Origin of the sequence: Streptomyces sp. XH2 (assembly GCF_049725035.1) — a bacterium.
In the GTDB taxonomy this organism is placed as follows: Bacteria; Actinomycetota; Actinomycetes; order Streptomycetales; family Streptomycetaceae; genus Streptomyces; species Streptomyces roseoverticillatus.
In genome coordinates this window covers 1-57671 of sequence record NZ_JBMMMZ010000011.1, presented here as the reverse complement: position 1 = coordinate 57671, position 57671 = coordinate 1, and the positions used below count along the sequence as shown (strand labels likewise).

Sequence of the window (57671 nt, the reverse complement as noted above, 5' to 3'; positions counted from 1 at the left end):
GAACCCGAGGTGTACTGCAGGAGGGCCGGGTCGGAAACGGCGTCGGGTATCGCCCGGCCGGGGGCGGGTGCGAGGAAGCCGAGGAAGTACTGGTCGTCGACGAACAGCCATTCCGGTGCCCGTACCGTGCCGGGGAGTTCCGCCTCGAATTGTGCGACGCGGCTCTCCAGCCGCCGGTCGGCAATGATCACGTCCGGTGCGCTGTCCACGACGATGGAGGCGAAGCGGGCCACGGCGCGTTTCCCGGTGGGCGGGAAGGACGGCACGGCGGTGGCGCCGGCGCGGAATATCCCGAACAGGGCGGCGATGTAGTGCAGCCCGGGGTCCAGGGCCAGCACGACGCGGCGTCCGGTGAGTTCGCGGTCCAGCAGGTCCGCGGCAATGCGGCCGGCGTGTTCGTACACGTCGTGGTAGGTCCAGTCGACGGCCTCGTCGCTGGTACCGTCGGCAAGAAAGCGGAATGCCAGGCGCCGGGGTCCGGCCGCCCGTTCCTGGAGAATGCCCGGCAACCCTGGCAATGCGGGATGGGCCCGCCCCGCTATGTGGTCCACAACGCCCCCGTGAGTTCAGTTCTGGGCGCGGGCCGCCGGCACACCGGTGTCTTCACCGGTGCGCGGCCCGCGTCATGGTGTGCTCCGTACCTGCGGCTGTCGCCCTTGTCAGCCGGTACGGACGATGCGGAGCTGCTGTGCGGAGCCCAGGTGGGCGCCGTCCCTGCCCCAGGCGTCGATCTCCTCGTCGACCCAGCCCTCGGCGGTGGCCGAGCGGGTCCGTGCGCGCAGCAGGATCCACGGCGAGGACGCCTGCGCGAGGTTGCTGCTGGTACGCACCGTGAGTTCCACGGTGGGCACCAACGCTAGCGTCGACAGTACCGCCGCGTAGGACGGTGCGAGTGAATCCATCAGGAACACGAATCGCAGCGCGTCCGGAGGCCGTTCGTCCTCCGTGATCCTGATCCACGCGATCAGTTCGGGCTCGGCGCCGCCCGCGTACGGCCGGTTGGGACCGACCGGGCGGATCTCCAGGTAGGTGGAGATGGCGACGAACTCGGGCGGAATGACGAAGACCTCGCACTCCTCCGGGGCCGGGGCCTTCGGAGCAGCCGGGGCGAACGTCTGCCATTCGGCCGGCTGCGGATTTCCGAAGACGGCCGATCCTGCTACGTGAATACCCTTCTCGGTGACCGCGTCGGCACCGAGCGTAGTGAGCGTGCGCCCGGCGCGGATCAGCGAGGTCTCCAGGCGGAAATCATCGCCGATCGGCCGCAGAAAACGCGCCGTTGCGCTCTGCAGCCGGAGGCCGGGTGAGATCTTCTGTGCGGCGTCCTGCATGGCGGAAGCCATGAGCGCGAGCGTCAGGCCGCCGTGAAAGCCGCCGAAGCCGTGCAGATGACTTCCGGCGGCGATCCCGGTGCCGGTCGGCCCGTCCAGGAGCGCCACCGGGGAAAGCGGTGAAGCAGTGCTGGTCATACCCCCTCCGACCCGATGGCCGGCAGGGCGGCATCGTCGCGGATGAGGTGCGGATTAGTGTGGTGGTGCTCGGTTCCTGGCAACACGCCATTCAATGTTCCGAGTTGGATCACATGGGTGACCGTAGAAGGGCCGTGCGTCACCAAGCAAGCGAAAAATTTTGTGACCCGCATCACCATGGATTTGAATCATGGGCCCGGCGTGACGTTCAACACTGACACTCTGCGCCGCAGTGGGTTGCGTCGTCCAACCCACCCGGAGATAGTCTCGCCGCCGACACGTTCAGAAGTGGCTTGGGGGGGCCTGTATGCGCGGATTGACGCTGCGAACCGCCGTGGACGGCACGGGAATTCTGGGGATCGGCGCGTACCGCCCGCACCGCGTGGTGGGCAATGCGGAAGTCGCGGCCCGCACCGGCCGCACCGCCGAGTGGATTGAACGCCGGACGGGCATCGTCGAGCGCCGATATGCGGCCGCGGGCGAATCGGTGATCGATATGGCGGTGGAGGCCGCGCGGAAGGCCGCGGCCGACGCGGGCATCGCCCCCGGAAGGATCGGTGCGGTCGTCCTGGCCTCCATGTCCCACCTGCAGCAGAGCCCGGGCGGTGCCGCGGAGATCGCCGGCCGGCTCGGAATCCGCGCCGCCGCTTTTGATCTCAACGCCGCCTGCGCGGGATTCTGTTACGGCCTGGCCGTCGCCTCGGCCATGGTGCGCGACGGCTCGGCGCGCTACGTCCTGGTGGTCGGCTCCGACAAGATGACGGACATCGTCGCGCCGGACGACCCGGCGGCGGCGATCCTCTTCGCGGACGGGGCGGGCGCCGTGATCGTCGGCCCGCGGGACGACGAGGGGATCGGCCCCGTCGTCTGGGGCTCCGACGGCAGCCGCGCCGGGCTCATCGCGCACGACGCCTCGTGGGACGCGTTCCGGGACGACCCGGACCGGGCGTGGCCGGTCATGCGGATGGCCGGGCCCGAGGTGTTCCGCTGGGCCATCGAGGAGATGCCGGCGGTCGCCCGCGAGGCGCTGGACGCCGCCGGGGTCACGGCCGGCGACCTCGACGCCTTCGTCCCGCACCAGGCGAACCTGCGCATGATCGAGACCGTCACCCAGCGGCTCGGCCTGCCCGATCACGTGACGGTGGCCCGCGACGTGGTGCACAGCGGCAACACCTCCGCCGCCTCGGTGCCGCTCGCCGTGGCCCGCCTCAAGGAGCTGGGCGTCGGCAGCGGCGGGCTCGCCCTCCTCCTCGGCTTCGGCGCGGGGCTCACCTGGGGCGCCCAGGTCGTCCGGCTGCCCTGAGCGACCGCACGGCCGGCCTCCGCCGCCTGGACGGCGACCGTCGCGCCGCCCACGGGAACGCCCTGCCTCCTTACCGCGCCCCGCCCCTCCCTACGGGAACACGCTTGCGGATGCCCGGCCGAACGATGCATTCCGGCCAGCTGAACCGGTAATCGGCCTAGTGTCGAGAGCAGGCTCATCCCCGTACGAAGGCAGGAACCACCATGAACCCCAGCCCGCCGTTCGCGCACTTCGGCCCCGAAGTGCTGCAGACCGCCCTGGGCGCGCTCCCGGCGCGCGCCGTCGAGGAGTTCACGGGTTCGTGGGACGACCTGCCGGCGGATGCCCACCTCGGCACCGACACGCCGTACCGCTTCCGCCGCTACGGCCGCTTCCGGATCCACGCGGACCGGCTGGAGCGGCTGCCGCACACCGCCTTCTTCCAGGACAAGTCCGTCAACAAGGTGCACGGTGGCGTGGAGCGGCTGTTCGCACCGCTCGCCGGTGCGGTCGCCGGCGGCGCGGTGCTGCGGACCCTCGTGCACACCCTCCGCCGCCATCTCCCCGGGCCGCGGGCCGGCATGGACACCTGTGGCGTGCACCAGATACGCGTCACGGCCACGCCCCGCACCGAGGGCCACCCTGCGCCCGAGGGCATCCACCGGGACGGGCACTGCTACGTGGCCCAGGTGCTGATCCGGCGCGAGGACGTCCGGGGCGCGGAGTCCTGTCTGTACGACCTGCGCCGCCGACCGGTGCACCGGGCCCTGCTCACGGCGCCGCTGGAGACGATCGTCCTCGACGACCGCCGCCTGCTGCACGGCGTCTCGCCGGTCCGGCCGGCGCCGGGGGCCGCGTCGGGCGTACGGGACATGATGCTGGTCGACTTCTTCAGCGCCGCTCCCCCCACGTGATCTTCCCTTGCCATTTCTTTTCGTTCCATTGCGGGAACGCGAACTCTCCTTCACATTCCAGAAATTCCACGGATTCGCTCTTACGATCACCGGAAAGTCCTGCCGTCCGCAGTGACAGTCCTTCGCTTTCTCCTGGAACGAGCCTTTCCGATGAACACCTTCGTGTCCCGCCGCCGCGCCGCGGCGGCCGCCCTGGCCGCCGCCCTTTCCCTCGCCCTCTCCGCCTGCGGCCTGTCCGGCGCGGCCGGGGGCGACCAGGTGCGGATCGGGGTCAGCGGAGCCGACCCGGAGTGGGACGTGCTCGCCGCGGAGGCGAAGAAGGAGGGCATCGACGTCAAGATCGTCCCCTTCGACGACTACCAGCTGCCCAACAAGGCGCTCGCCGACGGCGACATCGAGCTCAACGCCTTCCAGCACCTGGCGTTCCTCAGTCAGTTCAACGCGCAGAACCGCACGGACATCGTGCCGGTCACCTCCACCTCCGTCGCCCCCATGGGCCTCTACTCCCTCAAGCACAAGAAGGCGGACGAGCTCCCCGACGGCGCCCGCGTCGCCATCCCCAACGACCCCTCCAACCAGGGCCGCGCCCTGCTGCTCCTGGAGCGGGCGAAGCTGATCGAGGTCAGGGACGAGGCGGGCATCTACGGCACGCCCGAGGACATCACCGCCAACCCCCGCCACCTGAAGATCACCCCGGTCGACGCCCAGCAGACCCCGCGCAGCCTCCAGGACACCGCCGCCTCCGTCATCAACGCCGGCGTCGCCGAGCAGGCCGGGTACAAGGTCAGTCAGGCGATCTACCACGACGACCCCGAAGGCGCGGCGGCCCGCCCGTACGTCAACGTCATCGCGGCGCGCGCGAAGGACAAGGACGACGAGAAGCTGCGCGAGGTCGTCAGGATCTACCGGTCCCCCAAGGTCCAGGAGGCGGTGAAGAAGTCGGCGAACGGCGCCCGCTACACCCTGGACATCCCGGAGGCCGAGCTGACGGAGGAGCTCGGCCGGCTCACCGCGCAGGGACGGGGCTGATCACGGTGATCGAGCTGCACGACGTCACCAAGACGTTCCCGCAGGGCAAGGGCGGGGAGTTCCGCGCCGTGGACGCCGTGACCCTGCACGTCCCGCGCGGCAGCGTGTACGGCATCGTCGGGCACAGCGGTGCGGGCAAGAGCACCCTGCTCCGGCTGATCAACCACCTGGAGGCGCCCACCTCCGGCCGGGTCCTGGTCGACGGGCAGGACCTGGGCGCCCTCGGCGAGCGCGGGCGGCGGGCCGTACGGCAGTCCATCGGCATGGTCTTCCAGCAGTTCAACCTCTTCCGCTCGCGCACCGTCCTGGGCAACGTGGCCTATCCGCTCCGGGTCGCCGGGGCCTCCCGCGCCGCGGCCCGCGAACGGGCGGCCGAGGTCCTTAAGTTCGTGGGCCTCGACGGGCACGCCCGCCGCTACCCCGAGCAGCTGTCCGGGGGCCAGCGCCAGCGCGTCGGCATCGCCCGGGCCCTGGCCACCTCGCCCGGCGTGCTGCTGTGCGACGAGGCCACGTCCGCCCTGGACCCGCAGACCACCGGCGAGGTCCTCGGCCTGCTCCGGCGCGTCAACCGCGAGCTGGGCGTGACGATCGTCCTGATCACCCATGAGATGGAGGTGGTCCGCACCCTCTGCGACCGGGTGGCCGTCATGGCCGGCGGGGCGGTGGTGGAGAGCGGCGACGTGTACGACGTCTTCTCCCGCCCGCAGCACCCCGTCACCGAGGCGTTCGTGCGCTCCGCGCTGCACGACGTGCCGGAGGGGGCGGCCCTGGAGCGGCTTCGGGCCCGGCACGCCGGACGGCTGGTGACGGTCCCGGTCACCGGCGACACCACCGGCCTGTCGCGGCTGCTGCGCGAGCACGCGGTCGACTTCACGATCGCCCACGCGGGCGTGGGCGACGTCCACGACCGGCCCCTGGGCAGCGTCACCCTCGAACTGCGCGGCGCCGAGGCGGACGTCGACGCCGTCGTCGCCCGGCTGTCCGGCCCCGATCGTACGACGGCGGGTGCACGATGAAGGTCGACTGGAACCACTTCTGGGTCAAGGTCGTCGACGCCACCGGCGAGACGGTCTACATGGTGCTGGTCACCCTGGCGCTGTCGGCGGTGCTCGGCATGGCCGTGGGCCTCACGCTGTACGCGACCCGCAAGGGCGGCATCCTGCAGAACCGCGCGGTCTTCGCCGTCCTCAACGCGCTCATCAACGTCGTGCGGCCGGTCCCCTTCATCATCGCCATCGTGGCGCTGTCCCCGGTGACGCGCAGCGTCGTGGGCACGATGATCGGCACGGAGGCGGCGGTCTTCCCGATGGTGGTGGTGGCCACGTTCGGGGTCGCCCGGATCGTCGAGGGCAACCTGCTCTCCGTCGAGCCCGGGGTCGTCGAGGCGGCCCGCGCCATGGGGGCGGGTCCCCTGCGGATCATCCTGACGGTGCTCGTCCCCGAGGCCCTGGGGCCGCTGGTCCTGGGCTTCACGTTCATGCTCGTCGCGCTCATCGACTTCTCCGCCGTGGCCGGGACGGTCGGCGGCGGCGGGGTCGGCAACCTCGCGATGACGTACGGCTATCTGCGCTTCGACACCTCGGTGATGGTGGTGACGGTCGCGGTCCTGATCGTCCTGGTGCAGCTGGCGCAGCTGCTCGGCAACCTGCTCGCCCGCAAGGTGCTGCGCAGGTGAGGCCGGGGGCGGGGGCGCGCCGTCCTGGGCGCCCCCGCCCCCTGCGGGCTACGATCCGTGGACGTGAGCCTGCGGTTCGACGCGGACAGCGTCGTCCTCGACATCGAGGGCACGACGAGCGCCACGGAGTTCGTCGTGGACGTCCTCTACCCGTACTCGCGCCGCCGGTTCGGGTCGCTGCTGACCGAGCGGGCCGGCGAGCCCGCGGTCCGGCGCGCCGCCGAGCAGGTCCGTGCGCTGGTCGGGGAGCCGGCCGCGGACGCCCCGCGCATCGAGCAGGTCCTCAACGCCTGGCTGGACGAGGACCGCAAGGCCGCGCCGCTGAAGGCGCTGCAGGGCATCGTGTGGTCGGAGGGGTTCGCCCGCGGCGAGCTGGTCGCGCACTTCTACGAGGACGTGGTGCCGGCGCTGCGGCGGTGGCACGCGCGCGGGGTGCGGCTGCACGTGTACTCGTCCGGTTCGGTGGCGGCGCAGCGCGCGTGGTTCGGGCACAGCGCGCAGGGCGATCTCCTGCCGCTGGTCGAGGGGTTGTACGACACGGAGAACGCCGGGCCGAAGCAGTCGCCGGGCTCGTACGCGGCGATCAGCCGGGCCATCGGCGCGCCGCCGGGCCGCACGCTGTTCCTGTCGGACCGGCCCGCGGAGCTGGACGCGGCGCGGGCGGCGGGCTGGCTGACGGCCGGCGTGCGGCGCCCGGGCGAGCCGTACTACGCCCAGGGCACGGGCGGCCATCCGGAGGCCGGGTCGTTCGCGGGCATCGAGGTCGCGCGGTCGGGGAGCGGGCCGTGACGACCGGTGCCGGCGGGGACGCCCCGGCGGAGGCGGCCGCGGTGCTGGCCGCGGAGGCGGCGCGGTTCGCGTCGTTCGGCTGGATGCGCGGCACGTCGGGAAACCTTTCGGTGGTCACCGCCCGGGAGCCGCTGCGGCTCGCGGTCACGGCGAGCGGTGTCGACAAGGGCGAACTCACGGCGGCGGACGTGGTGCTGGTCGACGGCGACGGCAAGGCCGTACGGGGCGGCCGGCCGTCGGCGGAGGCGGCGCTGCACGCGCGGGTGGTGCGGCTGACCGGTGCGGGCGCGGTCGTCCACGTGCACACGGTCGCGTCGGTGGCGATGGCCCGGCGCCGGCCGGCGGGCATCGCCCTGCGGGACCTGGAGATGCTGAAGGGACTCGGGCTGCCGGCCGACGGCCCGGCCGTGGTCCTGCCGGTGATCGCCAACAGCCAGGACATGCGGGTGCTGGGCGACCGGCTGGCGGCCGCCCGCGAGCCGGGCGTGCCGGCGGTGGTCGTGGCGGGGCACGGCCTGTACGTGTGGGGTGCGGATCCGCGCGAGGCGCGGCACCGGACCGAGGTCGTGGAGTGGCTGCTGGAGCTGGCGCTCCTGGAGCCCCCGGGCCCGGACGGCGGCCGCTGAATCCGCGCGGACGGGCGCCCTACGCGGGTGGGCGCTGCGCGAGGCGGGGCAGGTGGAGGCCGAAGTGCAAGGCCCCCATCCGCACCGCGAAGACGAGGGACGCCGCGACGGCGGCGGCGGTCGACGGGCCGGTGCCGAGGCGGTCCAGGACCAGGTGGCAGACCGCGCCGAGCAGTGCCGCCGTGGCATAGACCTCCTCGCGCAGCAGCAGCGGCGGGAACTCCCCGCACAGCACGTCGCGGATCACCTCGCCGGTCACGCCCGTGAGCACGGCGAGGATGACGGCGGCGAAGGGGGTGACGCCGGCGTCGGTCGCGGCCCGCGCGCCGATCACGGTGACGACGGCGAGACCGACGGCGTCGACGGTCATCAGGGAGCGGTGCGGCAGTTCGCGGTACCGCAGGAAGACCATGGTCGCCACGGCCGTGGCCGCGATGACCGTGAGGAGGAGCCAGTCGTGGGTCCAGTACAGGGGGTGGCGGCCGAGGATCAGGTCGCGCAGGGTGCCGCCGGAGATGGCGGCGGCGAAGGCGAGGACCAGCCCGCCGAAGGGGTCGAGCCGGGCACGGTGGGCGGCCAGCACGCCGCTGGCCGCGAAGGCGGCGATCCCGGTCAGGTAGAGCACGTGGAGCATCGCTCCAGCCAAGCACCCGCGGCTCCCCCGCCGCCTCGGCCGATCGGCCGGAGCCGCATCGGCCGAAGGGACGAGCCCCCGGCCGGTGCGCCGCGGTCGTCACTCGGCGGTGCGGGCGACGACGTCCTCTATCCGGCGCGAGCGGTTGACGTGCAGGACGCCGAGCTCGCTGTAGCGGCCGGTTTCGTTGCTCCAGTCCAGATTGCCGCGCATGCAGGCGCGGTTGGCGTCGAGGAAGAGCCGGGTGTTCTCGCGCTGTTCGGGGGTGAGGCCGAAGACGCCGCAGAGCCGGTCGGCCTCGGCCTCCAGCTGCAGGAAGCGGGCGGTGCGGCGGCGGATCATGCGCTGGACGTGGACGATGGCCTCCGCGCGCGAGCACCCGTGCTCCATGCCGAGCAGCAGCACGGCGTTGTTGAGCTCCCCGTTGGCCAGGTCCTTCTCCAGGGAGTGCAGGTCGTTGGTGAGGGTGACGACCTCGGCCGTGATGACGCGGGCCTCCAGGACGGCCATGCTCTGGTGGATCTCGGGGGGCGCCTCGAAGTGGCCGCAGCGCTCGGAGACGTCGACGACGACCTCGCTGCCGATGCCGAGGCGGCGCAGCTTCATGTACGAGTCCATGCCGAGGACCGTCCCGCTGCGGCGGTTGACGGCCTCCGACACGTAGGTGAGGAAGTACTCCTCCCAGTGCCGTACGGAACGGGCGCGCCAGGCCGCGGACATGCCCAGCTGGGCCTGCTGCCACAGCTCGGTCCAGACGCGCGCGAGCGGGAAGGAAGGGGTGACGTCCGTGGCGCCCGGCTCCTGGCGGGCGAGGGCCGCCATCTCGTGGCAGATCTCGTAGGTGGCGGCGGGGTCCTCGCCCAGGCCGCTGTCGAAGAGGTCGTCGAAAAAGAAGAAGAAGCTCTGTACGGCGAGCCCGAACGTCAGCTCGTTGACGCTCGCTCCGGGCAGGAAGCCGGCGGCGAGCCGCTCGATCCGCCAGGTCCGGTACCGCTCGACGTTGTGCGGGCTGCTGAGCAGGCCGGTGGATACCAGCCAGTGCTCGTTGCGCGCCCGTGCCACCTCCACGTAGGGATTCAGCCGCTTGGGGAAAGGAATGTCCAGGGCGATGTCCTGTGGCATCGAGGCCAGCCTCCTTCAGGGCCGTGCTGAGCCGATCTCGATCCTTCCACTGTGCCTGCCCCTGCCTGCACGGAACGCCTTCTCCGTCTCTGCGTTCCCGGCCCGGGCATGGCAGAGTGCTGCCCCCTTGGCACAGCCATTAAAACGACAACCATATCGTGAGTGGGTGCATTGGGGCCGTCGGGCGCACTCGCTCCCCACTGCATAGGCCACGGGCCTTAGTCCGCACGCCAAGCGCCCCGCAAGCCCGGGGCAGGGCTTCGCGGGGCGCGAGGGCGAGGGTGCCGGAACAGCTTCACGAGGTGGCCGGAAAGCGGCGCCGTCACATCAGGGCTGTCCCTTCAGGGCGCTGCCGTCCCGTCGTCACTTCAGGGCGCTGCGCTTCTGCCACTGCTCCCAGGTCTCCTGCCAGACCTCCAGGCCGTTGCCGGGGTCGGTGACCTTGGTGCTGGTGGTGTTCTTGACCTCGACGGTGGAGCCGATGGGGAGGAAGTCGTAGGCCCGCTTGGCGTCGGCGGTGGTCATGCCGAAGCAGCCGTGGCTGTTGTTCTCCACGCCGATGGAGTTGTTCCAGGGCGCGGAGTGCAGGAAGGTGCCGGAGGCGGTGAGGTGGGTGACCCATTTCGCGTCGAGCATCCACTCGTTGCCGTGGCCGATGGTGGAGGAGTCCATGACCTCGTCGGCGTTCTTGCTGCGGACGGTGTGGATGCCGCCGCGGGTCGGGTCCACCGGGGAGCCGGCGGAGCCCTTGATGGTGCCGACGGCCTTGCCGTCCTCGTACATGGTGAGGGTGTGCGAGGGGACGTCGATGACGGCCTTGTGGTCGGCGCCTATGGTGAAGCCGAAGTCGTAGTTGCGCGCGAACACGCCGCCCTCGCCGGAGTCGACGCCGGCCAGCAGGCCCTTGACGGCGACCTTGGTGCCGCTGGGCCAGGAGGTCTTGGGCCGCCAGTCGATGCGGTCCTGGCCGGACCAGTCCTTCACCCAGCCCCAGGCGCCCTCCACCTTCGGCTCGGAGGTGACGGTCAGGGACTTCTCGATCTCGGCGCGCTTGCTCTTGTCCACGGCGTGGTCGAAGAGGATCGAGACGGGCATGCCCGTGCCCACGGTCTGCCCGTCGGAGGGGGTGTTGGCGAGCTTGTTGACGCTGGCCGCCGCCTGCGTGGTGAAGGTCGCGCTCGCGGCGGCCTCCTTGCCCTTGCCCTCCTTGCCGCCCTTGGCCTTGGAGCGCACGGTGTAGGTCGTCTGCGGGCCGGCCTTGCCGTCGGAGGTCCAGGTGGCGCCGTCCTCGGCCATCCGGCCCGGGACCTTGTTGCCCTTGGCGTCCTTGACCTCGACCTCCGTCAGCCGGCCGCCCTCGGCGCGGACGGATATCGGGGAGCCGAACTTCACGTCCTTGCCGTCCCCCGGCGTGACCGTGATCTTCGGCTCGGCTCCCGCGTCGGTACTGGCCGCGCCCGACCCTCCCGAACAGGCGCTGAGCACCAGCGAGCCCACGAGAGCGGCGGATGCCCACAGGGCGGAGCGACGACCCGGTCCGAGGTGCACGGCGAGACGACCTTTCTGGCTATCTGTACGTTTCTTCCTACGCCCGTACAGATGATCCACACGCTCGTACGGTTGCAGAGAGAAAAGAAACGTTTGTGCATCGGAACGAACCGAAACGCCCGGGCGCCCCCATCGCCCTCACGGACAACGGCGGCCCCGGGCGCGGCGGGTCGGGTGCGGCGGATCAGACCGACGGGTCGTCGCCGACGCTGACCGCCTTGTTCTCGCCGTCGACGAAGACCACGCGCGGCTTGAGGGCACGGGCCTCGTCGTCCGTGACCGACGCGTAGGCGATGATGATCACGATGTCGCCGGGGGCCACGAGCCGGGCCGCGGCGCCGTTGATGCAGACCACGCCCGAGCCGCGCTCGCCCTCGATGACGTAGGTCTCCAGCCGGGAGCCGTTGTTGACGTCGACGATGTGGACCTGCTCGCCGGGCAGCAGGTCTGCCTGCTCCATCAGCACGGGGTCGAGGGTCAGCGAGCCGATGTAGTTGAGGTCGGCCCCGGTGACGGTCGCGCGGTGGATCTTGGACTTGAGCATGGTGCGGAACATGGAGAACTCCTGATGTGTCGGCTCCCTGCCTGCTCCTGCAGGTCAAGGGCTGTCCCCGCACTTTACAACGGGGCATGCCGGGCACCGGCGGCGGTACGGCGCGGGCGTGCGCGGCGCGGAAGCCGGACCCGGCCGCTCCGCCGCACCGGTTTGGGGCACGGCTCCACCTCTCAAATGAGTGAATCCGGCGGGTGGTTCACTATTCGCGGGGGCTCCGGAAATGCCTGACCCATGGAGCCCCTCACAGCGTCGTCCGCCGCCCCGCACGAACCCGTCGCCGTCGTGGGCACGGCCTGCCGGCTCCCCGGCGGCATCACCGGCCTCGGCGGCCTGTGGACGGCCCTCGCCGAGGAGAGAGACCTGATCAGCGCGGGCCCGCCGGAGGGCCGGGTGGACCCGGCCCGCTTCCTCGACCCCGACCCGGAGCGGCCCGGCAAGGCCTACACCATGGCCGGCGGCTATCTCGGGGACGTCTCCGGCTTCGACCCCGAGTACTTCGGCATCTCGCCGCGCGAGGCCGCGCACATGGACCCGCAGCAGCGGATGCTGCTGGAGATGACGGCCGAGGCGCTCGACGACGCGGCCATCGACGCGGCGGGCCTCGCCGGCTCGGACACGGCCGTCTTCGTCGGGATCAGCGACATGTCCTATGGCGCCCTGCAGATGGCCCGCACCGAGGAGATCACCGCGTACGCGATGAGCGGCTCCGCGCTGTCGATCGCGGCCAACCGGCTCAGTTACGTCTTCGACCTGCGGGGCCCCAGCCTCGCGGTGGACACCGCCTGCTCCTCCTCGCTCATCGCCGTGCACCAGGCGTGCGAGACGCTGCGCTCGGGCCGCAGCCGGGTCGCCCTCGCGGGCGGCGCGAACCTGCTCCTCAGCCCGTACCACTTCATCGGCTTCTCGCGCGCCCTGATGCTCTCGCCGCGGGGGCGCTGCGCGACGTTCTCCGCCGGGGCCGACGGCTACGTCCGGGCCGAGGGCGGCGGGATGGTGGTGCTCAAGCGCCTCTCCGACGCGCTGGCGGACGGGGACCGCGTGCAGGCGGTCATCGCGGCCAGCGGCGCCAACTGCGACGGCAACACCTCCGGGATGACCGTGCCGAGCACGGAAATGCAGCAGAGCCTGCTGCACGAGGTGTACGAGCGGGCCGGGACCGGCCCCGACCAGGTGCTCTACTTCGAGGCGCACGGCACGGGCACGCCCGTGGGAGACCCCCTGGAGTGCCGGGCGGTCGGCGAGGCGCTGGGCCTGCGGCGGACGAACGGGCCACTGCCCATCGGGTCGGTGAAGACCAACGTGGGGCACGCGGAGCCCGCTTCGGGGATGGCGGGGCTGTTCAAGGGGATGCTGGTGCTGCGGCACGGCCGGATCCCGGCCTCGCTGCACGGCCTGCCCCTCAACCCGCAGATCGACTTCGCCGGGCTGAACCTCTGCCCGGTCGGCAGCATGCGGCCCGTGGCGGCCTGCGGTGACGGCGGTGTGGTGGGGGTGAACAGCTTCGGCTTCGGCGGTGCGAACGCGCACGTGGTGCTGGGCGCGGCGCCGCCGCGCCAGCGGTCCGCGCCGCCGGCGCCGGAGGGGCCCCTGCCGCTGGTCGTGTCCGCCCGCACGCGCACGGCGCTGGCGGAGGCGGCCCGCGCGGTGGCGGAGCGCGTCGGCGGCGCCGGTGGCCGGGAGTTCTACGACGTGTGCTGGACCGCCTCCCGCCGGCGGACGCGGCACCCGTACCGCGCGGCCGTCCTGGCCGACGGCCCCAAGGACGCGGCGGCGCAGCTGACGGCCCTCGCGGAGGACGAGAACGCGCTGGCGGCGGTCTCGGTGCACGCCGAGCGCCCGCCGGCGGGCGGCGTGGCCTTCGTCTTCTGCGGCAACGGCACGCAGTGGGCGGGCATGGGCGCGGCCCTGATGGCGCAGGAGCCCGCGTTCCGCACGGCGGTCGAGGAGGCGGACCGCCATCTGGAGCCGCTGCTGGGCTGGTCGGTGGCGGAGCTGCTGGCGGCGGGGGACGCGGCGGGCGCGCCCGGCCGGGCCGGCGACGCGGGCGGCACGCCCGGAGCGGCCGCAGGCGCCATGACAGCGCCCGGCGCGGCCGACCCGGGCCGCGGGGCCGGGTCCGGGTCCGGGTCCGACCACGCCGAGCGCATGACCGACACCGCCTTCGCCCAGCCCGCGCTGTTCGCCTTCCAAGTGGGACTCGTCGCACTGCTGGGAGAGTACGGAGCCGTCCCCGCCGCCGTGCTGGGGCACAGCGTCGGCGAGGTCGCGGCGGCGTACGTCTGCGGGGCACTGGACCTGGCGGACGCGGCGCGCGTGATCGCCGAGCGCAGCCGGGCGCAGGCGGGGACGGCCGGGACGGGGCGGATGGCCGCGGTCGGGCTGAGCGAGCAGGAGGCGGCGGAGGCGATCGCCGGGCACGGCGGGCGGCTGGAGATCGCGGCGGTGAACAGCTCCCGGGACGTGACGGTGTCCGGGGAGCCGGCCGCGCTGCGGGAGCTGGGCCGGGAGCTGGCCGCCCGGGACGTGCCGTTCCGCGAGCTCGCCGTGGACCACGGCTTCCACAGCGCGGCGATGGACCCGGTCGAGGGGCCGCTGCGGGCGGGCCTGGCCGGTCTCGTCGCCCGCGAGCCGCGGCTGCCGATGTACTCCACGGTGACGGGCGAGCGCGTCGGCGCGGGGCAGCTGGACGCCGCGTACTGGTGGCACAACGCCCGCCGGCCGGTGCGGTTCGCGGACGCGGTGGCGAAGGCGGCCGGGGCGGGGCTTACGGCGGCGGTGGAGATCGCCCCGCACCCGGGCCTGGCCGGCGCGCTGAACCGTATCGCCTCCGACGCCCCGGGCGGCGCGTTCCCCGTCGTCTCCCCCGTGAGCCGGGAGCGGTGCGACGGCGCGGCCGTGCGGCGGGCCGCCCTGCGGCTGCTGGCGGCGGGGGACGCGAGGGGCACGGACCGCTGGTTCCCGCAGCCCGGCGAGGTCGCCGCGCTGCCGTCCTACCCGTGGCAGCGCGAGCCGTACTGGCACGGCACTCCGGAGCACTGGCTGCGCACCAGCGGCGACGGGGTGCTGGTGCACCCGCTGCTGGGCGAGCGCGCGCCCGTGCTGGAGCCCACGTGGCACACCGCGGTGGAGCGCACCCGCACGCCGTGGCTGGCCGACCACCGCGTGGCCGGGTCCGTCGTGATGCCGGCCACGGGGTTCGTGGAGCTGGCGCTGGCGGCCGGGCGGGAGGCGTTCGGCGGCGCGGCCGAGCTCGGCGACCTGGAGATCACCCGCGCGCTGCCGCTGACCTGGGACGCGGCGATGGACGTCCGCCTGCAGACGTCGCTGTCGGACGAGGACGGCATCGTGCGCGTCGCCAGCCGCACGGGCGACACGGGCGGCTGGCGGCTGCACGCCCGCGGCCGGGTCCGGCGTCCGGCAGCCGCGCCACCCGGCCCGGTGGACATGGCGGAGGTGCGCGAGCGGATGACCGGCCGGCTGACCGGCGAGGAGCACTACGCCGCGGTCGCCGCGGCGGGTCTGGCTTACGGCCCCGCCTTCCAGGTGCTGCGCGAGCTGCACACCGGCCCCGGCGAGGTCCTCGCCGCGTACCACTGCGACCCGCCGGACGACGGCTACGGCGGGTACGTGGTCCATCCGGCGCTGCTCGACGGGGCGTTGCAGGCGGGGGCGCCGCTGCTGGCGGACGCCGAAACCGGATTCCTGCCGTCGGCGGTCGACGGGGTCCGCGTCTGGGCGCGGCCGCCCGCGGAAGGGCTGGTGCACGTGCGGGAGCGCTCCCTCAGCTCGCGCGAGGCCGTCTGGGACATCACGGTCGCCGGCGAGGACGGCGAGGTGGCGGTGGAGCTCACCGGCTGCCGGCTGCAGCGGGTGTCTCTCCCCACCGGGGACCGCGGCGAGGAGTACGTCTCGGTGCTGCGCGCCGCGCCGCTGCCGGGGCAGCCGGTGCCGGCGTGGGTGCCGCCGTCGCCGGGCGAGGTGGCCGCGGCAGCGGCAGCGGGGCTGGAGCGGCTGCGGAAGTGGCCGTCGATCGAGCAGTACGGGAAGGCCCATGCCTATCTGCGGCAGCTCACCGGGGCCGGTGCGGCCCGGGCCTTCGCGGCACTGCTCCCGGAACAGGACGTCTTCACGTCCGGTGAGCTCCTGGCGGCCGGTGTGCTGCCGCGGCACGAGAAGCTCGTGGGGCTGCTGGCACGCACGGCGGAGAAGGAGGGGCTGCTGGCCCGGGAAGGCGAGGGCTGGCGCTTGCTGGGCACCGGGCAGGTGCCCGGCTTGCGCGAGCTGTCCGGGCTCACCGACTACCTCCCCGCGTGCGCCCTCAGCATGCGCTTCGCCACCCGCCTGCCGGATCTCCTGTGCGGGCGGCTGGACCCGCTGGAGCTGCTGTTCCAGGACAGCGGCCCGGAGCTGGTCCAGCAGTACTACGACGTCAACCCTCCGTGCGCGCTCCACAACCGCATGGCCGCCGAGCTGCTGGGCGCGCTGATCCGCGCCTGGCCCGCCGACCGGCCGCTGCGCGTCCTGGAGGTGGGCGCGGGCACCGGCGGCCTGTCCGCGCACCTCGTCCCGCTGCTGGACGACCGCGCCCAGTACGTGTTCAGCGACGTCTCCGCCGCGTTCTTCCCTCCGGCCCAGGCACGGTTCGGCGACCACCCCTGTGTGACGTACCGCGTCCTCGACCTGGACACCGACCCGGAGGAGCAGGGGTTCGCCGCGGGCTCCTTCGACGTCGTCGTCGCAGGGTTCGCCCTGCACACGGCCGCCGACCTGCGGGCGGCGCTGCGGCGACTCGCGCGGCTGACCGCCCCGGGCGGCCATCTGCTGGCGCTGGAGCTGCACGACCCGGAGGTCGTGGCACTGCTGTTCGCCACCCTGGAGGAATTCTGGGAGACGCGCGATCCGGAGCTGCGAGCCGAGCACATCGTGCTGCCCCGCGAGCAGTGGCCGGACCTGCTGGCCGGCAGCGGCTTCCAGGACGTGGTTCAGACGGGAGCTGCGAGCGCACCCGCGAACGAGCACTTCTCCGTCCTCCTCGCCCGTACCCCGGCGGAGAACGGCGTGCCGCCCGCCGTCACCACCGGGCCGCCCGCCCGGGAGTCCTGGCTCCTCGTCACCGAGGACGACGCGGAGCGGGCCCTGGGCGAGCAGGTGGCCGCGGAGCTGGCCGCCGCGGGCTGTGCGGCAGGGCCGGTCGTGCCGCTGCCGGAGAGCCCCGGAGCGTGGCAGGACGTCCTCGGACAGACGCCGTCCGCAACAGTGGTCCTCCTGCTGAGCTCCGCCCCGGACCGGGCCGCCGAGGGCGACCCCGTCGCCGGCACGGAGACGGCCGTGCGCCGGGCCGCCGCGCTGCGGGACCTGGCCCTGGCGAAGCGGGCGCTGCAGGGCCCGGCGAGCGGCCCCTTCGTCCTGGTCACCCACCCCAGCGGTGCTCTGCCCGCGCCGGAGAGGCCCGCCTTCCCCGGCCAGGCCGCCGCCTGGGGCACGGCCCGTACGCTGGCCAACGAATCCGCGACGACGGCACGGCGGATCTCCCTCGACCGCGGGACCGACCCGGCCGAGGACGCGGCGCGGCTGGCCCGCGAGCTCCTCGCCGCCGCGCCCGAGGGCGAGCAGGAGGAGGACGAGGTCGCCCTGACCAGGGGCGGCCGGTTCATCCACCGCTTCGAGCGCGCCGCACCGGTCACGGAGCCGGCCGCACCGGACGGCGGGATCCGCTACCGGCTGCAGGTGCGGGACCAAGGGCTGGCCTACGGGCTGCGGTGGACCGAGACGTCCGTCGCGGACCCCGGGCCGGGCGACGTGGTGGTCGCGGTGCGCGCGGCCGCGCTCAACTACCGCGACGTGATGGTCGCGACGGGGCTGTTGCCACCCGTGGCCGAGGACGGCGTCTCCTCGGAGGACTACCTGGGGCTGGAGGGGGCCGGGGTCGTCGCCGCGGTCGGCGAAGGCGTCACGGAAACGGCCGTGGGCGACCGGGTGTTCGGCCTGTTCCCGGGGGCCTTCGCCTCGCACGTACGGATCCCGGCCGCCGCACTGCGCCCGGTCCCCGACGGCATGACCTTCGCGGAGGCGGCGACCCTGCCGGCGGTGTTCTTCACCGTCCAGCACAGTCTCAAGCACCTTGCCCGCCTCCGGCCGGGCGAGACGCTCCTCGTCCACGGCGCCGCCGGAGGCGTCGGCCTGGCCGCGGCCCAGTACGCCGACCTCGTCGGCGCGCGGGTCATCTCGACGGCGGGCAGCCCCGCCAAGCGGGATCTGGCGCTCGCCCTCGGGGCCGAGCTGGCGCTGGACTCGCGCACCCACGCCTTCGCCGACGCGATCCGCGAGCACACCGGCGGCCGGGGCGTCGACGTCGTGCTCAACTCGCTCAGCGGCGAGGCGGCGGCCCGCACCCGCGAACTCCTGGCCCCCTGCGGGCGGTTCGTCGAGCTCGGCAAGCGCGACGTCCTCGGCAACCAGCGCATGCTGCAGAAGGCGCTGGCGGACAATGCCGCGCACTTCGTCGTGGACGCCGCCAGCCTGGTCTGGCAGGCGCCCGGTCACGCCGAGGCGGTGTTCGACGAGGTCCTCGCCCGCATCCGCTCCGGCGACTACCTGCCCCTGCCCCACGTGGCCTACCCCGCCCACCGCGTCGAGGAGGCGTTCCGGCTCCTGCAGCACTCCAAGCACATGGGCAAGCTCGTGATCACCTTCGACGAGCCGGTGCCCGTCCACCGCGCCCCTCGCCCCCGGCGGCCCGCCGCCGACGGCACCTGGCTCGTCACCGGGGGCCTGGGCGGCTTCGGCGCGGAGACCGCACGGTGGCTCGCCGCGCGCGGGGTCCGCCGGCTGGACCTCGTGAGCCGCCGGGGCGAGGAGGCGCCCGAGGCCGGAGAGTTGCTCGCCCGGCTGCGTGCCCAGGGGGTCGACGTGCGGGCACACGCCGCCGACATCAGCGACGCGGAGGCGGTGCGCCGTCTGCTGGCGGGCCTTGGGGCGGAGGGCCGTCCCGTCCGGGGCGTCGTGCACGCCGCCATGCACCTCGACGACGACGCGCTCACGGAGCTCACCGACGAACGGCTCCGCTCCGTCCTCGCCCCGAAGTGGACGGGAGCCCTCCTGCTGGACGAGCTGTGTCCGCAGGCGGACTTCGTCATCTACTCCTCGGCCGCGTCGGCTCTGGGCACACCGCACCAGGCCCCCTACGTGGCGGCCAACCTCGCCATGGAGGCGCTCGTCCGGGCGCGGCGGGCGGCCGGCCGCCCCGGCCTGGCCGTGGCCTGGGGCGCCGTCGGCCGCGTCGGTTACGTCGCCCGCAACGAGCTGACCCCTGTGCTGAGCGCCATGGGCGTCCTCCCCGTCGATCCGGTGGACGCCCTGTCCGCACTGGAGCGTCTGCTCGGCAGGGAAGCGGAACATGCCGCGTTCGCCCGCCTCGACTGGGGCCGGCTCACCGTGCTCGCCCCGTCCACGGCCGGTCCCCGTTTCGCCGCCCTCCTGCCCACCACGGTCGAAGGCACCACCTGGCACCTGGAAGAGCTCCTCGAGCAGCTCGCCGCCGCGAGCCCCGACGAGGCCTTCGTCATCGTCGAGGACCTCATCACGTCCATGGTCGCCGACACCCTGCACATGCTCCCGGAAGAGGTCGACCGGCACCGGCCGCTGCAGCAGTTCGGCATGGACTCGCTCATGGGCATGGAGATGCTCGCCAAGTTCCGCAAGCAGCTCAACCAGGAGGTGCCGGTCATGGAGCTGCTGCATTCCGACGGCTCCATCCACGGCATCACCGAGACGGTCCTGCCCCACCTCCTCAAGCAGGCCCGCACCGGCACCCTGCCGGAGGGGCTGCCCGCCCTGCCGGGCACGCTCCCGGGCAGGCTTCCCGCCCTGCCCGGCGCCCGGAAAGCAGGTGGGGCGTGACCGTCGTCCTCACCGGCGCCACGGGCTTCCTCGGCTCCCGGCTGCTGCGCGCCCTCCTGGCCGGCGGCCGGACCGTGGCCGCCCTCGGCCGCGACGCCGCCGGGCAGCCCCTGGCCGCCCGGCTTGAGACGGCGCTGCGCGCCTGCGGTGCCAAAGACGGCGAACTCGCCGACGCGCGCGGGCGGCTGACGGCCGTGCCCGCCGACCTCACCAGGCCTGGGCTGGGTCTGAAGCCCGTGGACCACGACCGGCTCGCCGAGGAGGCCGAAGCGGTCTGGCACTGCGCCGCCGCCCTCTCGCTGATCGACACCGAGGACACCCTCGCCCCCGTCAACGTCGGCGGCACCCACCGGCTCACCGAACTCGCCGACCGCTCCCCCGCCCACGTACCGCTGCTGTACTTCAGCACCGCCTACGTGGCGGCCGGCCCGGACGCCGGGTCCGCGAACGGCCGGCCCGCACCCGTGCCCTCCGCCCTCGAAGCGGTCACCGGCTACGAGAGGACCAAGCGGCGGGCCGAGGCCGTCGTACGGGACTGGGCCGCGAGCCGGCAGCGGCCCGCGCTGATCCTGCGCCCCAGCCTCCTGGCCACCGACCGGCCCCTGCCCCCGGACGCCGCCCAGCAGCCCTTCTCGACGCTCGGCACCGGCCTGGCCGAGCTCATCGGCCAGGCTCCGCCGCTGCTGCGGCGCGGCATCCTGCACCGGCGTCCCGGGCTGCCCCGCGTCCGCCTGCGTCTCCTGGGCGACCCGGCGGCCCACATGAACATCGTTCCGGTCGAGTACGCCGTCGACGCCGCACTGCGCCTCGCCGCCCTGCCGCACCGACCGGGCGTCTCCACGTACCACCTGGTCCATCCCGTGGAGACGCCCGCGCCGCTGCTGGTCGCCGCGGTGAACGAACTCGTCCCCGGCGTCGAGCTGGTGCTGCGGCCCGCGGTCGACCGCCCCAACCTCATCGAGCAGCAGATCAACCCGATGCTGGCGAACTTCCTCCGGCGCGACTGGCGCAGCCGGACCGACGACCACACGCCGCTGCACGAGGTCCTGCCCGGCCTGGCCGGGCCCGCCCCCGTGGACATCGCCTACCTGCGGGCGGCCATGAACTTCCTTGCCCCCGAGCTCGGTTGAGAGAGGATCCGCCATGAACCCACCCGAGGGCAGGACGTCCTGGAAGAAGGCCGCCGCCGTCGCCGTACCGGCGCTCGTGGCCGTCGCGGCGATGGCGGTCGGGATGGCGGAGGGCGTGCTGGCGTCGTCGTTCGCCGTGTCGGGATCGGCGTTCCAGGTGTCGTCGGGCGAGCTGTCGAGCAAGGGCCTCGCCTCGTACGTCCACGTCGACCGCTCCGCGGACGGCACGGGCCACCCCGTCGCCCTGCTCGGCATCGGCGACGCCACGCTCTCCGACATCTGCCAGGCCGCGCGGGTCGGCACGCCGCTGGGGACGGTCGTGTTCAAGCTGACGGCCGGCGGGAAGGCCGGGGCGGTCAGGGCGAGCAACCTGGTCCTCGACAGCGAGGACCTGCTCGGCGACGCCACCTTCGGCCGGATCCAGCTGGGCCGGGACGCCTCCACGCTGGACGCGGTGCCCGGCGTTCAGGGCGAGGCCGGGCAGTTCGGGCTGCAGGCCTCGGAGGTGTCGGTGTCCGGGGTGCACTCGCACGCCCGGTCCGCCACCGGCGGGGACTTCAAGCTCAAGGGACTGGCGCTGGACGTGAGCCTGAACGGCAAGGCGTGCTTCTGACCCGGCGGCGGACCCGCTTCGCGGCCTGGCGGCGCACCCGGCCGTTCTGGGCCGGCGCCCTGCTCGTCCTCGCCGGCGCCGAGATCGCCGCGGTGCCGCTGGCGCCCGTGTCGGTCCTGGTCGGCCTGGGGCTCGGGGGCATCGCCGCGCTCGGCGTCGGGGCGGCGCTCGTCGTGGCGGGACTGTTCCTGTGGTTCCTGCCGCACACCCGGCACTACGTCGGGGTGCACGCGGTGATCGTGTCGGTGCTGTCCTTCGCAGTGACGAACCTGGGCGGGTTCCTCGCCGGCATGCTGCTGGGGATCGCCGGCGGCGCGACGGGCTTCGCGTGGACGCCGGAGGCCCCGGCACCGCCCCGCGGATTCCCGGCCCCTCCGGACCACCCTCCGCAGAAGGCGCTGGCGATCGCCCTCCCCCTCGTGCTCCTCGCCGCGACCGCCGCCCCCGCGCCCGGCCCGCGTCCGCCGGCTCCGGACGCCGTCACCACCGCGCGCACGCCGCCGACCGTGACCACCACCCGGTTCGCCCCGTCCGGGTTCACGCTCGCCCGCGTCACCGACGTCCCGACCGCGGACGGGCCGCGCCGGGCCATGGTGCTGAGCATGCGGGCGGCGTCCCTGGCCGACTACCGGCTGCGGACCCGGGACGGGGGCGGCGCCGAACTGTCCCTGGCGGCCGACGAGCTGAGACTCGGCGGGCAGGTGACGCTGTACCTCACCCGCCTGACCGGCTGTGTCCAGGGCGTCCTCTGCCTCACCTTCACCCCGGACCGGCTGCCCGTGCCGCCGGTGGCGCCGCCGTTCGTCTTCATGACGGACGTCACGGCGGAGCAGGCGCTGGTGACGAGCGGCACCATCGGCGCCGACGGCCTGGTCCTCAGGCCGGGCCGCTCCCCCGCTCCCCCGCCGCTTGTTCCCCCACCGCTTGTTCCCCCACCGCCGTGAGCGCCTCGGCGAGCCACTCCGTCCAGAAGGTCTCCAGGCCGATGCCGCCGCGCAGCACCGCGTGGCGCAGCCGGTCCTCCTCGCTGTCGCGCTCCGGCGGGAAGTCGCGTTCCTCGATCGCCCGGTACTCGGCCAGCTGGCGCCGGTGCAGCTCCAGGTGGCGCCGCAGCTCCTCCGCCAGGCCGGCCGTGCCCACGACGGCCGCGGCGCGCAGGCGCAGCAGCAGGGGGTCGCGAACGGGCCGGGGGTCGTCGGCCCCGGCGACCCACGAGGTGAGCGCGGCCCGGCCGGCGGGCAGGACCTCGTACTCCTTCTTCTGCCCGCGCGCCGGGGCGGCGGCGGGCAGGGCCCGGATCAGGCCGGCCTGTTCGAGCTTGCCCAGCTCCCGGTAGATCTGCTGGTGCGTGGCGGACCAGAAGTAGCCGATCGACTTGTCGAAGCGGCGGGCGAGCTCCAGCCCGGAGGAGGGCTTTTCGAGGAGTGCGGTGAGGATCGCGTGCGGGAGGGACATGCCCGCATCCTAAGGACCGGACGCGGGTGCGGGCCGTCGTCTCAGATCTCCGCGGCCAGCTCCGTCCCCTGGCGCACGGCCCGCTTGGCGTCGAGTTCGGCGGCGACGTCGGCGCCGCCGATGACGTGGACGGACCGCCCGGCCGCGCGCAGCTCCTCGTACAGCTCGCGGCGCGGCTCCTGGCCGGCGCACAGGACGACCGTGTCGACGGGCAGGACGGTGGACGTGCCGTCGACGGTGATGTGCAGGCCGGCGTCGTCGATGCGGTCGTAGGTGACGCCGGCGGTCATGGTGACGCCGCGGTGCTTGAGCTCGGTGCGGTGGATCCAGCCGGTGGTCTTGCCGAGTCCGGCACCGACCTTGGTGGCCTTGCGCTGGAGGAGGTGCACGGTGCGGGGCGGTGCGGGCCGGTCGGCCTCGCCGAGGCCGCCGGGCGTGCGGTAGCCGGTGTCCACGCCCCAGCGGCGGAAGTAGGTCTCCGGGTCGAGGCTCGCGCCGTCGCCGCTGTCGGTGAGGTACGCGGCGACGTCGAAGCCGATGCCGCCGGCGCCGACGACGGCGACGCGCCGGCCGGCCTCGGCCCCGTCGCGCAGGACGTCGAGGTAGCCGAGCACGCTGGGGTGGCCGGTGCCGGGGATGTCGGGTGTGCGGGGGGTGACGCCGGTGGCGAGGACGATCTCGTCGTACGCGGCGGCCGTGAGGTCGGCGGCGGTGACGGGGGTGGACAGGCGGACGTCGACGCCGTGGAGGGAGAGCTGCGTGCGGTAGTAGCGCAGGGTCTCCTCGAACTCCTCCTTGCCGGGGACGCGCTTGGCGACGTTGAGCTGGCCGCCGATCTCGGGGGCCGCGTCGTAGAGCGTGACGGCGTGGCCGCGCTCGGCGGCGGACACGGCGAAGGCGAGGCCCGCGGGGCCCGCGCCGACGACGCCGATGCGCTTGCGGCGGCGGGTGGGGGCGAGGACGAGCTCGGTCTCGTGGCAGGCGCGCGGGTTGACCAGGCAGGACGTGATCCTGCCGCTGAAGGTGTGGTCGAGGCAGGCCTGGTTGCAGCCGATGCAGGTGTTGATCTCGTCGGCCCGGCCGGCGCCCGCCTTGGCGACGAAGTCGGGGTCGGCGAGGAAGGGCCGGGCCAGGGAGACCAGGTCGGCGTGGCCCTCGGCGAGGAGCCGCTCGGCGAGCTCGGGGGTGTTGATGCGGTTGGTGGTGACCAGGGGGACGGACACGGAGCCCATGAGCTTCTTCGTCACCCAGGCGTACGCGCCGCGCGGCACGGACGTGGCGATGGTCGGGATCCGGGCCTCGTGCCAGCCGATGCCGGTGTTGATGATCGTGGCGCCGGCGGCCTCGATCTCCTTGGCGAGGGTGATCACTTCGGCCAGGGAGGAGCCTCCGGGCACGAGGTCGAGCATCGACAGGCGGTAGATCAGGATGAAGCCGGGGCCGAGGCGCTCTCGGGTGCGGCGGACGATCTCCAGGGGGAAGCGGATCCGGTTCTCGTACGGGCCTCCCCAGCGGTCGGTGCGCCGGTTGGTCGCGGCCGCGACGAACTCGTTGATCAGGTAGCCCTCGGAGCCCATGATCTCGACGCCGTCGTACCCGGCGTCCCGGGCGAGCTCCGCGGTCCGCACGAAGTCCTCGATGGTCTCCTCGACCTCGTCGCCGGTGAGGGCGTGCGGGACGTACGGGCTGATGGGCGCCTGGATCGCGCTGGGGGCGACGAGAGCGTCGTGGTGCGCGTACCGCCCGAAGTGGAGGATCTGCAGGGCGATCCGGCCGCCCTCGCGGTGGACGGCGGCGGTCACGGCCTTGTGCTCCTCGGCCTCGGCCGCGGTGGTCAGCTTGGCGCCGCCCGCCCAGGGGCGGCCCCGCTCGTTGGGGGCGATGCCGCCGGTGACGATCAGCCCGGCGCCGCCGCGGGCGCGGGCCGCGTAGAACGCGGCCATCCGCACGAAGCCGTGCTCGGCCTCCTCCAGCCCGACGTGCATCGATCCCATGATCACGCGGTTGGGAAGGGTGGTGAACCCGAGGTCGAGGGGGCTCATGAGGTGCGGATACGGGCTCATCGGGGGCCTTTCTCACGGTGCGGTCGTACCAGTTCTAGAGCCCCCGGGCCGTTTTTGCAACCAGTTGCATAAGGTCCTGCACCGTTTCTAGATCAACTACAACTTTGCCATTCCTTGGTGTTGTTGACCCAATCCATGCACGAGCCTCAAGATCACCCCCCGGAATCACTGGTTCCGCCACATGGAACCAGTGCTTCCCTCACGTGAGTTGAGAGGCAGGAGATCACGTTGAACAAGCAGGCACTGCGCAACGGCGCCAGATTCGCGGCTCTTTCGGCGGCCGCACTCGGGCTGACGGCGGCCATGGCCGCCCCGGCCGCCGCCGACGACCAGCCCACGCGCAAGCAGCTCATAGCCGACTGCGCGTCCGGCGAGGGGAAGTGCAGCTTCAACGACCCCGTGCTCGGCAAGGCGTTCCTCGGCGAGTTCCGCCAGGTGTCCAACTCGCTCTACAACTGCAGCAGCTCGGACGCCACGCAGTCGATGGGCTGGTCCGACTCGGTCGGGTCGACGGACTCCGTCGGCGTCTCCGTCACGGCCGGCGGCAAGATCGCGGGCATCGTGGACGTGAGCGTCACCGCGAACTACGGCCACACCTGGTCGAGCAACCACGAAGAGAACAGCTCGCTGAACATGACGGTGAAGCCCGGCGAGGTCGGCTGGATCTCCCGCGCCCAGGTGATGCAGACCGTCACGGGCACGTGGCAGACCCACTACGACAGCCCGAAGTGGGGCCACTACTACTGGTACGTGCCGGACACCATCACCGGCCCGGCCGCCAACGGCACGGACGGCAAGAGCAACGCGGTGGTCGTCAAGTCCCGCAAGATGACCGCGGAGGAGAAGGCGTCCTGTTCCGCCGGCAGCAAGTCGGGCCGGGCGTTCGTCGCCAAGCGCTGACGCGCTCCCTTGTGACCCCGTGACCCGTGACCCCGTGCGGCGGCGGAGTGCTCCCGCCGCCGCACGGGGCGTCCCGGATCACCAGGTGACGGGCATCCCCGCGGGCCTGATGGCCATGCGGTTGGGCACCCACGGGACCTCGTCCGCCGGCACCGCGAGGCGCAGGCCCGGCAGGTGCTCCAGCAGGGTCCGGAACGCCGTCTCGGACTGGCGGCGGACCAGGTGCGCGCCCGGGCAGTGGTGCCGCCCGTAGCCGAACCGCAGGTGCGGGTTGGGCGAGCGGTCGGGGTCGAAGTCCCCGGCGTCCTCGAAGGCGCCGGGGTCGAAGTTGACGGCGTCGAGGGAGAGCAGGATCAGGTCGCCCTCCTTGACGGCCGCCGTGCCGAGCCGGTCGTCCTGCGTGACGAAGCGCGGGATGGCGTTGCCCAGGACGACGCTGCAGCGCAGCAGTTCCTCGACGCACCGGGGCATGAGCTCCGGCCGGGCGCGCAGGGTGTCCATGAGCTCCGGGCGCCGCAGGAGGTTGAGGGCCGCGACGCCGAGGAAGCTCGCGAAGTCCTCGTAGCCGGTGACCCAGAGCATGGCCGCGATGTTGGAGAACTGCTTCTCGTCGAGCGCCTGCTGCCGGCCGTCGAGCTCCTCGCGGTCGTTGAGGTCGGCGAGGCGGTCCAGGAGGCCGCGGGGCCCGGCCGGGCGGGCGGCGGTGTAGTCCTGCATGTAGGCGCGGATCTCCTCCCAGTTCCGGGCGAGCTCCTCGTCGGTGGCGGTCTTCATGGTCAGGTCGAGGTCGGCGCGGACGGCCAGCCAGTGGCGGTCCTCGAAGGGCAGGCCCAGCAGGCGGCACATGCACTGCGCGGCGACCCATTCGGCGAAGTGGTGCTGGAGGTCGCCGGGGGCGCCCTCGCGGACCATGGCGTCCAGGCCCTGGACGGTGATCCCGGCGACCCAGTCGGCCGGCAGGTCGGGCTGCTTGCGGCTGAGCGCCTTCAGGACCTCGTCGCGCAGCCCGGCGCGCTGCAGGTGGTTCATGGCGTCCAGCAGCTCGGGCGCGAGGATCGGGGCGTCCTGGGTCGGACCGCCGGGGGCGCCCAGCACCGACCGGGCGAACTTGCGCTCCCGCAGCACCTGCTGGGCGAGCTCGTAGCCGGTGACCAGCCAGGCCTCGCCGCCCGCGTTCGTACGGACCTTGGCGACGGGGCACCGGCTCTGGAGGTCGTGGAGTTCGGGGGCGAGCCGGTCGCCCCGGTCGCTGAAGGGGTAGTGGGGAAGGGCCTGTTCGGGTGCGGACACGGTGCGCGAGACCTTTCGGGGGTTCCGGGGAGTGGGCGGGGTCACCAGCGGACCGGCAGCCGGGCCGGGGCGCGCAGCGGCGTGGACTCGTCCCAGGGCAGGGAGCCCGCAGGCTCGGCGAGCTCCAGGTCCGGCAGCTTCTCCAGCAGCACGCGCAGGGCGACGGACAGCTGGAGCCGGGTGAGGTGGGCCCCGGTGCAGTAGTGGGGCCCGTAGCCGAACGCGGTGTGCGCGTTGGGCGAGCGGGTCAGGTCGAGCCGGTCGGGGTCGGGGAACGCCTCCGGGTCGCGGTTGGCGGAAGCGATCACCGGGAGGACCGCGTCGCCGGCGCGGATCCGCTGCCCGTGCAGGGTGAAGTCCTCCAGGGCCACGAGGACGTTGATGGCGTTCATCAGCGGGACGTGCCGCAGCAGTTCCTCCACCGCGGTGTCGGTGCCGTCCGGGTCGTCGCGCAGCCGGCGGAGCTGGTCGGGGTGGGTGAGCAGCGCCAGCAGGGCGTTCGCGGTGTGCTGGATGTTGGTCTTGTAGCCGGCCATGAGCATGGTGACGACGAAGCTGACGACGTCGTCGCGGGTCAGGTCGCCGCCCTCCCGGCGGCTCTCGGCGAGGAGGAGGCTCACGTAGTCCCCCTCGTCCGGCCCGCCGGCCTCCTTCTCCTTGCGGTCGATCAGGCCGGACGCGTAGTCCTGGAGGGCGTACAGCGCCGCGAGGATCTCGTCCATGGGCAGGCCGGCGGCGCTGAGCAGGGTGAGGGTGTGCGGCAGGTAGAGGTCGCGGTCCTCGTGCGGCAGGCCGACGGTCTCGCACAGCACCCGCAGCGGCAGGGGCTCGGTGAAGGACGCCACCAGGTCGCCCGTCCGGTCGCGGGAGCCGCGCACCATGGTGTCGATCAGCTCCTCCGCCACGGCCCGGATCCGCGGGGCCATGAACTCCAGCTGGCGGCGGGTGAAGAGCGGGGAGACGGCGCGGCGGACGCGGGTGTGGTGCTCGCCGGTCATCTCCAGGAAGGTGGGCAGGCACGGCGGCGGGGCGTCGGCGTCCTCGCGGGGCGGCCAGGCGGAGAGCAGGGGGCGGGTGAGCCGGGGGTCGGCGAAGGCTGCGCGCACGTCCTCGTGGCGGCTGATGAGCCAGCCGGTCTCGCCGTTGGGCATGAGCGCCTTGACGACGGGCCGCTCGGTGCGCAGGCGCGCGTAGGCGCAGGGCGGGCCGGGGTCGGCGGGGTCGAAGGCCGGGACGGGGATGGGGGTGCCGCCGGCATCCGGCGTGGGCGTGCCGGTGGCGCCCGGTGTGGTGCTGCCGGTGGCGCCCGTTTCTTCCATGGCCGTCATGTCACGCCTCCTCGGCGGCCGCGCTCGCGGGCCGGGCGATGTAGCCGGAGGTGAAGAAGTACTCCAGGTAGCGGTCGAGGAGGGCGGCGTCGACCGGCGGGCACTCCAGCCCGCTGCCGGCCAGCGCCTCCTCGGCGTTGCGCCGCCCCAGGGCCGGGAAGACGCCGTTGAGGTACATCTCCTTCACGGAGATGTCGGCCTTGTTGCTCCGGTCGACGCACAGGGAGACGAACGGGGCCGTGGGGCTGGTGGGGTTGCGGGCGACGTGGCGGACGAGTTCGCCGACCCACTGCCCGTACGGCAGCGTCCGCAGTGCGAAGCCGGCCGCCCGCATGCGGTCGAGGACGTCGGCCAGCGTGGCCGGGCGGGGGTTGGTGACGTGGTGGACCCGCCCCGTGGCCGGGCGCCGCGTGGCGATGTGGACCACGGCCTCGGCGAGGTGGTCCACGGGCACGAAGTCCATCGGGAGGTCGATGTCGGGCGCGAGGCCCGTCTCGGCGATGGTCTTGAACAGCGAGCAGATGGCCGTCTCGGTGTTGCAGGCGCCGTGCTCCCGGTCGCCGGTGACCTCGTACGGCCGGTACACGGCCGTCGGCAGGCCCTGCTCCGCCGCGCTGCGCAGTACCCCTTCGGCCACCCACTTGCTCTCCGCGTAGCCCATGGTGAGCCCGTCGGCGTGGTCCAGCGGCAGGTCCTCGTCGACCGTGCGCACGCCGGCCGTGCCGAAGCCGGCGACGACGGCGACGGTCGACAGGAAGTGGACGGGGACGCGCCGGGGCGCGGCGAGCCGGACGATCTCGCGGGTGCCGTCGACGTTGGCCGGGCGCAGGGCCTCGTACGGGTAGAGGAAGTTGACGCGGGCGGCGTTGTGGACGATCAGGTCCAGGGAGCGCGACAGCTCGGCGGCGTGTCCGGGGGCCAGCCCGAGGCCGGGGGCGGCCAGGTCGGCGGGGAAGCACCGTACGCGCTGCCAGGCCGCGGCGTCCGGGCGGAGGCCGTAGCGCAGGAGGCCAGCCTTCACGCGCCGCTCGGCGTGCGCGGGGCTCGACGCCCGGACGGGGCAGTGGACGAGGGCGGTGGTGGCGCGCAGCAGCCGGTCGAGGAGGAAGGCGCCGACGAAGCCGGTGGCGCCGGTGAGCAGCACGTGCTCCGGCCGGCCGGGGCGGGGTGCGGGGCCTTCGGCGGGCGGGAGGACGAAGCCGAGCTCGGCCTCGCGGCGGAAGTCCACGGCGGGGACGGCCTGGTGCGCGGCGCCGGTGCGCGCCTCGCGGACGGCTTCGGCGAAGCCCGCCAGCGTGGGCGCGGCCAGCAGGGCCCTGACCAGGGTGGAGCCGAGTCCCGCGTCGAGGTGGAGCACGGCCAGGGTGCGGGTGACGGCTTCGGCGGCCAGGAGGGAGTCGCCGCCGAGGGCGAAGAAGTCGTCGTCGGGCGCGGGGCGGACGCGCAGCACGAGCTGCCACACCTCGGCGAGGGCGTCGAGCAGGCCGGCGACGCCGGGGTCGGTGGGCGCCTGTGTGCCGTCAGGGGTTTCGGCGGCGACGGGGGACGCGGCCGTGTCCGCCGCCAGCCGGCCGCGGTCGACCTTGCCGCCGCTCGTCACGGGGAAGGACTCCCGGGGCACGAGCGCGGGGACGGCCTGGGCGGGCAGCCACTGCGCGCAGTACGCGCGCAGCGCGGGGAGCGGTACGGCCCGGCCGGGTTCCGCCGGGGTCACATAGGCGGTCAGGGTGCCCGCCTCGATCTCGACGGCGGCTTCGCCGACGTCGGGGTGGGTGCGCAGCCGGGCCTCGACCTCGTCGAGTTCGATGCGGTGGCCGCGCAGCTTCACCTGGCGGTCCAGCCGGCCGCGGTACTCCAGGGTGCCGTCGGCGGTCCGTACGGCCCGGTCGCCCGTGCGGTACAGCAGGCCGTGGGGCTCGGCGGCGGGCACGCGGACGAACCGTGCGGCGGTCAGCTCCGGGTCCCCCGGGTAGCCGAGGGCCAGGCCGTCCCCGCCGACGTACAGCTCGCCCTCCTCTCCCGGCGCCGCGGCGGAGCCGTCGGGGCGCAGGACGTGGCAGGTGGAGGCGCCGAAGGGGCGGCCTATGGGGACGCCGGCGGCGTCGGCGGGCAGGGTGCGCAGGATGTGGGCCGTGGAGACCACGGAGTTCTCGGTGGGGCCGTAGAAGTTGACGACCGTGGTGTCGGGGCAGGCCTCCAGGACGGCGCGGGCGAGGGCGGGGTCCATGGCCTCGCCGCCGGCCGAGACGAAGCGGAGCCGCTTGAGCGCGCGGGGCCGGTTCCGCGCGACGAGGTGGAAGACGCTGGTGGTCAGGTAGGCCACGGTGACGCCGTGGGCGTGGAAGACCTCCTCCAGCGCCGCGGGGGACAGCAGTTCCTCGCGGTCGGCGAGGACGAGGCAGGCGCCGGTGAGGAGCGCTCCCCATATTTCTATGGTGGAGGCGTCGGAGGATATCCCGTAGGCGTGCAGGACGCCGTCGCCGGGGCCGGGCGGCGGCAGTTCGGGCTCGGAGAGCACCAGGCGGACCACGCCGCGGTGCGGTATCGCCACGGGCTTGGGCCGGCCGGTGGACCCGGACGTGAACATCACGTAGGCGCAGTCGGTCGCGGTGGCGGTCGCAGTGGCGGTCGCGTTCGCAGGGACGGGAGCTGCCGCGAAGGGCGCGCCCGGGGCTGCTCCGGCGGGCGCGGGCGCGGGCTCGGTTTCCGTGCCCACGGCCCCCGCGGTCGCGGTTTGCGTGCTCACGGCGTCGACCTCGATCCAGGTCAGCAGCCCGCGGATGCGCCGGCCGCTGCCGGGGAGGACGGCGGCCGCGCGCAGTCCGGCGTCCTCGGCCATGGCCCGCAGCCGGGCCGGCGGGAGCTCCTCGTCGAGCGGCACGTAGGCGCAGCCGGCCTTGAGGATGCCGAGGAAGGCGACGAGCGCCTCCAGGGAGCGGCTGCCGCACACGCCCACCGGCGACCCGGACTCGATGCCGTGGGCGAGCAGGCGCGCGGCGAAGGCGTCGGACCGGGCGGCGAGCTGACCGTAGGTCAGGGTGCGGTCGTGGTGCCGGGCCGCGAGGTCGTGCGGCCGCCGCGCCGCCTGTGCCGTGAACAGTCCGGCGAGGGTGCGCTCCCTGGGATAGCCGTGCGGGGTAAGGGGAGCGGGGTGCGCCGGGGCATGCAGGTCTGCCATGAGTACGTGCTCGCTTCCGAAAGGGACGGGCCCGAAAGGGATGGGCCCGAAAGGGACAGGGGTTCGGTTGCTTCCGGTCCGTCAGGTCTCATGGCTCTCACCCGTCCCGGTCGATCCGGTCGGCCTCGGAGAACTCGGCGGCGAACGCGGCGAAGTTGGCGGTGCGCCAGCGCTGCGGGCGCATCCGGAAGGTGATGTCGTCGGCGAGCTGGCCGGCGGTGGACTTCAGATAGGCGCGGGCTTCCTCGGGATCGAGGTAGCGGTGGGCTATGGCATCGCGCTCGGCCGGGTCCACGGGGTCGTCGACCGCGGTGACCGGGCCCTCCACGCTCACGTACCGGTAGGGCGGGTTCTCGTCCTGGACGCAGAGGCTGAACCGCCCCGCCGCGCGCAGCAGCCGCGCTTTGACGGTCTCCCGGCCGGTCTGCACGATGACGTCGCCGCCGGGCTCGTAGCGGTACCAGACGGGCACGAGCAGCGGCGCGCGGCCGTCGCCGTCGGCGACGCCCAGCACGCCCACGTGGAGGCCGGCAAGGAAACGTTCGCGTTCTTCTCCGGGCATCGCAGGCACCATGAAGGGCTCCCAGTGTCGGTGGATCAAGGCCGGATCTCTCAATGGAACAAGCGCATGACAATGCGGTCGGTGTGACCCGTGTGGCCGGAGGTCCGCACGTCGGCCCGCGACCGCACAGGCCCGCACACATTCCCCCGGACGGACGCACAGGAACACACACCTCCGCAGCCCGTCTACGCGCGGATACCTGTATCTCACCCGCGGCGGGGCGCCCGGCAGGTGGCAAACCGGCCATGAACGAAATCGAGCCGGAACCGGTTCCCCGGCCGGTGGGTCCCGGCGTTGCGCACCGCCGGACATTCCGGGCATACGACATACGCTCGCCCTGTGATCAATGTGACGGGTCTGCTCAAACGGCTGGCGATCGGCCGGGCCATGCGCAGCGAGGAACTGCACGAGACGCTGCTCCCCAAGCGGCTGGCCCTGCCGATCTTCGCCTCCGACCCGCTGTCGTCGGTGGCCTACGCCACGCAGGAGATCCTGCTGGTCCTCACGCTCGGCGGGCTCGCGTACCTGCACTTCACACCGTGGATCGCCGCCGCCGTGGTGGCGCTGATGGCCGTGGTCGTCCTCTCGTACCGCCAGGTGGTGCACGCCTATCCGAGCGGAGGCGGCTCGTACGAGGTGGTCTCGTCCAACCTCGGCGCCTCGGCCGGCCTGGTCGTCGCCGCCTCCCTGCTGGTCGACTACGTGATGACCGTCGCGGTGTCGGTCGCCTCGGGCGTGGACAACATCATCTCGGCGCTGCCCGGTCTGGCCGAACACCGCGTGGGCCTGGCGATCGGCTTCGTCGCCCTGCTGACCGGCGTGAACCTGCGCGGCCTGCGCGAGTCCGGCCGCGCCTTCGCCGCCCCCACCTACCTCTTCATCGCCGGCGTGCTGATCATGGTGGGTACGGGCCTGCTGCGCTACCTGCTCGGCCGGCCACCCGTGGCCGAGAGCGCGGGCTACGGGATCACGGGCGACCCCGCGGACACCGGACTGGCGGGATTCGCACTGGTCATGCTCTGCCTGCGGGCCTTCTCCAGCGGCTGTACGGCGCTGACGGGCGTGGAGGCGATCTCCAACGGCGTACCGGCCTTCCGCAAGCCCAAGTCGAAGAACGCGGCCACGACGATGGCGGTGATGGGCGCCATCGCGGTGGCGATGTTCGTCGGCGTGACCACGCTCGCGCTGGTCGCCAAGGTGCACATCACGGACGACTCCTGCCGGCTCACCGGCCTCGCGGGCGACTGCGGCTCGCACACCCAGCGCACCGTCATCGCCCAGCTGGCCTCGGCCGTCTTCGGCGGCGAGTCGAGCTTCGGCTTCTACTTCGTCCAGGCCGCGACCGCACTGGTCCTGATCCTCGCGGCCAACACGGCCTTCAACGGCTTCCCGCTGCTCGCCGACATCCTCGCCCAGCACCGCTACCTGCCGCGGCAGCTGCACAACCGCGGCGACCGGCTGGCCTTCTCCAACGGCATCATCGCCCTGGCCCTGGCGGCCGGTCTGCTGCTGTGGTTCTACAAGGCCGACGTCACCAGCCTCATCCACCTCTACATCCTCGGCGTCTTCACCTCCTTCACCCTCTCCCAGACGGGCATGGTGCGGCACTGGAACCGCGAGCTGCGCGACGAGGACGCGGCCCCGGAGATGCGGCGGCGTGGGCAAGTGGCCCGGGTCATCAACGCCCTCGGAGCCGTGGTCACCGGGCTGGTGCTGGTGATCGTGCTGGCCACGAAGTTCACCCAGGGCGCGTGGCTGGCGGTGGTCGCCGCCGTGCTGCTGTGGCTGATGATGCGGAGCATCCGGCGGCACTACGACGCGACCGCGGCCGAGCTCGCGTCCACCGATCCACGGGCCGAACTCGTCCGGCCCTCCCGGGTCCTGGTCATCGTCCTGGTCTCCACGCTCCACAAGCCGACCCTGCGGGCCCTGGCCTACGCGCGCGCCTTCAAACCGGACCAGCTGGAGGCGCTCACCGTCGCCGTCGACCGCGAGGAGACCGCCTCGCTGGAACGGCAGTGGCACGAACTCGACATCGACGTCCCGCTGAAGGTGATCGACTCCCCGTACCGCGAGATCACGCGCCCGGTCGTGGAGTACATCCGCTCCATCCGCCGCTCCAGCCCGCGCGAGGTGGTGGGCGTCTTCATCCCCGAGTACGTGGTGGGCCGCTGGTGGGAGCACCTGCTGCACAACCAGTCCGCCCTGTGGCTCAAGAGCCGCCTGCTGTTCACCCCCGGCGTGATGGTGACCAGCGTCCCCTGGCAGCTCACGTCCTCGGCCAGGGCCGACCACCCGGCGGCGCGGGCGCCGGGCTCGGTACGGCGGGGCGAGCCGCTGGGCGGCCGGGCGCCGTCCCCACCGGCGGAAACCGGGCGCGGGGGCGAGCCGGAGGGCTGACACCGCTCCCCCGGCGGCCGAGCCGGAAGCCACCTGCCCCGCCGCCACGGCGACCAGCCGGAACGGGCCTGCCCGGCGGTGCCGGACGGGCCCGGGGCATGGGCCGGAGGCGTGACCCGCAACGGCGCGCTGCGCCGGAACGCACCCCGCGACGCGCAGGCGCAACACACCTGCCCGCCGGTGCCGGACCGGCCCGGGCCCGCTCGCCCGGCGAACCCTGCCGCGTCACCTCACGAACCGCCCGCGCCGCTAACGCGTCCCGATCAGGGTTTCACCCGGCGCCGGGAACGCCGCCCGGACCAGATAGCCGCCCGGCACGGGACCCGCCGCCAGGTCACCGCCCAGCAGGCGGGCCCGTTCGCGCAGGCCCGCCAGCCCGTGGCCCCCCGCCGGTTCACCGGTGCCGGCCGCGAGCCCGCTGCGGACCTCCACCACCAGGCAGGTGTCGTCGTCCACCGACTCGACCCGCACCTCGACGGGCCGTCCGGGATCGCCGTGCCGCAGGACGTTGGTGAGGGCTTCCTGAACGGTGCGGTACGCGGCCAGCTCCACGGCCGCGGGCCACCGGACCCGCTCGCCCGGAACGACGACGGTCCGCGCCGCGAGCCCGCTGCGGCCTACCAGCGCCTTGATGTCGGCCAGCCGGCGCGCCGAGGGCGCGGCGTCGTCCGCCCGCGGCCTTCTGAGCACGCCGACGGTGTGCCGCACCTCGTCCAGGGCCCGCACGCTCAGCTCGCGGATGAGGTCGGCCTCCTTCCGCACCTCCGGATCGCCGCTGCTGTGCGCGAGCGCCGCCGCCCGCACGGCGATCAGGCTCATCTCGTGGCCGACGACGTCGTGCATCTCGCGGGCCAGCGCGGCCCGTTCGCGCGCCGCCACCGCCGTGCGCTCGGCCGCCCGCTCCCGGTCCCGGGACCGCGCGAGCTCCACCAGCTGCTCCGCGATGCGCCGCCGGGAGCGCATCAGCCGGCCGAGCACCACGGGGCCCGCCCCCACCAGGGCGGCGTAGACCTCCACCCTGAGCCAGTCGGCCGTGTCGGGGAACGGGCTTCCGAAGAAGGCCCGGTCCAGCAGGACCCCGCCCGCGACACACAGGCCGCAGAGCGCGGCCGTCGCTTCGGACGTCTCCAGGGCCACCCGCACCAGCGCGATCATGGACGCGAGCCACATGCCGCCGGCCGCCAGGGCCGGGAGCGTGAGGAGCAGGACCGGTACCGGCCATCTGCGGCGCCACGGCAGGGACAGCAGGGCGAGGAGTGCGACGGCGAGCGTGCCCGGTTCCGCCGTACGGGTGCCCAGCCTCATCGCCTGATCGCTGCCCGCCAGGGCGAGCAGCGCGCCCTCCACCAGCCAGGCCGGCGGCCGGATCCGGCTCAGGGCCCGGGCCGCCGCGTCCGTGAGCTCCGTCCCACCGCTCACGACGGGTGCGGGGCGAGGCCCTCGGTGGTGCCCGTGAGGCCCGACTGCCAGGCGATGACCGCGGCGCGGACCCGGTTGTCGGTGCCGAGCTTGGCCAGCACGGTGCTCACGTGCTCCTTGACCGTGCCGGGGCTGAGGTACAGCTCCGAGGCGATCTCGCGGTTGGACAGGCCGTCGCCCAGCAGGGCCAGCACCTCGCGCTCGCGCGGGGTCAGCTGGGCCACCCGGTCACCCGGGTCCGCCGGCGGCCGGACGGGGGCGGGGCTGCTGCCCTCCATCGAGGACGCGTAGCCGTCGACGACGGCGCGGGCGACGGACGGGGACAGGGCGCTGCCCCCGGCCGCGGCCGCCCGGACCGCCCACACCAGGTAGGCGGGGTCGCTGTCCTTGAGCAGGAATCCGTCCGCGCCCGCCCGCAGGGCCCGGGCCACGTACGCGTCGGTGTCGAAGGACGTCAGCATCAGTACGGCGGGGGCTCCCTGGCGTGACTTCAGGTCCCCGAGGACGGCGAGGCCGTCGCGGTCGGGCATCCGGATGTCGAGCAGGACGACGTCCGGGGCGCTGCCGGCGACCGCCTGCGGCACGTCGGTCGCCGTGCACTCCCCCACCACGGCGATCCCGTCCGCCGCGTCCAGCACCATCCGCAGCCCCGCCCGGAACAGTTCCTCGTCATCGACGATCAGAACCCGTATCAAATGCGGTCCCCTCCCCCGTGATCTCCGTCCGAGGATATCCCTCGGCCCCGGGGGCCGGCCCGGTGTTACCGGCGGGTCAGCCGGGGGCCGGCGGGGAGGTCGACCGGGGGCAGGCCGGCTGGTCAGCCAGGGGCAGGCCGGCTGGTCGGCCAGGGGCGGGCCGGCTGGTCGGCCAGGGGCAGGCCGACTGGTCAGCGAGAGGCGGACCGACTGGTCATTCGAGGAGCCGATCGGCCTTGAAGACGAGCGGAACGGCGACGAGCAGAGCGGTCGCCAGCGTCAGCGACCCGCCCGCGTACCACGCCGTGACCTGGGTGTACTTCCCCGGCGCCAGTGCCACCGCCAGCGTGGCGCCCAGGGTGGGCAGCAGCCCCACGGCGCGCACGAGACCGCCGTTGAGGCCCGCGGTGGCGCGCAGTCCGGCCGGGTAGAGGAAGGCGGTGAAGACCGTCACCGAGGCGGCCCACAGCATGGACCCGGCCGGCACCAGGACGCCCAGCAGGACGTAGCCGGTGGTGAGGTGCACGTGGCCGCCGCCCGCGGTGAGCACCGCCCAGGCCGGGCCGGTGAACGCCGCGACGAGCGTGAGCCAGGCGAGCAGCGCCGCGGCCAGGGCGGTGCCGGTGTAGGCGAGGAAGACCGCGCGGAGCCGGAGGGGCGTGGCGAGCAGGGCTTCCATGACGCCGCTGGTGAGGTCCCCCGCGATGACGGCGCGGCTGATGGAGAGCGTGATGAGGGCCGCCGCCACGCCCAGCAGGCCGGGTGCCGACAGGAGGGCCGCGCCGAGGGCCGCGCCGGTGGCGCCGTGGAGGCCGGTCACCGTGGCGAGGTCGCTGGAGGCCGTGGAGACGTCGCCGTGGATGCCCTCGGGGTAGACCCGGGGCAGGACCAGCAGCAGGACGACGAGCGCGAGTCCGGCACCGAGCGGGACGAGGGTGATGTGCCTGCCCTGGTGCCGCCAGGTGCGGGACGCCAGGGCCCGGGCGAGCGGCCCGGCTTGTACGGCCGTGTTCATGCCGCACCACCCAGGAGCCGCTGGATGGCGGTTTCGGTGTCGGGCCGTACCGGGCGGATGTCCGAGACCGTGACGCCCTCGTGGACGAGCCCGGCGACGAGGGCGCCGATCGTCGCGCCGGGCTCCACCTCGACCGGGGTCCAGCCGTCGTCCCGGGTGGCGGTGGTGGCGGGTTCACGGCGCACTTCGTAGCCGGGGCTGCCGTCGGATCCGGGCTTCAGGCGGGTGATGGCGCCGTCCTTGAGGACGAGGATGCCGGAGGCGAGCGTGAGCGCCTCGGGCACGCTGTGGGTGGAGTAGAGGACGGTGCGGTCCGCGGCCCAGCCCCGCACGAGCTCCCGGGTGGCCGCGGCGCTGACCGGGTCGAGGCCGGTGAGCGGCTCGTCGAGGAGCAGCACCTGAGGGTCGGTCAGCAGCAGCCGTGCGAGGTCGGCCCGCTGGAGCTGGCCCCTGCTGAGGCGGGCGGTGCGGCGGCCGAGGAGCGCGGTGATGTCGAAACGCCCGGCGGCGTCGGCGACGCGCCGGGCGCGCTCGCCCCGGGGCAGGCCCTGGACAGTGGCCCAGAAGTCCAGGTTGTCCCGGACGGTGAGCTGGGGGGCGAGCGCGGCACGGTGCGAGAGCAGGCCGATGCGGCGTTTGGCGGCAGGGTCCTCGGCGAGGTCCGCGCCGCCGACGCGGACGCGTCCGCTCAGGGGCGGCAGGATGCCCGCGAGGGTGCGCATCAGGGTGGTCTTGCCGGCTCCGTTGCGGCCCAGGAGGACGTGGACGCCCCGGGTGAGGGTCAGGTCGAGGGAGGCGGTCACGGGCCTCCGGCGGTATCCGGCGACGACGTGTTCCAAGTGCACGTCACTGTCGCTGCACTCCGGGTGTACGTCACTACTCACTCGTACGTCACCGCTCGCTCGTACGTCACCGCTCGCTCGTGCATCACTACTCACTCGTGCGTCCCTCACGCGTCGCCGTACAGCTCGCGGCGCTGAGCCGGTGTCAGCCGCGTCTCGTCGGTGCGGCGCAGCAGCGATACGTGGCGGCCGGGCCGGCACCAACCGAGCCTGCGCGGACCGAGCTTGACGGTCGTCACCGAGACGCCATGGACCCAGGTGCCCCAGTGGACGTGGCCTTTGGAGCATTCGATGATCGTGTCTGCTGCCATGGGCGGAGCTCCTTGCGTAGTGGGGGGACTCGCGGTGCGGCGGGAGGGGTCCGGTCGGGAGCGGCGGCGACCGCGGCGCATCCGATCATGATGAGGCTGAAGCTCCACAGCCCGATGGTCGCGATGATGCTCGCGTGCAGGACCACGTCGAGGACGAAGGCGGCCTTCCGCAGCCGCTCCGGCCCCACCAGGAACGCTGCGATCACCAGCTCGATGACGATCCCTCCCCAGGTGAGCAGTCCGAGCGTAAGGCCGTGCCCGGACAGCCAGCGCGCCGGGCCCTCGAAAGGCGGGGCCGCCCCGAAGATGGGATCCCGCAGGATGTAGTACTCGGCCGACCCGTTGAGCCAGTCCGGCACGCCGAACTTGCTGACGCCGCTCTGCACGTAGAGGATCACGAGCTGGACGCGGAGCGCCCAGACCGCGGCGAAGGCGGTGCCACGCGCGGTGGGCCCGATCGGTGTGCTCGGCCGCTGCCAGTGCCAGCGCCGGTCGTCGGCGATGCCCATGGGGATGAGCAGGAGACCGGCGATGCGGGCGATGGCCTCGCCGCCGTCGGGCAGGGCGATGCTGACGCCGATCGAGTACAGCAGCCAGGCGTGGATCCACACCGTCCAGCGCGGACGGTAGCCGCTGGCGACGACGGCCAGCAGGACGACCATGATCCAGCGTCGCCACTCCTGGCTGACCGCGTCGCCGCCGACGCAGTAGGCCGAGACCGCCAGGGCCTTCTGGCAGTGGGGGTACGGGGATTCGTTGAGGAGCGGGTGGAGCAGGGCGGCCGTGGGGGTGAGCGCCAGGGTGATCAGGTGGGCCGTGGCGATGAGGGTGCGGCCCCAGCCGAACCAGGTGGTGCGGGGGTCGAAGCGGCTCAGGGCCCTGTCCAGGGCGGAGGCGGGCCGGTCAGCCATGGCAGGTGATCCTCAGGTGCACGGTGCGGGTGATGTGCGACGTGTCGGGCGAGAGGTCCCGGTAGGCCCAGGGCACGGGGCGCTCGTTGGTCATGACGACGTCGCCGCAGAGGCTCGGCAGCGGGGACGCGTTGGTCACGTCCTGGGCCGGCCGTGCCGCCGCTTCGCGCACGCACGCGTCGTTGGCGTCCTGGCACGGCTCCCAGTCGCGCACCTGGGCGTTGAGGAGAGCCTCTTCGGGGCCCTGGGCCCGCTGCCGGCGGGTCAGGCCGAAGAGGTTGGACGCCCGCCCCTGCGGGGTCATCGACAGGTTGCGCGGCGCTTCGCCGCCGTCCGGCCGGTAGGCGCCCATCTGCTCGCTCTGCGGCGACTTGGTGAAGAAGGCCCAGCCCTGCGGCACGAACGCCGAGGAGTAGAACTTGGCGGTCGGCGCCCAGGACGGGGTGGTGACGTTGTTGGGCAGGGCGAAGTAGACCGAGGCCGCGATGACGGCGAGCATCGCGGCGAAGGTCCTGGTGAAGGCAGCCCGCTGCCGGGCCGCGTCGTCCGCGGCCCGGCAGTCGGTCTCCTTCGAGGAACCGTCCCTGACGGAATCGTCCTTGGAGGAGTCGTGCTGGGGCATGGTCAGAGGGCGCGCGCCACCGAGGCGGCCATGGCCTGCTTGGTGAACTGCGAGGTGTCGTCCGCGGAGCGGTAGGCCACCACGAAGACCACGCCGACCTCGGCGACGGCCGCGACGGTCGTCGCGACGGTGCCCGTCTGCACGACGGCCTGCTGGGTCTTGAACCACCAGGAGCCCAGCGCCACGGCGTCGGCGCGGTTGCCCTTGCCGTTGCTGACCGCCTGGACGTCGGCGGACAGGGTGGTGAGGGCCTTCTCGACCTTGTACGGGTTGCCGCTCTGCACGTTCTGCGTCACGGCCTGGTGGAAGGCCGGGTCGGTCGTGCGCAGCGCGGAGGTCAGGCTCGCCACGCGGGCGGCGTCCACCTTCTGCTGGGGTATACCGAACTTCTTGAGGACCTCGGGGTGTTCCTGGGCCGCGCGGCCGGAACCGAGGGTGAACAGGCCGACGATCTCCTCGTCGGTGTACTTGGTGTGCTGCGCGGCCGCGGCCGCGCCCTTCTTCGCGGGCTCCGACGCGGCCTGGGCGGCCGGGGCGAGCGTGCCCAGGACCGCCGCGGCGGTCGCAGCGCCGACGACGGCGGTGGCGGTGCGCCGGAGCGCCTTGCTCTTCATGTTGATGTCCACGACTCGATCTTGTCCGGGGGCAGTTGGCCGGACAACTGCCATCCGGCAGGGTGCCGAGTGGGAGGCGGGGGGGCGAGGAACCGCACGACTTCCCACACAAGGCATCGCACATTCATGCGAACCCCGGCCCTCGCCATTCGGGTGACACACCCCCCGGGTGGGGTATACCCCACCCCAAAAAGGTCATATGTCCATGATGTCCAGATACGATATGCAGCATGGTCAAGCCCGGACAGCCGCGACCCCGTCGCTCCCAGGGCCGGTGGTCCCCAGTTCAGCTGTCACCGGTGATCCTGACCGTGGTCATCGCCAGCCTGGCGTACGCCACTCCCCCGGACATGGCCTTCAGCCGCATCCTGCCCGCGGCCCCCGCCCTCGCCGCCGCCATGTGGCCCGTGCTCCCCACCGTGCTGCTGGGAACCGTCTGCTTCCTGCTCATGATCGGCCTCAGCCTGGTCTTCCCCGGGCTGGGGGCCTGGTACACGGTGGCGGGCATCGTCGCCGTCACCGTGGCCGCCGCGTACGGAAGCCACGTCCGCCTCCAGCGCGAGCAGTCCCTCTTCCAGGTCAGACTCGTCGCCGACGCGGCACAGCAGGTCGTCCTGAGCCCGATGCCGCGCCGCTTCGGCGCCATCGAGATCGAGTCGCTGTACCTCGCGGCCGCGGCCGAGGCCCGCATCGGCGGCGACTTCTACGAGGTGGCCGACACACGGCACGGCGTCCGCCTGCTCATCGGCGACGTACGGGGCAAGGGCCTGCCCGCCGTCGGGACGGCCGCGGCGGTGGTCAACTCCTTCCGCGAGGCGGCCTACGACGAACCCGACCTGGCCGGCATCGCCCGCCGCCTGGAAGCCAGCAGCACCCGCTACAACGCCGCGTTCCCCCCGGACGACCTGGCGGAACGCTTCTCCACCGCCGTCCTCGTCGAGATCCCGCACGAGGACAGCAGCAGCATCATCAGGATCCTCAACTGCGGACACCCCCCGCCACTCCTCCTGAACCGCGAGGGCCTCCGCGTCCTGAGCCCCACCGACCCCGCGCCGCTGCTCAACCTCGCGGGCCTGATCGGCGATTGCTACAGCACCGACACCTTCACCTTCGCTCCCGACGACCAGCTACTCCTCTACACCGACGGCGTCACCGAGGCCCGCGACCGCAACGGCGACTTCTTCCCCCTGGCCGACTGGATGAGCCACCAGACCCCGCAACGCCCGCGCGAACTCCTCGACGGCCTCCACCGCGACCTGCTCACCCACAGCAGCGGGGGCCTCGACGACGACATCGCGGCACTGGCGGTGCGCTTCCACCCGGCCCCGGACAACGGAAAGGCCGTCCTCTCATAACGAGAGAACGGCCTCCGACCTGCGAAAATCGCTGGTCGGGACGGCGGGATTTGAACCCACGACCCCTTGACCCCCAGTCAAGTGCGCTACCAAACTGCGCCACGTCCCGGTGCTTGTCCGGCCCGGGCTCTCGCCCTTGCCGACCGCGCATGAGAACAATACCGCACTTCAGCGGGTGATCGCGCACGCCTTCCAGCACAACGATTATCCGTGAATATTCTGTTTGGGCGATTTATTCGGTATGCCCCAGACCCCTCCCCCCCTCACGCGGTGTTGACCGCCCTCCCGGCCCCCGTGGGACCATCGGGCCTTCGGACGTCGCTCGCGACGCGGGCAACTCCCCCGCCCCAGGAGGACAGTTGGCAACCTCGGACGCCCCGATTCCCCCTTCCGCCCTCTCTCGGTCTTCCGCCCTCTCCCGGCGCAGGTTCCTGCAGGCCGCGGCCGGTACCGCGGCGGCGGCCGGAGTCGCTGGGGTGTTGCCCGGGGCCGTGGCCATGGCCGTGGCGGCGCCCGGGGAAAGCGGGGGGCTGTCGTTCACGGCTGCCACCAATGGGGCGGCCAGTCTCGCGCCCGGTGGGGACCGGCTGATCGCCGAGGTGCAGAACGTGCTGTGGTCCGTGCCGCGCAAGGGCGGGGAGGCCGTCGCGATCACTCCGGCGGATCTGGAGCCGACCCGGCCGGTGCACTCGCCCGACGGCCGGCAGCTCGCCGTCTGCGCGTACCGGGGCGGTGGCTTTCACATCTGGACGCTGCGGCCCGACGGCAGCGGGCTGCGGCAGGTCACGGACGGGCCGTGGGACGACCGCGGGCCCGCCTGGTCGCCCGACGGCACGCGGATCGCGTTCGCCTCCGAGCGCGGCGGCGACCCGGTGGCCGGGAGCCCGTACCGGGTGTGGGTGGTGGACGTGCGGACGGGCGCGCTGACGCAGGTCACCGGGGTGAGCGGGCAGGAGGGGCCGCTGCAGGACGGGGCGTGGGAGGACTTCGACCCGGCGTGGTCGCCGGACGGCGCCCGGCTGCTGTTCGTCCGCGGGCGCCTCGCCGGGACCGCACTGGAGGCCCGTACGGTCGCGTCCGTGCCCGCCGACGGGCACGGGCCGGTGCGGGTCGAGCACACCGAGGCCGCCGCCGGGCAGATCATGACGCCGGCGGTCGCCCCGGACGGGCGCCTCGCCTATCTCCGTACAACTCCCGCTCCCGCGGCCGGCTGCACGCTCGTCGTGGACGGCGCGCCCGTGGCGATCGACGGGGACGTCGAGCCCGTGCCGCCGCGCTGGACCCGGTCCGGCGAGCTGCTGCTCACCGTCAGCGGGACGTTCCGGGTCATCCGCCCGCAGGCACCGCGCGACGCCGAGGTCGTCCCCTTCGCCGGCCGGCTCGCGATTCCCCGGCCGCGCTACCGCACCAAGCGGTACGACCTCGACGCCGGTGGAGTGCACACGGTCCGCTCGTTGCATTTCCCCGCCCTCTCGCCCGACGGCCGCCGGGTCGCGTTCGGCGCCCTCAACGCGCTCTGGGTGGCCGACGTGGCGGGCGGCCGGCCGCCGCGCCGGGTCGTCAAGGCCGACCCCGCCCGCTATCCCTTCGGGCCCGCCTGGAGCCCCGACGGGCAGTCGCTCGTGTACGCGGGCGACAACGGCGGTCTGCTCGCCGCGCGCCGCCACGACCTCGCCTCCGGCGCGGACACCGTGCTGGCCGAGGGCGGCCGCGCGTACCCCGTCCTGTCGCCCGACGGCCGGAGACTGGCCGCCCTCGACCTGGCCGGGAACCTCGTCGTGCGCGACCTCGCCGCCGGTACGGACCGGGTCCTGGCAGCCGCCCTGGGCGGCGGCGGGCTGCCGGGCCGGCCGAGCTGGTCACCGGACGGCCGCTACGTCGCCCTCTGCGACCGCAACCGGCTGAACCAGCGCTTCCGCGAGGGGTACAACCTCATCCGCGTGATCGACACGACCGGCGGCGGCGCCCGGCTGCACGCCCTCGCCCCGCACGTCTCGCTGAGCGACCGCTACGGCTCCGGGCCCGTCTGGTCGCCCGACGGCCGGCACATGGCGGTGATCGCCGAGTCCGCGCTGTGGCTGCTGCCCGTGCGGCCCGACGGCACCCCGGACGGCGAGCCCCGCCGGCTGACGGACGAGGCCGCCGAGGACCCCTCCTGGGCGGCGGACTCCCGCACGCTCCTCTACCTCTCCGCGGGCCGCCTGCGGCTGCTCGACACCGCCAAGGGGTCCGGGGCCCGTACGGTCAGCGTGTCCCTCGGCTACCGGCGCCCTGTGCCCGCCGACACCGTCGTGCACGCCGGACGGCTCTGGGACGGCACCGGCGACACCGTGCGCGAGGACGTCGACCTGGTCGTCCGCGACGGCCGGATCGCCGCCGTCGAGCCGCACCGGGCGCGGCGCGCGGCCGCCCGCACCGTCGACGCGTCGTCCGGCACGGTGATCCCCGGGCTCTGGGACACCCACACCCACCCGTACCAGAACACCTACGGCGGCCGGCAGACGGCGCTGCAGCTGGCCTACGGGATCACCACCGCGGTGTCGTTCGGCGGCGGCGCCCACGAGCAGGCCCGCATCCGCGAGGCCGTGGCCGCGGGCGAGCTCGCGGGGCCGCGGCTGCTGGCCACCGGGGAGCTCCTCGACGGCGCCCGCGTCGCGTACAGCATGGGCCGCGCACACCGCACGCGCGAGGGGCTGCGCCGGTCGCTGTCCCGCGCCGAGGCCCTGGACTGGGACTTCGTGAAGACCTACGTCCGCGCGCCCGGCTGGCTGATGGAGGAGGCGGCTCGCTTCGCGCACGACCGGCTCGGGGTCCGCGCCGGCAGCCACCTCCTGTCGCCCGGCGTCCAGCTCGGCCAGGATCTGACGACCCATCTGCAGGCCACGCAGCGGCTGGAGTTCGGGCACGCGACGACCGCGTCGGGGCGCGCGTACCAGGACGTGGAGGAGATCTACACCCGCGGGGACTTCCACCTCGTCGCCACGATCTTCACGTCCGTACCGCTGCTCGGCGAGGCGCCGGCGCTCGCGCAGGACCCCCGGGTGACGCGGATGATGCCGCCGTGGGACGTCGAGGTCGTCCGCCGGACCGCGGCCGCCCCGCCGACCGCCGACCAGCTGGCCACCCTGGAGCGCGAGACCGGCGTCTACCGCCGGGTGCTCGCGGGCGGCGGCCTCGTCGCGCTGGGCACCGACGCCCCGCTCGTGCCCGTGGGTCTCTCCCTGCACCTGGGGCTGCGCGCGCTCCACCGGTACGGGCTGTCCCCGGCGCAGGCGCTGCGGACCGCGACGGTGCTGCCGGCCCGGGTCTTCGGCGCGGACCGCGACCTGGGCACGCTGGAGCCCGGCAAGCTCGCGGACGTGACGGTGGTGGACGGCGATCCCTTCACCGACTTCGACGCGCTGGTGCGGACGGTTTCGGTGCTGCGGGGTGGTGTGCCGTTCGAGGCGGCGCGGCTGGTCGCGGCGTACGAGCCGGCCGGAGCGCCTCCGGCTCCGGCGACGGCCGGGGTCCGGGCCGCGGACGCGTGGCTCGCCGTGTCACGGCAGATCCGGCGGGACTCCTGCTGTGACATGGAGCTTCACCTCTGACGGGGCGGGGCCCTGGGCCGGGTGCCCGGGGCCGACGCCGGTACGGCACCGCCGGTACGGCACCGCCAGTACGGCACCGCCGGTACGGCCGTGGGACTTACGCGCCATTGCGGCGGGAAGAAGAGTGCGGCACGCCCCGATCAGTTCCTCGGCCGTGTCTGGTACAGCCCCGCCGGTCACGCCATAGGGCTCACGCGCCATTGCGGCAGGGAGAAGAGTGCGACACGCTGCGATCAGCCCCTGGGCCGAGCCCAGTACGGCACCGCCGGAGACGTTCCGGGGACTGAGCACCGTCGCGGCGGAAGGACATGGCGCCGGCGCCATACCACCGCCGTTACGGCGAGCAAGCCCCCGGCCGGACCGGTCGGCACCCCGCACTCACGCCCGCAGCGACACCTCCGGCACTGCGGCTGCCCCGGCGGGCTCCGCAGGAGCCGCGGGCTGCCCCGCCGGCCGCGCCGCCACCGCCCGCCACCACGGATCCGCCGGGAGACCGGCGCCGTCCGCCGGCTCGAAGGGCTGCCCGGGTCGCGGCGTCGCGACGCGCGCCCCGTGGCGGCGGCCCGCGACGACGGAGCCCTCGGCGGGCTCCTCCCACGGGTGCGGCGCGAGGTTGAACGTGCCCCAGTGGATGGGCAGGAACACACCGTGCGCGGCGTCGCCGCCCTGCAGGTCGGCGTGGGCCCGGAGGCCCTCCTCGGGCGTCATGTGGATGTCCGGCCAGAATTCCGAATACGCCCCGATCTGCACCATCGTGGCGTCGAACGGCCCGTACTGGGCGCCGATGTCCTTGAAGCCGGGGAAGTAGCCGGTGTCGCCGCTGTGGAAGACGCGGTGGGCGGCACCGGCCACCACCCACGAGGCCCAGAGCGTGTGCTGGGTGTTGCGCAGCGCGCGGCCGCAGAAGTGGCGGGCGGGGGTGGCGGTGAAGGTGAGGCCGGCGACGCGGGCCGACTCGTGCCAGTCGAGCTCGGTGATCCGGTCCGCGGGCACGCCCCAGTGCTCCAAGTGGGCACCGACGCCGAGCGGTACGACGAACCGCGCGCCGGTGCCGCGGGCGAGGGCACGGACGGTCGGCATGTCCAGGTGGTCGTAGTGGTCGTGGGAGATGACCACGGCGTCGAGGGGCCCGGTCTCTCGCAGCGGCACGGGCACCGGGTGCAGTCGCTTCGGGCCCGCGAAGGCGAAGGGCGAGCAGCGCTCGGACCAGACGGGGTCGAAGAGCACCCGGGCCCCGTCGATCTCGGCGAGCACGCTGGAGTGCCCCATCCAGGTCAGCCGCAGCCCCGACGCCGCGGGGACGGCCAGGTCGGCCACGGTCGTCGGGTGGACGGGCACGGAGCCGGCGGGCGCCCGGCGGGCGCGCTCCTCCGCGCGGAAGTACGTGGGCAGGAACTTCAGCATCGCGCCGGACGGCGTGCGCTGGGCGCCGACGGGATTGGTGAAGACGCCGTCGGCGAAGTGCGGCGACCGCCGGATGCGCGCCATCCGCTCCCCGGACGGGTCGGCGCCGAACGCGGCGGGGCGCAGGGCGTCGAGCGGTGAGCTGCTGAGGCGGAAGCCGGTCACGGCACCTCCAGGGCGAAAGCGGCCAGATCACCCGCCATTATCTGCCCCGGCCCGGCGGGCGCCCGGGCGGCCCCCGGCCGACGGCCGGGCGGGCCTTCCGGGGAGCGCCGGTGCTCTCTCCGGCTGCCGCCGCCCGGGCTCACCCCCGTGATACGAGCCCGGACGCGCGGCCGGCGCACTGCCGGGGACCCACTGTGCAGGGTCGCGCCCCCACCCGCACGTGATTTTTTACGGTGCCGTCCCCTCCGCTTGCCGGGCTCCTACGGTGCCGCCGGTTCCGTTTGCCGGGCCTTCACAGCCCGCTCACCCGGAGGGTGATGTTCAGCCGGCCCGTGAGCCCGAGCGCGGCGGGCCCGGTGCCGGGAAGGGTGCGGGGCACGCCGTGGAAGGCCGCGCGCGAGGGCCCTCCGAAGACGAACAGGTCACCGCTGCGCAGTACGACGTCGGTCCACGGACGGTTGCGGGTGCGGGTGTTGCCGAAGCGGAAGACACAGCTGTCACCGAGGCTGAGGGAGACGACGGGAGCCGCGGACTTCTCATCGCTGTCCCGGTGCATGCCCATCGCCGCGGCGCCGTCGTAGAAATTGACCAGAGCGATGTCGTACTCGGCGGAGTCCGCGGCCTCCGGGGGCTCCTCGCCGTACGCGTCGGCAACGGCCTGCGCGGCCATCCGCCCCAGCCGGCCGGGGAACGGCTTGACCGGCGCGCCGTCGCCGTCCACGACCGTGCGGGCATAGCCGTACGGGTACCAGTGCCAGCCCAGACAAACCATGCGGACGGACATCTGCCCGCCGCTCGGCATGCGTACGGTCCGCAGCCCGGCGGGCGGCCGCGCCCAGGTGCGGCAGGCGGTGAGCAGGCGCTGCTGGGCGGCGAGGTCCAGCCAGCCGGGGACGTGGACGGCTCCGGGCGCGATCTCGGCCCGGGGGCGGGGAAAGAGCTCGTCGTCCATGGCCCCAGCGTAGGTCGGTCCTCTACGGGTGCCTGGGTGCCCGGTCCGGTTGCCCGGTTGCCCGGTTGTCCGGTTGTCCGTCCCGGACACCGGCCACAAGCCCCACAAGCCCACAAGCCCACGAGCCCACGAGCCGGTGTGACGGTCCTCTCACCACCGCCGTCACCCCCGGATGTCACACATCCACCGGTCCGATCCGTCCTATGGGCACAGGCACGACCACCACATCGGAGGAACCAGCCATGGCCAGGATCTCGCTCACCCCGGACCGCACCCCGCTCGTCCGGATCATGGAGTGGTACAGCCGGCGCACCTACGGCAAGGTGCTGGAGCCGCTGATGGCCCTCGCCCACAACCGGCGCGTGCTGCTCACGACGTCCCGCTTCGAGCTGTCCGTGGGCCGCTGGAAGAAGCTCGACCCGCAGCTGAAGGCGCTGGCCGAGATGGCGTCGGCGGCCGCCATCGGCTGCTCGTGGTGCATGGACTTCGGCTACTGGCTCAACCGCGGGCACGGGCTGTCGCACGAGAAGCTGCAGGACGTCCCGGTATGGCGCGAGAGCCGCGCCTACGCCCCGCTGGAGCGGGACGTCATGGCGTACGCGGAGGCCATGACGGCCACCCCGCCGACCGTCGAGGACGACCTCGCGGAGCGGCTGCGGCAGCGCCTGGGCGACGCCGCGTTCGTCGAGCTGACCTCGATGATCGCGGTGGAGAACCTCCGCTCGCGCACCAACTCGGCGCTGGGGCTGCACAGCCAGGGCTTCAAGGACAGCTGTGACATACCCGCCGCCGCGGCCCGCCCGCAGGCGGACCGGACGGTGGCGGGCCACTAGCCCCGCGGGCCGCCGGCCGGCTCCGCGGCCCATCAGCCTCCGCGGGCCGGGCCGCCGGCCCTTGCGGCCCGCTCGCCTACCCCTTGCGGCCCACGCCCCCGTAGAAGATCGTGTCGTTGAGCTCCTCGGGGCCCGGGACCGGCCCGTCCGGCCGCCAGAGCGGCACCCGGACCAGGCCCGGGTCCAGGAGTTCGAAGGCGCCGAAGAGCGGCTCGACGGAGGCGCGGTCGCGCAGGTTGAGACCTGCGGTGGCGTTCTTGTACGTGCCGACGACGCTGTCGCGGGCCTTCACGTCGGTGTGGCCGTCCGCGTAGCCCTCGTACGGTTCGGCCGTGGCGTGGGAGAGCACGAGGTGGCTGCCGGCGGGAAGGGCGTCCGCGAAGGCCGCGACGATGCCCGCCGGGTCCTCCTCGTCGGTGACGAAGTGGAGGACGGCCACGAGCAGCAGGGCCACCGGCTCGCGGAAGTCGATCAGCTCGCGCACCTCGGGGCGGGCGAGGATCGCCTCCGGGTCGCGCACGTCACCGAGGACGAAGCCCGCCTGTCCGGTGCCGGTGAGCTTCGCGCCCGCGTGCGTGGCGACGATGGGGTCGTTGTCGACGTAGGCGACGCGCACGTCCGGGGCAACCTCCCGCGCCACCTCGTGGGTGTTGGGCGAGGTGGGGATGCCCGTGCCGATGTCGATGACCTGCCGGACGCCGCCGCGGACGACCTCCCGCACGGCCCGCCGCAGGAAGGCCCGGTTGGCCCGGGCGGAGAGCCGCACCTGCGGGTGCGCCCGGATGACGTGCTCGGCGGCCTGCCGGTCGACCTCGTAGTTGTCCCAGCCGCCGAGGTAGTAGTCGTACATCCGGGCCGGGTGCGGCCGGCTGGTGTCGATGTCCTCGGCGGCGAAGCCCTGCTGGTTCATGCGGTGCTCCGATCCTGGTGTCATGCCCGTGGGCGCACGCCCGCGGGGTCATGCCCGTCGTGTGCTGCACGGTGCGTGCGCGGCTTACTCGCAGGCGGCGCCCGAGCCGGCGAGCAGGAAGTCCGCCGCGCCCGCCTTGGCGCCGTTGATGAAGCTCTCCATCTCGTGACGCGTGTAGATCAGGGCGGGGCCCCCTGGGTCGGTCGACTGGCGCAGGGCGATCCGGCCGTCGCCCAGCAGCAGCGCCTCGACGCACGAGCCCCCGTTGCCGCCGCTCCACGGCTTGCTCCACCCCTCGGTGCCGAGGTCGGTGGCGGGCATGCCGTTGTAGATGCGATCCATGGTTCAGATCTCCTTACGAATCCCGCCCAGGACGGCCTCGGTGGTCTGTGCCGGCGCGGCCTGCGCGCACATCCGGTCCAGCGCCTCCAGGAAGGCCGAGACGTCCTCGCGCTGGTCGAAGTACGAGGCGCCGACGAGGTTTTCTGCGTATGCGATGTCCGGAAGCTCCGGGAGCGGGAACCGGAAGATGTGGAACGGTCCGTACATCGCCGGGTGCGGCCCGGCGGCGAACGGCATGATCTGCAGCCGTACGTTGGGCATGGCGGTGGCCTCGGCGAGCCGGGCGACCTGCTCGCGCATGATGTCCGGCCCGCCGATGGGCCGGCGGAGCACGGTCTCGTCCATCACCACCCACAGCAGCGGCGCGCCCTCGCGGGTGAGCAGCGACTGGCGCTCCCGGCGGACGGCGACCGCGCGCTCGATGTCGGCCTCGGGGGCGTGCGGCTGGCCGGCGCGGAGCACGGCACGTGCGTAGCGCTCGGTCTGCAGCAACCCCGGGACGTAGTGCGGTTCGTAGGCCCGGATGAGGTTGGCCTCGCCCTCCAGGCTGACGAACGCGCTGAACCACTCGGGCAGGACGTCCCGGAAGCGGTGCCACCAACCGGGGCGGTTCGCCTCCCGCGCGAGGTCGAGGAAGCCCTCGACCTCGGCGGGGTCGGTGACGCCGTAGACGCGCAGCAGCTTCTCCACGTAGGGGAGCTTCAGGCCGACTTCGGCCTTCTCCATCCTGCGGACGGTGGCGTGCGTGACGTCGAGGGCGCGGCCCGCCTGCTCGTAGCTGAGGCCGGCCTTCTCCCGCAGGTCGTGCAGCCGTTTGCCGAGGACGACCCGCAGTACGGTCGGGGCGCCCGCCGGACGCGCTTCCGCCACTGTTCCTCCCCCTCCGTGCCCACCGGTCGTCAGCTGACCGTCAGATGCTTGTCATATGCCCGCAGTCTGTCACGCGCGCCCCCGGAGCCGACAGACTGCTCTGACGATTCTGTAATTTACAGATTGAACCTTGCCACACCTCAGCCGTATCGCACATAGTTACGGCGTGGTCCCCTCCCATGACGCACCTTCGCTCGGGCGCTTCGGCTGTTCCATGGCCGCGCGTCTGCAGGACGCCTTCCACTTCCCGGCTCGCGGCGCCTCGGTGGCAGCCGCGCGAAAACGGGTCCTCGCGCAACTGCGGGAGTGGGGCATCGACGAAGTGGCGTGCGACGACGCCCAGTTGGTGGTGTCCGAGCTCTTCACCAACGCCGTCCGGCACACGGACAGCGCGAACGTCAGCTGTCAGCTGAGGGTGCTCGGCGCGCATCTGCGCATAGAGGTGGCCGACCAGGGCCGCACGCCGACGGAGCCGCGGGCGCGGTGCAGCGGGGCGGACGAGGAGAGCGGCCGCGGGCTGCTGCTCGTGGGCGCGCTGTCCCAGGCCTGGGGGGTCCGGCCCGACGACAGCGGCCGGGGCCGCGTCGTCTGGGCCGATCTGGCTGCCGGGCGGCTCACCCCTTGAAGCCTTCTCTCCTGAAGCCCTCCCCCTGAAGACTCACCCCGGCGCCCTCCCCCCGATGGTGGCGCTACAGCGGCAGCAGGTCCGGCCGCTTGGGCTCCACGTGGTCTCCCGAGGACTCGCCGCGCAGCCGGCGGCCGATCCACGGCACCAGGTGCTCGCGCGCCCAGTGGATGTTGTCGCGCCGCACCTCGGCGGGCGAGCGGTGGTCCTCGTCCGGCCAGGCCTGGTCCGGGTCGGCCGGCACCTCAAGGCCGAGCACCTGGGCGGCCCGCAGGGCGACCCGCGTGTGCCCGTCGGGCGAGAGGTGGAGCCGGTCGTCGCTCCAGGCCCTGCGGTCCTGCACCGAGCGCAGCGACCACAGGTCCAGGACCGGGCAGCCGTGCCGGTCCGCGATGGCGCGCACATGGGCGGTGTACGTCGCGATCTTGCCCCGCAGGTGCCGCAGCACGGGCATCCCGCGGGTGTCGAAGCCGGTGCACAGCAGCACGGTGCCCACGGAGGAGGCCAGCTCGGCGACGGCCTTCTCGTAGCGCTCGGCCACGTCGTCCGGGTCGCTGCCCGGGCGCAGGATGTCGTTGCCGCCCGCGCAGAAGGTCACGAGCTCGGGGCCGAGCTCCTTCGCCCGGGGCACCTGCTCCGCGACGATCTGGTCCAGGAGGCGGCCGCGCACGGCGAGGTTGGCGTAGCGGAAGTCGTGCTCGGGGCGCTGGTCGGCGAGGAGTACGGCGAGTCGGTCGGCCCAGCCGATGAAGGTGTCGTCCGGCCCTGGGTCGCCGACGCCTTCGGTGAAGCTGTCCCCGACGGCTGCGTACGACCCGATCGCGCTCTTGCTGAATGAATTCGAATCGTCTGCCACGTCAGTACATCTTTCCTCCCCCGGAGTGACCTACGCCACCGTAACCAGGGGTTGACGTGCCGTGATGTATCCCACCCCGGCGAACTCCCCGCAAGCGGAATACGTCGGCGCGGCTACCGCACGGAGCGGATTGCCCGTACAACCGGTGTCGTAAGGTCGTTGAGCCGCCTCGCCGACGACCAGTGCCGGCAGCCGAGACCCAGGGAGTGCCCGTGACGCAGACGCCGCATGTGCCGTCCACCGAGCCCGAGCTGGCGGGAGTGCGCAACTTCCGCGATCTGGGCGGCCTGCCCGCCGCGGACGGCCTGCGGGTGCGGCACGGCGTCCTCTACCGCAGCGGCCACCTGGCCCACGCCACCGAGGAGGACGCCCGCTTCCTCGGCACGCTCGGCCTGCACACGGTCTTCGACTTCCGCAACGACGCCGACATCGCGCTCGACGGCCCGGACGTCGAGCTCACCGGCGTCCGCAACGTGAACCTGCCGCTCAACGACCCGGCCCACGGCGCCGAGTTCTGGAACATGGTGCGCGCCCGCGACCTCGCGCACCTGCGGAGCGTCCTGGCCGACGGCAGGGCGGCGGACCGGATGGCCGAGACGTACCGCGAGGTCATCACGGGCCGGACGGCCGAGCTCGGGTACGTCCTGCGCTCCCTCGCCGAGGACAGCGTGCCCGCGCTCATGCACTGCGCGGCCGGGAAGGACCGCGCCGGGCTGTCCGTCGCGGTCACCCTGCTCGCCCTCGGCGTCGCGCGCGACGTCATCGAGGCCGACTACCTGGAGTCGAACGCCCCGCACCGGCGCTACCGCATGCGGCGGGCGCCGGAGGCGACCGGGCCCGAGGACCGGGAGATCGCGGAGCTGCTCTCGCCGATGTTCGAGGCGCGCGCCACGTATTTGCGTGCGGCGTTCGAGACGATCGACGCCGTGTGGGGCACGGCCGACCGGTACCTGGGCGACGGACTCGGGCTCGGCCCGGCGGCCCGTGAGCGCCTGCAGGCCAGGCTGCTCACGGACTGACGCGGGGCTCCGCCCCGGACCCCGGTCCTCACACGCCGGACCGGCTGATTTCCTGCCCGGCTCAGCGATTGGCCACCGCCTGCTTCACCAGCGTGCGGCCGAAGTCCCAGAGCAGCCCGCCCCCGCCGTGGGCGTCGTCCATCACAGCGGTGAAGGCGTCCACGAAGCGGTCCACCTCGCGCTCCCCGATGATCAGCGGCGGGATCAGCTTGATCACCTCCAGGTGGTCGCCGGAGACCTGGGTGAGGATGCGGTGCTTCTGCAGCAGCGGCACCACGACCATCTGCGCGAACAGGCCCTTGCGGGCCGCCTGCAGCATCGCCCAGCGGCTGCGCAGCCCCAGCGAGGACGGCTTGCCGAACTCGATGCCGATCATCAGGCCCCGGCCGCGGACGTCGTGCAGCAGCTCGTACTTGCCGGTGAGCGCCGCGAGCCGGGTGCGCAGCAGGTCGCCCGTGCGCCGGGCGTTCGCGACGACCTGCTCGTCCTCCAGCACCGAGAGCACCGCGAGCCCGGCCGCCATGGCCTGCGCGTTGGAGCCGAAGCTCGCGGAGTGCACGAGGACCCGGTCCATCGAGGAGTAGACCTTCTTGAAGATCCAGTCCTTGCCGAGGGTGGCGCCGACGGGCACGTAGCCGCCCGAGAGCGCCTTGGCCACGCACACCAGGTCCGGTTCGACGCCCGCCTCGTGCTGGTAGGCGAAGAAGTCGCCGGTGCGCCCGACGCCGGTCTGCACCTCGTCCGCGATGAGCAGCGCCTTGTGCCGGTGCAGCAGCTCCTGGGCGGCGCGCAGGAAGCCGGGGGGCGCCTCGTGGACGCCCTTGCCCTGGATGGGCTCGACGACGAAGGCCGCGACGTCGCCGCGGGCCAGCTCCCGCTCCAGCGCCGCGAGGTCGCCCAGCGGGATCGCCGTGTCGGGCAGCAGCGGCGCGAAGCCGTCCCGGAAGCCGTCCTCGCCGTTGACGGAGAGCGAGCCGGTGGTCAGGCCGTGGAAGGCGTGGCTGCAGTAGAGGACCCGCGGTCTGCCCGTCGCGTACCGCGCGAACTTCAGGGCCGTCTCCACCGCCTCGGTGCCGCTGTTGCCGAAGAACACCCGGTCCAGGTGGGGTGCGTACGACAGCAGCTTCTCGGCGAGCAGGCCGGGCAGCGGCTGGCAGTCGAAGCGGGTCAGGTCGGCGAGCGAGGCGTCGAGGACGTCGTGCAGTGCCTTGCGGACGACGGGGTGGTGGCGGCCGACGCCCATCACCCCGAAGCCCGCGAGCATGTCGAGGTAGTCCTGCCCGTCGGCGTCCCAGAAGTAGGCGCCCTCGGCCCGCTCGTAGACCTTGTCGAAGCCGATGGTGTGCAGCATGCGCGGCAGCTGGTGGTTGAGGTGCCGGGCGTGCAGGTCGTACCGCTCGGCGCCGCGCTCGGCGAGGAGCCGGGTCAGGTCGAAGCCCTTGCCGCCGCCGGCGGGGCGGCCGGTCGTGCCTGCGGTGTCGGTCGTGTCGGCTGTCATGCGTCGTCGTTCTCCTTGCCGGCCGCGGGAACGCCTGCGGCTTGCTCACGGGCCCGGGCTCCGTTACGGGCCGGGGCCTCCTTCTTCCGGGCCGGGGCCTCCTTACGGGCCGCGGCGTCGTGACGGGCCGGGGCCTCCTGATGAGCCGGGGTTCCCTTACCGCCCGCCGCTTCGTCACGAGCCGGGGCCTCCGTATCACCCGCGGCTTCCTTACGGGCCGTCGCCGAGCTGATCCGGCCGGCGATCTCGGCCGGGGTGAGCCCGAGGTCCGCCAGGACCTCGCCGCGCTTGGCGTGCGGCAGGAACTGCTCGGGGATGCCGAAGGTGCGCAGCGGCACGTCGACGTCGGCGTCGCGCAGCGCCTGCCCGACGGCCCAGCCGACGCCGCCGGTGCGGCTGTTGTCCTCGACGACCGCGACGAGCCGGTGCCGGGCCGCGAGCCGCACCAGCGCGGGGTCGACGGGCTTGACCCAGCGGGGGTCGACGACGGTGCACGGCAGGCCGCGGTCGGTGAGGAGCGCGGCGGCCTCCAGGCACACGCCGGCCATGGCGCCGACGGAGACGAGCAGGACCTGCGGCTCGGCACCGTCCGCGGGCAGGCCGATGACGTCCGTGCCGCCCTCGCGGCAGAGCGCCGGGACGGGCTCGCCGACGTTCTCCTTCGGGAAGCGGACCACGGTGGGCGCGTCGTCGACGTCCACGGCCTCGCGGAGCTGGGCGCGCAGCTGGTCGGCGTCGCGCGGGGCGGCGATCCGCAGGCCGGGCACGACCTGCAGGACCGACATGTCCCACATGCCGTTGTGGCTGGGCCCGTCGGTGCCGGTGACGCCGGCCCGGTCGAGGACGAACGTCACGCCGCACTTGTGCAGGGCGACGTCCATCAGCACCTGGTCGAAGGCGCGGTTGAGGAACGTGGCGTACACGGCGAAGACCGGGTGCAGGCCGCCGGTGGCCAGCCCGGCCGCGGACACGGCGCCGTGCTGCTCGGCGATGCCGACGTCCCAGACCCGGTCGGGGAAGGCCTCCGCGAACCGGGTCAGGCCCACGGGGTGCAGCATGGCGGCGGTGATCGCGACCACGTCCGGCCGCTCCTTGCCGATCCGCAGCATCTCGTCGCCGAACACCGAGGTCCAGGACCGGCCGGCCGAGGGGGCCAGCGGCCGGGAGGTGAGCGGGTCGATCACGCCGACGGTGTGGAAGCGGTCCGCGTCGTCCTCCAGGGCGGGCTGGTAGCCGCGCCCCTTCTCCGTGCGGCAGTGGACGAGGACGGGGCCGTGGAAGCGCTTGGCCCGGCGCAGCGCGGACTCGACGGCGGCGACGTCGTGCCCGTCTATCGGGCCGAGGTACTTCAGGCCCAGGTCCTCGAACATGCCCTGCGGGGCGAACGCGTCCTTGAAGCCCTTCTTGGCGCCGTGCAGCGACTCGTAGAGCGGCTTGCCGATGCCGGGCAGGCCCTGGAGCGCGTCCTTGCCCCAGGACAGGACCCGTTCGTAGCCGTCGGTCGTGCGGAGCGTGGCGAGGTGGTCGGCGAGGCCGCCGATGGTGGGGGCGTAGCTGCGCTCGTTGTCGTTGACGACGATGATCAGCTGCCGGTCCTTGGCCGCGGCTATGTTGTTGAGCGCCTCCCAGGCCATGCCGCCGGTCAGGGCCCCGTCGCCGATGACGGCGACGACGTGGCGGTTCCAGCGGCCGATTACCTGGTTGGCCTTGGCGAGGCCGTCGGCCCAGCCCAGCACGGTGGAGGCGTGGCTGTTCTCGATGACGTCGTGCTCGGACTCCTCGCGCGAGGGGTAGCCGGACAGGCCGCCCTTGCCGCGCAGCTTGGAGAAGTCCTGGCGGCCGGTGAGCAGTTTGTGGACGTACGACTGGTGGCCGGTGTCCCACAGGATGCGGTCGGCCGGGGAGTCGAAGGAGCGGTGCAGGGCGATGGTGAGCTCCACCACGCCCAGGTTGGGGCCGAGGTGGCCGCCGGTGCGGGCGACGGCGTGGATGAGGAAGTGGCGGATCTCCTCCGCCAGTTCGGTCAGCTCCTCGGCGTCCAGGGTCTTCAGGTCGCGCGGACTGCGGATGTTCTCGAGCAACGACACGCGGGCCCCCTCCTCGTCTTGCGGCCTGGGCCGGGGCGGCCGCTCGGTCGCTGTTCCTACGGTGGCGGGTCGCCGGTTCAGGCGACGGTGACGTGCGGTGCCCCGCCGGGGGCGCCGTCCGCCGCCATGACTTCGGCGATCTTCATTGCTTCCTCGATGAGGGTCTCCACGATCTTCGACTCCGGCACGGTCTTGATGACCTCGCCCTTGACGAAGATCTGCCCCTTGCCGTTGCCCGAGGCCACCCCCAGATCCGCCTCACGCGCCTCGCCCG

The 57671-nt window shown here is 73.5% G+C and carries 47 protein-coding genes and 1 tRNA gene (1 of these 48 running past the window's edge); 18 read left to right on the top strand and 30 right to left on the bottom strand.

Annotated elements, in window-relative coordinates; genetic code table 11:
* On the bottom strand, positions 1–509 hold the start of the coding sequence (locus ACOTKD_RS22630) for a fatty acyl-AMP ligase (RefSeq protein WP_424890821.1). It extends 1234 nt beyond the left edge of the window; the window shows 509 of its 1743 coding nt (coding positions 1–509); its start codon is at positions 507–509; its stop codon lies beyond the left edge, outside the window.
* A gap of 150 nt (positions 510–659) precedes the next feature.
* A complete protein-coding gene (locus ACOTKD_RS22625; protein ID WP_424890820.1) occupies positions 660–1469 on the bottom strand; it encodes a thioesterase family protein in 810 nt (269 codons plus the stop codon).
* A 316-nt stretch (positions 1470–1785) separates the two neighbouring features.
* On the opposite strand from ACOTKD_RS22625, the gene ACOTKD_RS22620 reads away from it, so the two are divergent.
* The 7 genes from ACOTKD_RS22620 (at position 1786) to mtnB (ending at position 7784) form a co-directional block, all read left to right on the top strand.
* Positions 1786–2772: a beta-ketoacyl-ACP synthase 3 gene (locus ACOTKD_RS22620; RefSeq protein ID WP_424890819.1), complete on the top strand. Its 987-nt coding sequence runs from the start codon at positions 1786–1788 to the stop codon at positions 2770–2772.
* Between the two features lie 203 nt (positions 2773–2975).
* On the top strand, positions 2976–3665 hold the full coding sequence (locus tag ACOTKD_RS22615) for a 2OG-Fe dioxygenase family protein (protein ID WP_424890818.1): 690 nt from the start codon (positions 2976–2978) through the stop codon (positions 3663–3665).
* Between the two features lie 150 nt (positions 3666–3815).
* Positions 3816–4694: a MetQ/NlpA family ABC transporter substrate-binding protein gene (locus ACOTKD_RS22610; RefSeq protein WP_424890817.1), complete on the top strand. Its 879-nt coding sequence runs from the start codon at positions 3816–3818 to the stop codon at positions 4692–4694.
* Positions 4695–4699: 5 nt separating this feature from the next.
* Positions 4700–5710: a methionine ABC transporter ATP-binding protein gene (locus ACOTKD_RS22605; RefSeq protein WP_424890816.1), complete on the top strand. Its 1011-nt coding sequence runs from the start codon at positions 4700–4702 to the stop codon at positions 5708–5710.
* Complete coding sequence (locus ACOTKD_RS22600) at positions 5707–6369, top strand: methionine ABC transporter permease (protein ID WP_424890815.1); 663 nt, start codon at positions 5707–5709, stop codon at positions 6367–6369. The genes ACOTKD_RS22605 and ACOTKD_RS22600 overlap by 4 nt, the downstream gene beginning before the upstream one ends.
* A 63-nt stretch (positions 6370–6432) precedes the next feature.
* Positions 6433–7158 carry an acireductone synthase gene (gene mtnC / locus ACOTKD_RS22595; protein ID WP_424890814.1) on the top strand — a complete coding sequence of 242 codons (726 nt, stop codon included), beginning with the start codon at positions 6433–6435 and terminating at the stop codon, positions 7156–7158.
* A complete protein-coding gene (gene mtnB / locus ACOTKD_RS22590) occupies positions 7155–7784 on the top strand; it encodes a methylthioribulose 1-phosphate dehydratase (protein ID WP_424890813.1) in 630 nt (209 codons plus the stop codon). The genes mtnC and mtnB overlap by 4 nt, the downstream gene beginning before the upstream one ends.
* A gap of 19 nt (positions 7785–7803) precedes the next feature.
* On the opposite strand, the gene ACOTKD_RS22585 is transcribed toward mtnB, so the two are convergent.
* The 4 genes from ACOTKD_RS22585 to panD form a co-directional block, all read right to left on the bottom strand.
* Positions 7804–8430, bottom strand: coding sequence for a trimeric intracellular cation channel family protein (locus ACOTKD_RS22585; RefSeq protein ID WP_424890812.1), 627 nt, complete (start codon positions 8428–8430; stop codon positions 7804–7806).
* Positions 8431–8517: 87 nt separating this feature from the next.
* The gene (locus tag ACOTKD_RS22580) at positions 8518–9540 is read right to left on the bottom strand and encodes a terpene synthase family protein (protein WP_424890811.1); all 1023 of its coding nucleotides are present in this window, start codon (positions 9538–9540) and stop codon (positions 8518–8520) included.
* Between the two features lie 363 nt (positions 9541–9903).
* Entirely contained in the window at positions 9904–11088 is a 1185-nt protein-coding gene (locus ACOTKD_RS22575) for an Ig-like domain-containing protein (RefSeq protein WP_424890810.1), read from the bottom strand.
* Positions 11089–11272: 184 nt separating this feature from the next.
* Entirely contained in the window at positions 11273–11644 is a 372-nt protein-coding gene (panD, locus tag ACOTKD_RS22570; protein ID WP_106674189.1) for an aspartate 1-decarboxylase, read from the bottom strand.
* A 231-nt stretch (positions 11645–11875) separates the two neighbouring features.
* Between panD and ACOTKD_RS22565 the strand changes: the two genes are divergently transcribed.
* From ACOTKD_RS22565 to ACOTKD_RS22550, 4 genes are read left to right on the top strand one after another with little or no spacing between them, the layout of a single operon-like run.
* Positions 11876–19543 carry an SDR family NAD(P)-dependent oxidoreductase gene (locus ACOTKD_RS22565; RefSeq protein ID WP_424890809.1) on the top strand — a complete coding sequence of 2556 codons (7668 nt, stop codon included), beginning with the start codon at positions 11876–11878 and terminating at the stop codon, positions 19541–19543.
* Positions 19540–20673, top strand: coding sequence for an SDR family oxidoreductase (locus tag ACOTKD_RS22560; protein ID WP_424890808.1), 1134 nt, complete (start codon positions 19540–19542; stop codon positions 20671–20673). Before ACOTKD_RS22565 ends, ACOTKD_RS22560 begins: the two co-directional genes overlap by 4 nt.
* Before the next feature lie 13 nt (positions 20674–20686).
* A complete protein-coding gene (locus ACOTKD_RS22555) occupies positions 20687–21286 on the top strand; it encodes a DUF6230 family protein (RefSeq protein ID WP_424890807.1) in 600 nt (199 codons plus the stop codon).
* Complete coding sequence (locus ACOTKD_RS22550) at positions 21277–22230, top strand: DUF6114 domain-containing protein (RefSeq protein ID WP_424890806.1); 954 nt, start codon at positions 21277–21279, stop codon at positions 22228–22230. The genes ACOTKD_RS22555 and ACOTKD_RS22550 overlap by 10 nt, the downstream gene beginning before the upstream one ends.
* Here ACOTKD_RS22550 and ACOTKD_RS22545 read toward each other — a convergent pair.
* Both ACOTKD_RS22545 and ACOTKD_RS22540 read right to left on the bottom strand, forming a co-directional pair.
* Entirely contained in the window at positions 22163–22741 is a 579-nt protein-coding gene (locus ACOTKD_RS22545; protein WP_424890805.1) for a PadR family transcriptional regulator, read from the bottom strand. The genes ACOTKD_RS22550 and ACOTKD_RS22545 overlap by 68 nt on opposite strands.
* A gap of 41 nt (positions 22742–22782) precedes the next feature.
* A complete protein-coding gene (locus ACOTKD_RS22540) occupies positions 22783–24804 on the bottom strand; it encodes an FAD-dependent oxidoreductase (protein WP_424890804.1) in 2022 nt (673 codons plus the stop codon).
* Between the two features lie 228 nt (positions 24805–25032).
* On the opposite strand from ACOTKD_RS22540, the gene ACOTKD_RS22535 reads away from it, so the two are divergent.
* Complete coding sequence (locus tag ACOTKD_RS22535; RefSeq protein WP_424890803.1) at positions 25033–25704, top strand: hypothetical protein; 672 nt, start codon at positions 25033–25035, stop codon at positions 25702–25704.
* Between the two features lie 78 nt (positions 25705–25782).
* Here ACOTKD_RS22535 and ACOTKD_RS22530 read toward each other — a convergent pair whose 3' ends face one another.
* The 4 genes from ACOTKD_RS22530 to ACOTKD_RS22515 form a co-directional block, all read right to left on the bottom strand.
* Positions 25783–26994: a cytochrome P450 gene (locus ACOTKD_RS22530; RefSeq protein ID WP_424890802.1), complete on the bottom strand. Its 1212-nt coding sequence runs from the start codon at positions 26992–26994 to the stop codon at positions 25783–25785.
* Between the two features lie 41 nt (positions 26995–27035).
* Positions 27036–28322 carry a cytochrome P450 family protein gene (locus ACOTKD_RS22525; protein ID WP_424890801.1) on the bottom strand — a complete coding sequence of 429 codons (1287 nt, stop codon included), beginning with the start codon at positions 28320–28322 and terminating at the stop codon, positions 27036–27038.
* 1 nt (position 28323) lies between these two features.
* Entirely contained in the window at positions 28324–31500 is a 3177-nt protein-coding gene (locus ACOTKD_RS22520; protein WP_424890800.1) for a non-ribosomal peptide synthetase, read from the bottom strand.
* A 97-nt stretch (positions 31501–31597) separates the two neighbouring features.
* Positions 31598–32062 carry a pyridoxamine 5'-phosphate oxidase family protein gene (locus tag ACOTKD_RS22515; RefSeq protein ID WP_424890799.1) on the bottom strand — a complete coding sequence of 155 codons (465 nt, stop codon included), beginning with the start codon at positions 32060–32062 and terminating at the stop codon, positions 31598–31600.
* A 387-nt stretch (positions 32063–32449) separates the two neighbouring features.
* Between ACOTKD_RS22515 and ACOTKD_RS22510 the strand changes: the two genes are divergently transcribed.
* Complete coding sequence (locus ACOTKD_RS22510) at positions 32450–34462, top strand: APC family permease (protein ID WP_424891058.1); 2013 nt, start codon at positions 32450–32452, stop codon at positions 34460–34462.
* Between the two features lie 249 nt (positions 34463–34711).
* Here ACOTKD_RS22510 and ACOTKD_RS22505 read toward each other — a convergent pair whose 3' ends face one another.
* From ACOTKD_RS22505 to ACOTKD_RS22470, 8 genes are all read right to left on the bottom strand, one after another.
* On the bottom strand, positions 34712–35881 hold the full coding sequence (locus ACOTKD_RS22505) for a sensor histidine kinase (protein WP_424890798.1): 1170 nt from the start codon (positions 35879–35881) through the stop codon (positions 34712–34714).
* Positions 35878–36576 (bottom strand): response regulator, encoded by a 699-nt coding sequence (locus tag ACOTKD_RS22500; RefSeq protein WP_424890797.1) that lies wholly within the window; start codon positions 36574–36576, stop codon positions 35878–35880. Before ACOTKD_RS22500 ends, ACOTKD_RS22505 begins: the two co-directional genes overlap by 4 nt.
* A 214-nt stretch (positions 36577–36790) precedes the next feature.
* Positions 36791–37591, bottom strand: a complete 801-nt coding sequence (locus ACOTKD_RS22495) for a hypothetical protein (protein ID WP_424890796.1) — start codon at positions 37589–37591, stop codon at positions 36791–36793.
* A complete protein-coding gene (locus ACOTKD_RS22490; RefSeq protein WP_424890795.1) occupies positions 37588–38475 on the bottom strand; it encodes an ABC transporter ATP-binding protein in 888 nt (295 codons plus the stop codon). The genes ACOTKD_RS22495 and ACOTKD_RS22490 overlap by 4 nt, the downstream gene beginning before the upstream one ends.
* A gap of 65 nt (positions 38476–38540) precedes the next feature.
* On the bottom strand, positions 38541–38672 hold the full coding sequence (locus ACOTKD_RS22485) for a hypothetical protein (RefSeq protein ID WP_302866185.1): 132 nt from the start codon (positions 38670–38672) through the stop codon (positions 38541–38543).
* Complete coding sequence (locus ACOTKD_RS22480) at positions 38669–39655, bottom strand: sporulation-delaying protein SdpB family protein (protein ID WP_424890794.1); 987 nt, start codon at positions 39653–39655, stop codon at positions 38669–38671. Before ACOTKD_RS22480 ends, ACOTKD_RS22485 begins: the two co-directional genes overlap by 4 nt.
* A complete protein-coding gene (locus ACOTKD_RS22475; RefSeq protein WP_424890793.1) occupies positions 39648–40277 on the bottom strand; it encodes an SdpA family antimicrobial peptide system protein in 630 nt (209 codons plus the stop codon). Before ACOTKD_RS22475 ends, ACOTKD_RS22480 begins: the two co-directional genes overlap by 8 nt.
* Before the next feature lie 2 nt (positions 40278–40279).
* Positions 40280–40903 (bottom strand): hypothetical protein, encoded by a 624-nt coding sequence (locus ACOTKD_RS22470; RefSeq protein ID WP_424890792.1) that lies wholly within the window; start codon positions 40901–40903, stop codon positions 40280–40282.
* Between the two features lie 218 nt (positions 40904–41121).
* Here ACOTKD_RS22470 and ACOTKD_RS22465 point away from each other — a divergent pair, with 218 nt between their 5' ends.
* Positions 41122–42246 (top strand): PP2C family protein-serine/threonine phosphatase, encoded by a 1125-nt coding sequence (locus tag ACOTKD_RS22465; protein WP_424890791.1) that lies wholly within the window; start codon positions 41122–41124, stop codon positions 42244–42246.
* 32 nt (positions 42247–42278) lie between these two features.
* On the opposite strand, the gene ACOTKD_RS22460 is transcribed toward ACOTKD_RS22465, so the two are convergent.
* A tRNA-Pro gene (locus ACOTKD_RS22460) sits at positions 42279–42355 on the bottom strand.
* A 250-nt stretch (positions 42356–42605) separates the two neighbouring features.
* On the opposite strand from ACOTKD_RS22460, the gene ACOTKD_RS22455 reads away from it, so the two are divergent.
* Positions 42606–45836: an amidohydrolase family protein gene (locus tag ACOTKD_RS22455; protein ID WP_424890790.1), complete on the top strand. Its 3231-nt coding sequence runs from the start codon at positions 42606–42608 to the stop codon at positions 45834–45836.
* Between the two features lie 378 nt (positions 45837–46214).
* Here ACOTKD_RS22455 and ACOTKD_RS22450 read toward each other — a convergent pair whose 3' ends face one another.
* Positions 46215–47405 carry an MBL fold metallo-hydrolase gene (locus ACOTKD_RS22450; protein ID WP_424890789.1) on the bottom strand — a complete coding sequence of 397 codons (1191 nt, stop codon included), beginning with the start codon at positions 47403–47405 and terminating at the stop codon, positions 46215–46217.
* Positions 47406–47697: 292 nt separating this feature from the next.
* On the bottom strand, positions 47698–48357 hold the full coding sequence (locus ACOTKD_RS22445; protein WP_424890788.1) for an alpha-ketoglutarate-dependent dioxygenase AlkB family protein: 660 nt from the start codon (positions 48355–48357) through the stop codon (positions 47698–47700).
* 242 nt (positions 48358–48599) lie between these two features.
* Here ACOTKD_RS22445 and ACOTKD_RS22440 point away from each other — a divergent pair, with 242 nt between their 5' ends.
* Complete coding sequence (locus ACOTKD_RS22440) at positions 48600–49190, top strand: carboxymuconolactone decarboxylase family protein (protein ID WP_424890787.1); 591 nt, start codon at positions 48600–48602, stop codon at positions 49188–49190.
* A gap of 76 nt (positions 49191–49266) precedes the next feature.
* Here the strand turns inward: ACOTKD_RS22440 and ACOTKD_RS22435 are convergent, their stop codons facing one another.
* The 3 genes from ACOTKD_RS22435 to ACOTKD_RS22425 all read right to left on the bottom strand — a co-directional run bounded on the left by ACOTKD_RS22435 (position 49267) and on the right by ACOTKD_RS22425 (position 51312).
* Positions 49267–50100: an SAM-dependent methyltransferase gene (locus ACOTKD_RS22435; protein ID WP_424890786.1), complete on the bottom strand. Its 834-nt coding sequence runs from the start codon at positions 50098–50100 to the stop codon at positions 49267–49269.
* 84 nt (positions 50101–50184) lie between these two features.
* Positions 50185–50442 (bottom strand): DUF397 domain-containing protein, encoded by a 258-nt coding sequence (locus tag ACOTKD_RS22430; RefSeq protein WP_030365045.1) that lies wholly within the window; start codon positions 50440–50442, stop codon positions 50185–50187.
* Between the two features lie 3 nt (positions 50443–50445).
* Positions 50446–51312: a helix-turn-helix domain-containing protein gene (locus tag ACOTKD_RS22425; RefSeq protein WP_424890785.1), complete on the bottom strand. Its 867-nt coding sequence runs from the start codon at positions 51310–51312 to the stop codon at positions 50446–50448.
* A 166-nt stretch (positions 51313–51478) separates the two neighbouring features.
* Between ACOTKD_RS22425 and ACOTKD_RS22420 the strand changes: the two genes are divergently transcribed.
* On the top strand, positions 51479–51937 hold the full coding sequence (locus ACOTKD_RS22420) for an ATP-binding protein (RefSeq protein WP_359106436.1): 459 nt from the start codon (positions 51479–51481) through the stop codon (positions 51935–51937).
* Between the two features lie 64 nt (positions 51938–52001).
* On the opposite strand, the gene ACOTKD_RS22415 is transcribed toward ACOTKD_RS22420, so the two are convergent.
* Positions 52002–52793, bottom strand: coding sequence for an SGNH/GDSL hydrolase family protein (locus ACOTKD_RS22415; protein WP_030365048.1), 792 nt, complete (start codon positions 52791–52793; stop codon positions 52002–52004).
* A 212-nt stretch (positions 52794–53005) separates the two neighbouring features.
* On the opposite strand from ACOTKD_RS22415, the gene ACOTKD_RS22410 reads away from it, so the two are divergent.
* Positions 53006–53812 (top strand): tyrosine-protein phosphatase, encoded by an 807-nt coding sequence (locus tag ACOTKD_RS22410; protein ID WP_424890784.1) that lies wholly within the window; start codon positions 53006–53008, stop codon positions 53810–53812.
* Between the two features lie 61 nt (positions 53813–53873).
* On the opposite strand, the gene ACOTKD_RS22405 is transcribed toward ACOTKD_RS22410, so the two are convergent.
* The 3 genes from ACOTKD_RS22405 to ACOTKD_RS22395 form a co-directional block, all read right to left on the bottom strand.
* Positions 53874–55310, bottom strand: coding sequence for an aspartate aminotransferase family protein (locus ACOTKD_RS22405; protein WP_424890783.1), 1437 nt, complete (start codon positions 55308–55310; stop codon positions 53874–53876).
* Positions 55307–57397: a 1-deoxy-D-xylulose-5-phosphate synthase gene (dxs, locus tag ACOTKD_RS22400; RefSeq protein ID WP_424890782.1), complete on the bottom strand. Its 2091-nt coding sequence runs from the start codon at positions 57395–57397 to the stop codon at positions 55307–55309. Before dxs ends, ACOTKD_RS22405 begins: the two co-directional genes overlap by 4 nt.
* A 77-nt stretch (positions 57398–57474) precedes the next feature.
* On the bottom strand, positions 57475–57671 hold a 197-nt coding region (locus tag ACOTKD_RS22395), incomplete at its 5' end, for a flavodoxin-dependent (E)-4-hydroxy-3-methylbut-2-enyl-diphosphate synthase (protein WP_424890781.1).

What these genes read in the sequence shown, in the direction of transcription:
- ACOTKD_RS22625 (WP_424890820.1), bottom strand. Translation starts at nt 1,469, where the DNA reads ATGACCAGCACTGCTTCACCGCTTTCCCCGGTGGCGCTCCTGGACGGG.
- ACOTKD_RS22615 (WP_424890818.1), top strand. Translation starts at nt 2,976, where the DNA reads ATGAACCCCAGCCCGCCGTTCGCGCACTTCGGCCCCGAAGTGCTGCAG.
- ACOTKD_RS22610 (WP_424890817.1), top strand. Translation starts at nt 3,816, where the DNA reads ATGAACACCTTCGTGTCCCGCCGCCGCGCCGCGGCGGCCGCCCTGGCC.
- ACOTKD_RS22600 (WP_424890815.1), top strand. Translation starts at nt 5,707, where the DNA reads ATGAAGGTCGACTGGAACCACTTCTGGGTCAAGGTCGTCGACGCCACC.
- ACOTKD_RS22580 (WP_424890811.1), bottom strand. Translation starts at nt 9,540, where the DNA reads ATGCCACAGGACATCGCCCTGGACATTCCTTTCCCCAAGCGGCTGAAT.
- panD (WP_106674189.1), bottom strand. Translation starts at nt 11,644, where the DNA reads ATGTTCCGCACCATGCTCAAGTCCAAGATCCACCGCGCGACCGTCACC.
- ACOTKD_RS22565 (WP_424890809.1), top strand. Translation starts at nt 11,876, where the DNA reads ATGGAGCCCCTCACAGCGTCGTCCGCCGCCCCGCACGAACCCGTCGCC.
- ACOTKD_RS22555 (WP_424890807.1), top strand. Translation starts at nt 20,687, where the DNA reads ATGAACCCACCCGAGGGCAGGACGTCCTGGAAGAAGGCCGCCGCCGTC.
- ACOTKD_RS22545 (WP_424890805.1), bottom strand. Translation starts at nt 22,741, where the DNA reads ATGTCCCTCCCGCACGCGATCCTCACCGCACTCCTCGAAAAGCCCTCC.
- ACOTKD_RS22540 (WP_424890804.1), bottom strand. Translation starts at nt 24,804, where the DNA reads ATGAGCCCGTATCCGCACCTCATGAGCCCCCTCGACCTCGGGTTCACC.
- ACOTKD_RS22525 (WP_424890801.1), bottom strand. Translation starts at nt 28,322, where the DNA reads ATGACGGCCATGGAAGAAACGGGCGCCACCGGCAGCACCACACCGGGC.
- ACOTKD_RS22520 (WP_424890800.1), bottom strand. Translation starts at nt 31,500, where the DNA reads ATGGCAGACCTGCATGCCCCGGCGCACCCCGCTCCCCTTACCCCGCAC.
- ACOTKD_RS22515 (WP_424890799.1), bottom strand. Translation starts at nt 32,062, where the DNA reads ATGCCCGGAGAAGAACGCGAACGTTTCCTTGCCGGCCTCCACGTGGGC.
- ACOTKD_RS22510 (WP_424891058.1), top strand. Translation starts at nt 32,450, where the DNA reads ATGCGCAGCGAGGAACTGCACGAGACGCTGCTCCCCAAGCGGCTGGCC.
- ACOTKD_RS22495 (WP_424890796.1), bottom strand. Translation starts at nt 37,591, where the DNA reads ATGAACACGGCCGTACAAGCCGGGCCGCTCGCCCGGGCCCTGGCGTCC.
- ACOTKD_RS22480 (WP_424890794.1), bottom strand. Translation starts at nt 39,655, where the DNA reads ATGGCTGACCGGCCCGCCTCCGCCCTGGACAGGGCCCTGAGCCGCTTC.
- ACOTKD_RS22475 (WP_424890793.1), bottom strand. Translation starts at nt 40,277, where the DNA reads ATGCCCCAGCACGACTCCTCCAAGGACGATTCCGTCAGGGACGGTTCC.
- ACOTKD_RS22465 (WP_424890791.1), top strand. Translation starts at nt 41,122, where the DNA reads ATGGTCAAGCCCGGACAGCCGCGACCCCGTCGCTCCCAGGGCCGGTGG.
- ACOTKD_RS22445 (WP_424890788.1), bottom strand. Translation starts at nt 48,357, where the DNA reads ATGGACGACGAGCTCTTTCCCCGCCCCCGGGCCGAGATCGCGCCCGGA.
- ACOTKD_RS22440 (WP_424890787.1), top strand. Translation starts at nt 48,600, where the DNA reads ATGGCCAGGATCTCGCTCACCCCGGACCGCACCCCGCTCGTCCGGATC.
- ACOTKD_RS22435 (WP_424890786.1), bottom strand. Translation starts at nt 50,100, where the DNA reads ATGAACCAGCAGGGCTTCGCCGCCGAGGACATCGACACCAGCCGGCCG.
- ACOTKD_RS22430 (WP_030365045.1), bottom strand. Translation starts at nt 50,442, where the DNA reads ATGGATCGCATCTACAACGGCATGCCCGCCACCGACCTCGGCACCGAG.
- ACOTKD_RS22405 (WP_424890783.1), bottom strand. Translation starts at nt 55,310, where the DNA reads ATGACAGCCGACACGACCGACACCGCAGGCACGACCGGCCGCCCCGCC.